A 56152-nucleotide genomic window follows, 5' to 3' on the forward strand; every position below is an offset into this window, starting at 1 on the left:
AACACCTCGCGGACTGGATCGCCACCCGCGGCTACGCCACCAGCTGACCCCAACCACCCAACGACACCGAAGGGCCGAACCCCACCACGGGGCCCGGCCCTTCGGCATGTCCTCAGTCGGTGGCGAGGACGGCCAGGATCTGCTCGCCGTACTTGGCGAGTTTGTTCTCGCCGACTCCGCTGACCCGGGACAGGTCGGCCAGTGTGCTGGGCGCGTCGTTGGCGATCTGTCGCAGCGTGGCGTCGTGGAAGATCACGTACGCCGGGACGCCCTGCTCCTTGGCGGTGGTCGCGCGCCAGCCGCGCAGCCGCTCGAACAGCGACGCGGCGGCCGGGGTCAGCTCGGCCACGACGGTGGACGAGCCGCGCGGCTTCGAGGAGCGGCTCGATGCCGGCTTCTCCGGCTCGCGGCGCAGGGTGACCGTGCGGCGGCGACCGAGGACGTCGGCGCTCGCCTCGGTCAGGGCCAGCGTGCCGTAGTCGCCCTCCACGGCGAGCAGCCCTTCGGCGAGCAGTTGCCGGACCACGCCCCGCCACTCGGCCTCACTGAGCTCGGAGCCGATGCCGAAGACGGTCAGCGAGTCGTGGCCGTACTGGCTGATCTTGTCGGTCTGCTTGCCGAGCAGGATGTCGATGCAGTGCCCGGCGCCGAAGCGCTGGTTGCGTTCGCGGTCGAGCCGGAAGACGGCGGAGAGCAACTTCTGGGCGGCGACCGTGCCGTCCCAGGACTCCGGTGGGGTGAGGCAGGTGTCGCAGTTGCCGCAGGCGGCCGTCGTCGTCTCGCCGAAGTATTCGAGCAGCTGGACCCGCCGGCAGCGCACCGTCTCGCAGAGGGCGAGCATCGCGTCCAGGTGCGCGGCGAGATTACGGCGGTGGGCGAGGTCACCGTCGGACGTCTCGATCATTTTGCGTTGCTGGACCACGTCCTGCAGCCCGTACGCCAGCCAGGCGGTGGACGGCAGGCCGTCGCGGCCGGCGCGGCCGGTCTCCTGGTAGTAGCCCTCGACGGACTTGGGCAGGTCGAGGTGGGCGACGAACCGGACGTCGGGCTTGTCGATGCCCATGCCGAAGGCGATGGTGGCCACCATGACCAGGCCGTCTTCCCGCAGGAAGCGCTGCTGGTTGCGAGCGCGGGTGCCGGCGTCCAGCCCGGCGTGGTACGGCAGGGCGGCGACCCCGTTGGCGGTGAGGAACTCCGCCGTCTTGTCGACCGAGGCCCGGGACAGGCAGTAGACGATGCCGGCGTCGCCGGGGTGCTCGTCGCGCAGCAGGGTCAGCAGCTGCTTGCGGGGCTCCCGCTTGGGCACGATCCGGTACTGGATGTTGGGCCGGTCGAAGCTGGCCACGAAGTGCCGGGCGTCGTCGAGTTTGAGCCGGGTCGCGATCTCGGTGCGGGTGGCGCTGGTCGCGGTGGCGGTCAGGGCGATGCGGGGCACCTGCGGCCAGCGTTCGTGCAGCATCGACAGCGCGAGGTAGTCGGGGCGGAAGTCGTGCCCCCACTGGGACACGCAGTGCGCCTCGTCGATCGCGAACAGGGAGATGCGGCCCCGGTCCAGCAGGGCGAGGGTGGGCCGGACGCCGAGCGCCTCCGGGGCCAGGTAGAGCAGGTCCAGCTCGCCGGCGACGAAGGCGGCCTCGACTCGGCGTCGGGCGTCCAGGGTCTGGGTGGAGTTGAGGAACCCGGCGCGGACGCCGACTGCGGTGAGGGCGTCGACCTGGTCCTGCATGAGCGCGATCAGTGGGGACACGACGACGGCGACCCCGTCGCGGACCAGGGCCGGGATCTGGTAGCACAGGGACTTGCCACCACCGGTGGGCATCAGCACCAACGCGTCGCCGCCGGCGACCACATGGTCGATCACGTCCTGCTGGAAACCGCGGAAGGCGTCGTAGCCGAACACCCGGCGCAGCACCGGCAGCGCGTCCTCGGTACGCAGGTCGGTGGGAGAAGCCATCCGGGGAGTCTACGAGCCCAGCCCGACAGCGCCCGTCCGGCGCACCCGGGCCGGGTGCGCCGGACGGGCGACGCGGTCAGCCGGGCTGGCTGGACCGGTTGGCCAGGCCGCGCGGCGGTGCCTTCATTCCGACCACGATGTCGACGATCTCGATGTAGCGGGCCTTGTTGCCCATTCGGAAGGCGGTGGCCGCCGCGTTGATCTCCTCGAGGGTGTCGGCCTCGACCATGGTGACCTGGTCGTACTTGCCGTTCACCCCGGTGCACACGACGTGGGTGAGCTGCTTGGCGAAGCGGCCCAGGTCGCGGGCGTGCTCGGCGGAGATCTCGTGGATGCCCTCGCGGCCGAGGGCGAAGTACTCGGGGCTGATCCGCATGAACAGGAAGCCGACGTACTTGTTCTTGTCCGCCAGGTCGTGCATCGCACCCTCCAGATGTCGGTCTGACCTGCGACGATCACGTTGAGCGTATTGACAACTACTGATCGTCATCAAGTGCGCTCGGTGTCGGGAGGGCGACCGTCGGAACGGTCCGCGGGCGCCGCCCGGCCACGGGTGCCCGGCCGCGACCCGGCGGCGGGATAGAGTCGCTGATTGACCAATCGCGGCCGAGGGCGGCCGCGGCGCCACGGCTTGGGGGTACGGGTGAGCGAGGCGCGCACAACCGGTGACCGGATCGACGGCCCGGATGCCGGTGACGAGCAGTTGGCGGCCGAGTCGGAGACCACCCTCGTGGTGGTCACCGGCCTCTCCGGGGGTGGCCGCAGCACAGTGGCCCGGGCGTTGGAGAACGTCGGCTACTACGTCGTGGACAACCTGCCGCAGGCCCTGATGCTGGACATGGCCGAGCTGGCGTTCAAGGCGGGCGGCGCGGCCCGGCGTACCGCCATGGTGCTGGACGTGCGGTCGCGGGCCTTCTCGACCGACCTGGCCGGGGCGATCCGGGAGCTCAAGGAGCGCGGGTTCTCGCCCCGGGTGGTCTTCGTCGACGCCGACGACGAGGTGCTGATCCGGCGGTTCGAGAGCGTTCGGCGTTCGCACCCGTTGCAGGGTGACGGGCGGCTGGCCGACGGCATCGCCGTGGAGCGCGGTCTGCTGGAGGAGGCCCGCGACCAGGCCGACGTGATCATCGACACCAGCCACCTGAACGTCAACCAGCTCCGGCGGCGCATCGAGGAGCTGTTCGGCGGCGAGGACGCCCGCCGGCTGCGGGTCACCGTGCTGTCGTTCGGCTTCAAGTACGGCCTGCCGCCGGACGCCGATTTCGTGCTGGACGCGCGCTTCCTGCCGAATCCGTACTGGGTGCCGGAGCTTCGCGAGCACACCGGGCGGGAGGAGGCGGTCAGCGCGTACGTGCTGGGCCAGGAGGGTGCGGACGCCTTCGTCGCCTCGTACGCCGACCTGGTCGGCGCCACCACGACCGGCTTCGAGCGGGAGGGCAAGCGGTACCTCACGGTCGCCGTGGGCTGCACCGGCGGCAAGCACCGCAGCGTGGCCATCGCCGAGGAGTTGGCCAGCCGGCTGCGCCACTCCGGGCTGGCGGCGAACGCCCAGCACCGCGACCTGGGGCGGGAATGACGGCCCGGCGGGTGGTGGCGTTCGGCGGCGGGCACGGGCTGTCCGCCTCGTTGCGTGCCCTGCGCCACTGTGCGCCCGAACTCGACCTCGACATCACCGCGGTGGTCACGGTGGGTGACGACGGCGGCTCCAGTGGTCGGCTGCGGGCCGAGCGAGGTGGCCTGCCCCCGGGAGATCTGCGCCAGGCGCTGGTGGCCCTCGCCGGGGACCACCCGGCCACCCGGCGCAGCGCCGGGCTGTTCCAGCACCGCTTCGCCGCCGTACCGGTGGGCGTACCCGGATCCGGAGCGACCGACCCGGGCCCGGCGGCGGGCGACGACCCGGACCGGGACGGCGCGGCCCCGCGCGGCACCGACACAGCCCCGCGCGGCACCGACGGGGCGTCGGCCGGCACCGACGGAGCATGGGCCGGCACCGGCGGGGCGTCGGCCACCGACGGTCTGACCGGGCACGCGGTGGGCAACCTGGTCCTCTGCGGCCTGATGGAGCTGCTCGGGGATCCGGTGGCCGCGCTGGAGCACGCCGGCGCGATGCTCGGCGCCGTCGGCCGGGTGTTGCCGATGTCCCGCCAACCGGTCGGCATCGAGGCGCGGGTACGCGGCGCCGACCCGGCCGCCCCCGACGAGGTGCGCACGGTGAGTGGCCAGCACCAGGTGGCCGTCACCACCGGGCGGGTCGAGTCGCTGCGCCTCACCCCGAGCGCCCCACCGGCCTGCGCCGAGGCCATCGAGGCGATCCGGGCGGCCGACTGGTTGATCTTCGGGCCGGGCAGCTGGTACACCAGCGTGCTTCCGCACCTGCTGGTGCCGCAGTTGGCCGACGCGATCGTGTCCACCTCGGCCCGGCGGCTGGTCACGCTGAACCTCGCTGCGGAGAAGGAGACCCTCGGGCTCTCCGTCGCCGACCATCTCGCGGCGCTGCACTGGTACCTGCCCGAGCTCAAGGTGGATCTTGTGCTCGCCGATGCCAAGGCGGTGGGTGACCCCGAACCGGTCGAACGTGCGGCAGAATCGCTGGGTGCCCGCCTGGTCCTCGCCCCCGTCGCCGTTGTCGACGGGACTCCCCGCCATGATCCGGCTGCACTGGGCGCCGCGCTGGTGCCTGTCCTGGGCGCCGATCGTTAGACACGTACGTAATCTCCGGCGACACGCCGGAACAGGTCCGTGAGGGGACGCACAATGGCGATGACGGCCGCGGTCAAGGACGAGCTGAGTCGGGTCGACGTGCCCAAGCCCTGCTGCCGGCGGGCGGAGATGGCCGCACTGCTGCGCTTCGCCGGCGGGCTGCACATCGTCTCCGGCCGCGTGGTGGTGGAGGCTGAACTGGACACCGGGGCGGTGGCCCGGCGGCTGCGCCGGGAGATCGCCGAGGTCTACGGCTACCCCAGCGAGATCCACGTGCTGGCCTCCGGTGGCCTGCGCAAGGGCAGCCACTTCATCGTGCGGGTGGTCAAGGACGGCGAGGCCCTCGCGCGGCAGACCGGCCTGCTCGACGTGCGGGGTCGCCCGGTGCGCGGGCTGCCCCCGCACGTGGTGGCGGCCAACGTCTGCTGCGCGGTCTCCGCGTGGCGGGGCGCGTTCATGGCCCACGGCTCGCTCACCGAGCCCGGCCGCTCCAGCGCGCTGGAGATCACCTGCCCCGGGCCGGAGTCGGCGCTGGCGCTGGTCGGCGCGGCCCGCCGCATCGGCATCACCGCGAAGAACCGCGAGGTACGCGGGGTGGACCGGGTGGTCGTCAAGGACGGTGACGCGATCGCCGCGCTGCTCACCCGGATCGGCGCGCACTCCAGCGTGCTGGCCTGGGAGGAGCGTCGGGTCCGCCGCGAGGTGCGGGCCACCGCCAACCGGCTCGCCAACTTCGACGACGCCAACCTGCGCCGGTCGGCGCGGGCGGCGGTCGCCGCCGCCGCCCGGGTCACCCGTGCGCTGGAGATCCTCGCCGACGAGGCGCCCAACCACCTGACCGACGCCGGTCGGCTGCGTCTGGAGCACCGGCAGGCGTCGCTGGAGGAGTTGGGCGCGTTGGCCGAGCCCCCGCTGACCAAGGACGCCATCGCCGGGCGGATCCGCCGGCTCCTGGCGCTGGCCGACAAGCGGGCCCGCGACCTTGGCATCCCGGATACGGAAGCAGCCGTCACGCCCGACATGCTCGTGGTCTGATAGGACGGTGGGGCCGCACGGTGCGTCCGGGAGCACGACCCGGCGCAGCGTGGTCTCGCACGCTCGGATAGGGTCGCTGCGTACGGCAAGGGGGCCGACACCGGCACTCCTCGTCGTGCCCCACCGCCTCGGGCGGTCAGGTCCTCAGACCGCGCGGCGGGGTGGCCGAGATGAACCGTCGACGGCCGGCTCCAACGGTCGGCGCACACCATTCCCGCCGGCCCGTTGTCTGAAGCCGGCGGACCAGAACGCGAGGAGATGGGACCTGTGACCATCCGGGTTGGCATCAACGGCTTTGGCCGAATCGGCCGTAACTTCTTCCGGGCAGTGCTGGCGTCTGACGCCGACATCGAGGTCGTGGCGGTGAACGACCTGACCGACAACGCCACGCTCGCCCACCTGCTCAAGTACGACAGCATCCTCGGTCGCCTGCCCTACGAGGTCAAGGCCACCGCCGACGAGATCACCGTCGGTGGCAAGACCATCAAGGCGTACGCCGAGAAGGACCCGTCGAAGCTGCCGTGGGGCGAGGTCGGCGCCGACGTCGTCATCGAGTCGACCGGTTTCTTCACCGACGCCACCAAGGCCAAGGCGCACGTCGACGGCGGGGCCAAGAAGGTCATCATCTCCGCCCCGGCGAAGAACGAGGACGTCACCGTCGTCATGGGTGTCAACCACGACACCTACGACCCGGCGAAGCACACCATCATCTCCAACGCCTCGTGCACCACCAACTGCCTCGCCCCGATGGCGAAGGTCCTGCACGACACGTTCGGCATCCAGCACGGTCTGATGACGACGATCCACGCGTACACCCAGGACCAGAACCTCCAGGACGCGCCGCACTCGGATCTGCGTCGGGCCCGCGCCGCCGCGCTGAACATCGTGCCGACCTCCACCGGCGCCGCCAAGGCGATCGGCCTGGTCCTGCCGGACCTCAAGGGCAAGCTCGACGGGTACGCCCTGCGGGTGCCGATCCCGACCGGCTCGGTCACCGACCTCACCGTCAACGTGGGTCGTGAGACCACCGTGGACGAGGTCAACGCCGCGCTGAAGGCCGCCGCGGACGGCCCGCTCAAGGGCATCCTGGTCTACAACGAGGACCCGATCGTCTCCACCGACATCGTGACCGACCCGGCGTCGTGCATCTTCGACGCGCCGCTGACCAAGGTCGTCGGCAACCAGGTCAAGGTCGTCGGCTGGTACGACAACGAGTGGGGCTACTCCAACCGCCTGGTCGACCTCGTCAAGCTGGTCGGTTCGTCGCTGTGAGCATCCGGACCCTCGACGATTTGCTCGCCGAGGGGGTGTCGGGTCGGCGCGTGCTGGTGCGCGCCGACCTGAACGTCCCGCTCGACAAGCAGACCGGTGCCATCACTGACGATGGTCGGATCCGCGCGGTGCTGCCGACCCTCGGCGCACTGGTCGAGGCCGGTGCGAAGGTGGTCGTCTGCTCGCACCTGGGCCGCCCGAAGGGCGTTCCGGACCCGCAGTTCAGCCTGGGCCCGGTCGCCGGGCGGCTCGGTGAGCTGCTCGGCGCGCCGGTGCACTTCGCCACCGACACCGTCGGTGATTCCGCCCGCTCCACCGTCGCCGGCCTGGCCGACGGCCAGGTCGCCCTCCTCGAGAACCTGCGTTTCAACGCCGGTGAGACCAGCAAGGACGAGGCCGAGCGGGGTGCCTTCGCCGACCAGCTCGCCGCGTTCGGCGACGCGTACGTGGACGACGCGTTCGGTGCCGTGCACCGCAAGCACGCCAGCGTCTTCGACGTGCCGGCTCGGCTGCCGCACGTCGCGGGCCGACTGGTGCTGCGTGAGGTCGAGGTCCTCTCGAAGCTCACCGGTGACCCCGAGCGCCCGTACGTGGTGGTGCTCGGTGGGTCGAAGGTCTCCGACAAGCTCGCCGTGATCGAGGCTCTGCTGCCGACGGTCGACCGGCTGCTCATCGGCGGCGGGATGTGCTTCACCTTCCTCAAGGCCCAGGGCCTGGAGGTGGGCACCTCGCTGCTGGAGAAGGACATGGTCGAGACCTGCCGCAACCTGCTGGAGCGGTCCGGCGGCAAGATCATGCTCCCGGTCGACGTGGTGGTCGCGGACGCGTTCGCTCCGGACGCGGCGCACGACACGGTCCGGGTCGACGGCATCCCGAGTCACCGGCTCGGCCTGGATGTCGGCCCGGAGACGGTGGCCGGCTTCAGCGCCGCGCTGTCCCAGGCGAAGACGATCTTCTGGAACGGCCCGATGGGCGTGTTCGAGATGCCGGCCTTCGCGGCGGGCACCCGGGGGATCGCCGAGGCGATCACCAAGGCCGACGCGTTCAGCGTCGTCGGCGGCGGTGACTCCGCAGCGGCCGTCCGTGCCCTGGGGCTGGACGAGTCGTCCTTCGGGCACATCTCCACCGGTGGTGGCGCCTCCCTGGAATACCTCGAGGGCAAGGCCCTCCCCGGCATCGCGGCCCTGGAGAACTGAATGTCGAGCACCACCCGCCGGCCGCTGATGGCCGGCAACTGGAAGATGAACCTCAACCACCTTGAGGCCAACCTGCTGGTGCAGAAGCTGGCGGCGAGTCTCACCGAGAAGCAGCTCACCGACGTCGAGACGGTCGTGCTGCCGCCCTTCACCGACCTGCGGACCGTGCAGACCGCGGTGGACGGGGACAAACTGCTGATCGGCTACGGCGGGCAGGACCTCTCCCCGCACGCGTCCGGCGCGTACACCGGGGACATCTCCGGGCCGCTGCTGGCCAAGCTCGGCTGCACGTACGTGGTGGTCGGGCACTCCGAGCGGCGGGCCTACCACCACGAGGACGACGCGCTGGTCAATGCCAAGGTCAAGGCGGCGCTGACGCACGGCCTGACGCCGATCCTCTGCGTGGGGGAGGGGCTGGACATCCGCGAGCAGGGCACCCATGTGGCGCACTGCTCCGACCAGCTCGACGGGGGCCTCGCCGGGCTCACCCCCGAGCAGGTGCGCCAGGTCGTCATCGCGTACGAGCCGGTCTGGGCGATCGGCACGGGCAAGACCGCCACCCCGGAGGACGCCCAGGAGGTCTGCGGGGCGGTCCGTCAGCGGCTGGCGGAGCGCTTCGACCAGGAGACCGCCGACCAGGTTCGGGTCCTCTACGGCGGCTCGGTCAAGGCGTCCAACATCGCCTCGATCATGGCCCAGCCGGACGTGGACGGGGGCCTGGTGGGGGGCGCCAGCCTGGACGCGGAGGAATTCGCTCAGATCTGCCGGTTCCCGGAGCACCTCGCCCGCTGATCGCTCGGTATCCTTGACACCGCCCGTCCGCCGGTCGGTGCCGCCGTGCCCGATCAGACCGGGCGAGGATCGCTACGAGAGGAACTGACCCCAGCCATGCCGATCTGGTTCGCATACACGTTGATCGTGTTGCTGGTCATCACGAGCATTCTGCTCACCCTGCTGATCCTGCTGCACCGCGGCAAGGGCGGCGGTCTGTCGAGCATGTTCGGCGGTGGCGTCAGCTCCAGCCTCGCCGGCTCCTCGGTCGCGGAGAAGAACCTGGACCGCTACACCGTTCTGGTGAGCGTCGTCTGGTTCGCCGCCATCGTCGGGCTCGGGCTCTGGCTGCGCCTCCAAATGAACAGCGGCGCCTGAGCAGGCTCAGTAAGTCGTACAATCTGCGCGCGGTTCGTCACTCGACGGGCCGCGCGCAGGCTTTTCTCCGCTGCACCGCGTCGCCCGCCGCTCCACCCCCGAAGACGGCGGGTCCCCTCCGACGACAGGAGCGAGCAGCCGTGCCGAGTGGCAACGTTATCCGGGGAGCCCGGGTCGGGTCCGCACCCATGCGCCCGGACGAGCGGCACCAACCCGCCCCCCGACAGGACGTCACCTACTGGTGCCGTAACGACCATCGGATCGACATCCGGATCGCCGCGGACGTCGAGCCGCCCACCGTGTGGGACTGCCCCCGCTGCGGCCTGCCCGCCGGCCGGGACGCCCAGAACCCGCCGGGCCGGGTCCGCGCCGAACCGTACAAGAGCCACCTGGCGTACGTGAAGGAGCGGCGCACCGCCGAGGAGGGGGAGGCCCTGCTCGCCGAGGCGCTCGCCGCGCTACGCCGTCGACGCGGCGAGTAGCGGACTCCTCCGCGCGTTCAGCGCAGGCTGCGCAGTCGGGCCGGTACGTCGGCTGCCGCCGCCCGGTCCAGCAGCCAGCGGGTGCGGTCCACGCCGCGGACGCCGGCCGCCGGCAGCTGCACCGGCCCGGCGCCGGCCAACGCCATACCCACCGCGCGAGCCTTGTCGGCGCCGCCGGCCACCAACCAGACCTCCTCGGCGGTGTTGATCGCCGCCAGGGTGAGGGTGGTCCGCGTCGGCGGCGGCTTGGGGCTGCCCCGCACCGCGCTGACCGGCCGGGTCTCGTAGCTGACCGGGTGCTCGGGGAAGACCGAGGCCACGTGGCCGTCCTCGCCGACGCCCAGCATCAGCACGTCGAAGTGCGGCAGCGTGGCGTGCCCGGGCCGGGCGGCGCGGGCCAGCTCCTCCGCGTACTCGGCAGCCGCCGCCTCGGGGTCGTTGCCGGCCGGGCCGTCCGAGGCCGGCATCGCGTGCACCCGGGCCGGGTCCAGCGGCACCACGTCCAGCAGGGCGGCGCGGGCCTGGGTCTCGTTGCGGTCCGGATCACCGGCGGGCAGGAACCGTTCGTCGCCCCACCACACGTCGACCCGGGACCAGTCCACCGCGTCGCGGGCCGGCAGCGTCGCCACCGCCCGGTACACGGCCGCGGCGATCCGGCCCCCGGTGAGCACCACCGAGGCTTCGCCCCGATCGGCCTGGGCGTCGAGCAGCTTCACCAGCAACCGGGCCGCCACGGCCTGCGCCAGCAGGTCGGCGTCGGCGTGGACGGCGACACTCGCCTCACTCATGGATGCGCCTTCGTTTCCGGACCGCGGGGCGGTCGCTGTCGTGCCCAGGGCGGTGTGCCCGAGGTGGTGGGGCGGGAACCCCGGAGATTGCAGGGCAGGGCACGGTGCGTACCGGCCCTGCCCGACGTCGTGCCCCGGCTGGGCTCAGCCCTCGCCGCTCGTGCCGGCGTGCGCGGTGACCCCGGCCTCGGCGCGCTGCGCGGTGGCCGGATCCTTCCAGACGTGGACCCGCTGCGCGGGGCGCTGCTCCAGCCCGCGCAGCCCGACCGTCGCGCCCAGCGCCTCCGCGTACACCTGGTCGGCGTCCAACCGGCGCAGTTCCTCGGCCAACTCGTCACCGAGCGGGCGGCGGACCAGCGGCAGGGCCCGGTCGTCCTGACCGGTCCGCCGGAACACGGCCATGCTGTCCTCGCGGGTCAGCGTCAGCTGGTCGCCGTTGGCGCAGCTGAGCTGCACCTCGCGCATCCGCGGGAACTCGTTGCTGTCCACCCGGCGTGGGGTGATGCCGAGCCGGCTGGACAGCCAACCGGCCATCAGCGCCGCCGTCGGGTCGGTGGCCGGTGCGACGATGGTCGCCTCGGTGACCTGGGCGTTGGTGGTGTCGAACGCCCCGGCGACCAGAGTGCGCCACGGGGTGATCCGGGTCCACGCCAGGTCGGTGTCGCCCGGGGCGTAGTCCCGGGCACGCTGCCGCAGCGCCTCCACCGGGTCGGCGGCCTGCGCGGAGTCGGTGATCCTCCGGTCGGCCACCACCCCGAGGAAGTCGGTGGCGATCTCCGCCGGTGGCTCGCCGTGCCACCAGGTGACCACCGGTACGTCCGGAACGAGCAGCGGCATCACGACCGACTCGGCGTGCAGCGACAGCCGGCCGTACATCCGGGTGACCACCGCCTCGCACGGGCCGAGCCGGCCACCGACCACGATCTCCGCGTCCAGTCGGTTGCGGTCCCGCTCGATCTCCGAGCGCACCACCACCACGAGCCGGCACGGGTGCGCGGCAGCGGCGATGGTCGCCGCGGCCTCCGCCTCCCGGACCCGCTTCTCGTCCACGACCACGATGAGGGTGAGCGCCATGCCGCTGGCCACCCCGCCGGCGCTGCGTCGCTCGGCGGCGAGCGCCTTGACCACCTCGTTGCCGGTGGTGTCCCACAGCCCGATCATGCTCGTCTCCAAGCGCGGCCCTCGCGGGCCAGCATCTCGTCGGAGGCCCGGGGGCCCCACTCGCCGGCCCGGTACGGCTCCGGGGTGGTGCCCTCCCAGGCGTGCTCCAGCGGGTCAATCACCTGCCAGCTCTGCTCGACCTCGGCGGCGTCCGGGAAGAGGGTGCGATCGCCGATCAGCACGTCCAGCACCAGACGCTCGTACGCCTCCGGGCTGGACTCGGTGAACGCCTCGCCGTACTGGAAGTCCATTGCGATGTCGCGGACCTCCATGGTCGTGCCCGGCACCTTCGAGCCGAACTTGAGCACCACGCCCTCGTCCGGTTGCACCCGGATGACCAGCTGGTTGTTGCCCAGCGACTCCATGTCGGCGTCGTTGAACGGCAGGTGCGGCGCCTTCTTGAACATGATGGCGACCTCGGTGACCCGTCGGGGCAGCCGCTTGCCGGCCCGGATGTAGAACGGCACCCCCGCCCAGCGGCGGTTCTGGATGCCCAGCCGCACCGCCACGTACGTCTCGGTGGTGGAGTCGGCGGGGACGTCCCGCTCGTCCAGGTAACCGACCGCGCGCTCGCCGCCGACCCAGCCGGGCAGGTACTGGCCCCGGACGGTGTCCCGGGCGACGTCCTTGGGCAGGGTGATGGCCTTGAGCACCTTCAGCTTCTCGGCCCGGATCTCGTCGGCGTCGAAGCTGGTCGGCTCCTCCATCGCGACCAGGGCCAGAAGTTGCAGGAGGTGGTTCTGTAACACGTCACGGGCGGTGCCGACGGTGTCGTAGAAGCCGGCGCGGGTGCCGATGCCGACGTCCTCCGCCATGGTGATCTGCACAGAGTCGACGTACGTGGAGTTCCACAGCGGCTCGAAGAGGTTGTTGGCGAACCGCAGGGCGAGGATGTTCTGAACCGTCTCCTTGCCCAGGTAGTGGTCGATCCGGAAGACGTCCTGCCGGGTGAACACGTCGTCGACGAGGTCGTTGAGCGCCTTCGCCGAGGGCAGGTCGTTACCGAACGGCTTCTCCACCACGACCCGGCGCCAACCGCCGGACTTGTCGTTGTCGGCCATCCCGGTGCGGGCCAACTGCTTGAGCACGACGGGGAACGCGGCCGGCGGGATGGAGAAGTAGAACGCCGCGTTGCCGGTGATGCCGTAAGACTGGCGCAGATCGTCCAGCGTCGAGGCGAGGGTGTCGAAGGCGGCGTCGTCGTCGAACGAGCCGCCAACGAACTTGATGTTGCCGGCCAGCCGGGCCCACACCTCGTCCCGCCAGGGGGTGCGCGCGTGCTTGCGGGCAGCCTCACAGGCCAACGTCTCGAAGTCGCCGTCACCCCAGTCGCGGCGCGCGAAACCGAGCACCACGAAGCCCGGCGGCAACAGCCCCCGGTTGGCCAGGTCGTAGACCGCGGGGAGCAGCTTCTTGCGGGCCAGGTCGCCGGTCACCCCGAAGATCACCAGAGCGCAGGGCTCGGGGATCCGGGGCAACCGGCGGTCCTGCGGGTCGCGCAGCGGGTTCACCGAACCGCCTCCTCGCTCCGCTTCAGTCACGTCGTCCATCCTCACGCCCGCAGATCACCGGCCGCGTCCAGTAGCTGGGCGACACCGGCGGCCCGGTCGGTCAGGTGCAAGCGCAGCACCGGCCGCTCCCGACCGGCGAGGGCCTGCCGGTCCCCGGCGGCCTGCGCCGCCTGCAGCTCACCGAAGGTGTACGGCTTGCCCGGCACCGCGAGGTCCTCGGCGACCGCGCCGGTCACCTGGAGGTAGCTGCCCACCTGCGGGCCGCCCTTGTGGTACTGGCCGGTCGAGTGCAGGAACCGCGGACCCCAGCCGAAGGTGACCGGCCGCCCGCCCGCCTGGGCCAGCAGCGCCCGCAGCCGGGCCGCGTCGGCGTCGGCGAACCGGTCGAGGTACGCCATCACCGCGAGGTAACCGTCGTCGCCCAGCCCGTCGAGCAGCCAGCGCAGCACCCCGGCCAGGTCCCCGGGGGCGCCCTGCGGGGCGTACACCTCGATCGCGCCCTCGGTGAACGACGGCGTCTCCGCCGGCAGACCCGAGGCCAGGATCTTGTTGGTGTTCTCCTTGGACTCGGTGACGTTCGGCTGGTTGAACGGGTCGATGCCGAGCACCACACCGGCCACCGCGGTGGCGTACTCCCAGGCCAGGAACTGCGCGCCCAGCGGGCCGTTGACAGCCACGTCCGGGGCGGCGCCGCCGCCCGGCATGTCACCGGGAGCCAGCGCGCCGCCGTAGCTGACGGTCAGCACGTCCGCGCCGGTGGCGCCGGGGCTCTGCGGGGACTCCACGACCACCGGGAGGATGCCCACCCCGGCCTTGCCGGTCGACTCGGCGATCAGCTGCTCGGCCCAGTCGCCGAGCCCGTCGATGCCGGTGCCGTCGGAGATCAGGGCGACCTTGTCCCGGGCCAGCGTGGCCGCGGCGCCCAGGGCGGCGCCCAGCGCCAGCGCCGGGTTGTTCTGGTCCGCGCCCAGCGACGTGGCCAGCGCGTCGGCCTGGTCGAGCAGTTCCGCGACCTCGACCCCGGCCAGCGCCGAGGGCACCAGACCGAACGCGGTCAGCGCCGAGTACCGGCCGCCGACGTTCGGGTCGGCGAGCACGGCGAACGCGCCCATCTCGGTCGCCGTGGTCTCCAGCGGCGAACCCGGGTCGGTGACGATGACGAAGTGCCGGCCGGCCTCCGCCTCGGTCATCCCGGCGTCCAGGAACGCCTGCCAGTACGCGCGCCGGTGGCTGTCGGTCTCCACCGTCGACCCGGACTTGCTGGCCACCACCACGACGGTGCGCTCCAGCCGGTCACCGAGCGCCGCCCGGACCTGGCCCGGGTCGGTGGTGTCCAGCACGGTCAGCGGGCGACCCAGCGTCCGGGTGATCACCTCGGGCGCGAGCGACGAGCCGCCCATGCCGGCGAGCACCACGTGATCCAGGTCGGCCAGCTCCGCGGTCAGCTCGGCCAACTGCACGAGCAGCTCGCGGCTGCGCCGGTGGGTGTCCACCCAGCCCAGCCGGATCTTCGCCTCGGCCTCGGCGTCCGGACCCCACAGGCTCGCGTCCTTGCCCGCCAGCTTGCCCGGGACGCCGGCCTTGACCAGCGCGTCCCGGGTCGAGGCGGGCGCGGCCTTGTCGACCGCGTCCGCGCCGTACACGGCGAGCCCGGCGGCTGCCTCCACGGGCCCTGCGAGAAGGTCACTCATGCCGTCACTCCGCTTCGCTGCGTGCCGTCATGAGGCACCTCCGCACTGAGCTTGCTGATTCGCTCGCTGCGCTCGCTCATGCGCCACCGGCCTTCTCGGCGGCCTTGGCGTTGCCCTTGGCGGCCTTGTTCGGCGCGCCCTTGCCCTTCGCCGCCGCCTCCAGCGACTTGCGGACCCCGTCGAGCAGCTCCTGCCAGCTGGCCTCGAACTTCTCCACGCCCTCGCGCTCCAGGGTGACGATCACGTCGTCCATGTCCACCCCGACCGACTCCAGGTCGGCGAAGACCTTGCGGGCCGCGTCGTAGGCACCGGTGATGGTGTCGCCGCGGGTCTCGCCGTGATCGGCGTACGCGTGGATGACCGACTCCGGCATGGTGTTGACCGTGCCGGGGGCGATCAGCTCCTCGACGTAGATGACGTCCCGGTAGTCCGGGTTCTTCGTCGAGGTGGACGCCCACAGCGGGCGCTGCGGGTGCGCACCGGCGGCGGCGAGCGCCTTCCAGCGGTCGGAGGAGAACACCTCGGTGTAGCGCTCGTACGCCAGCTGGGCGTTGGCGATGGCGGCGCGCCCCTTCAGTCCCAGCGCGCGCTCTTTGCCGGCACTGTCGGCGGCCTCGTCGGCCATCCGGTCCAATCGCTTGTCGACCTCGGAGTCGACCCGGGAGACGAAGAACGACGCCACCGAACCGATCTTCGACAGGTCGTGGCCGTTCGCCTTGGCCTGCTCCAGACCGGCCAGGAACGCCTCCATGACCGCCGAGTAGCGGTCCAGGCCGAAGATCAGCGTGACGTTGACGCTGATCCCCTCGGCCAGGGTGGCGGTGATCGCCGGGAGGCCGGCCTCGGTGGCCGGGATCTTGATGTAGAGGTTGGGGCGGTCCACCAGCCACCACAGGGCCTTGGCCTCGGCCACCGTCCGGTCGCTCTCGTGGGCCAGCCGGGGGTCCACCTCGATGGAGACCCGGCCGTCGACACCGTCGCTGCCGTCGTACGACGGGCGCATCACGTCGCAGGCCCACCGCACGTCGTACGTGGTGAGCATGCGCACCGACTCCTCGACCTCGACGCCACGGATGGCGAGGTCGCGCAGCTGCCAGTTGTACTCGTCGGCGTCGCTCAGCGCCTTGGCGAAGATCGTCGGGTTGGTGGTGACACCGGCCACGTGCTTCTCGCGGCGCAGCTGGTCCAGCCCGCCGGAGCTCAACCGCACCCGGGAAAGATCGTCGAGCCAGACCGCCACGCCAGCGGCGGTGAGCTCATTCAACTTGTCCGTCATGCCATCCACGCTCCCTCAGTTGCCGGTCGTGAAACCGGTGATGTCGCCCACCCGGGCCAGCGAGGCGTGTGCTGCCGCCACGATCCGGTCGGGGGTGAACCCGAACTGCTCGAAGAGCACGGTGTGCGGGGCGCTCGCTCCGTAGTGCTCCAGGCTCACGCTCTCGCCCAGGTCACCGACGACGCCGCGCCAGGACATCGCGATGCCCGCCTCCACGCTCACCCGTGCCTTTACCCCGCGCGGGAGCACCGACTCCCGGTACGCCTCGTCCTGCGCGTAGAACCACTCCTGGCAGGGCATCGAGACGACCCGGGTCGGGGTGCCGTCGGCCTCCAGCCGCTCCCGGGCGGTCAGGCAGAGCTGCACCTCGGAACCGGTGCCGACGATGATCACCTGAGGCTTGCCGTTGGATGCCTCGGCCAGCACGTAGCCGCCCTTGGCCACGCCCTCCGCGCCACCCAGGACGTCGCGGTCCATGGTCGGCAGCGGCTGACGGCTCAGCGCCAGCGCGGTGGGTCGGTCGGTGTGCTCCAGCGCCTGCCGCCAGGCCCAGGCGGTCTCGTTGGCGTCCGCCGGACGGACCACGTCCAGGCCCGGGATGGCGCGCAGCGCGGTCAGGTGCTCCACCGGCTGGTGGGTCGGGCCGTCCTCGCCGAGGCCGATCGAGTCGTGCGTCCAGACGTAGGTCACCGGCAGCTTCATCAGCGCGGCCAGCCGCACCGACGGACGCATGTAGTCGCTGAAGACCAGGAAGGTGCCGCCGTACGGGCGGGTGCCGCCGTGCAGGGCGATGCCGTTGAGGATCGCGCCCATGGCGTGCTCACGGATGCCGAAGTGCAGCGTGCGGCCGTACTCGTGACCGGGGAAGTCCTTGGTGGCGTGCGCGGCCGGGATGAACGACGGCTCGCCCTTCATGGTGGTGTTGTTGCTCTCGGCCAGGTCGGCCGAGCCGCCCCACAGCTCCGGGAGCACCGGCGCGAGCGCCTCCAGCACCTTGCCGGAGGCGGCCCGGGTGGCCACCCCCTTGGCGTCCGCGGGGAAGACCGGCAACGCGTTGGTCCAGCCGTCGGGGAGTACGTTGCCGGCCAACCGCTCGTAGAGCGCGGTGCGCTCGGGGTTGGCCTTCTTCCAGGCGTCGAACGCGGTGGTCCACTCCTGCTGGGCGTCGGAGCCGCGGCTCATCACCGTGCGGGCGTGGCTGAGCACCTCCTCGTCGACCTGGAAGGTCTGCTCCGGGTCGAAGTCGAGGATCCGCTTGGTGGCCTTCACCTCGTCGGCGCCGAGCGCCGAGCCGTGGATCTTGCCGGTGTTCTGCTTGTTGGGCGCGGGCCAGCCGATGATGGTGCGCAGCGCGATGAAGGAGGGGCGGCCGGTCTCCGCCTTGGCGGCCAGCAGCGCCGCGTGCAGCGCCTCGGCGTCCTCGTGGTAGTCGCCCTGGTCGGCGTCGCCGCTGCGCCAGTCGACGGTCTGCACGTGCCAGCCGTACGCCTCGTAGCGGGCGGCCACGTCCTCGCTCTTGGCGATCCGGGTGTCGTCCTCGATGGAGATCTCGTTGTCGTCGTAGATCACCGTGAGGTTGCCCAGCTGCTGGTGCCCGGCGAGCGCGCTGGCCTCGTGGCTGATGCCCTCCTCGATGTCACCGTCGGAGACGATGCACCAGATGTCGTGGTCGAAGACGGACGCGCCGAGCTCGGCCTCGGGGTCGAACAGGCCGCGCTCGCGGCGGGCCGCCATGGCCATGCCGACCGCGTTGCCCAGACCCTGCCCAAGCGGGCCGGTGGTGGTCTCGACGCCCGGCGTGTGCCCGTGCTCGGGGTGCCCCGGCGTCTGCGAGCCCCACTGCCGCAGCGACTTCAGGTCGTCCAGGCTCAACGGGTAACCGGAGAGGAACAGCTGGATGTAGAGCGTCAGGCTGGAGTGCCCGGCGGAGAGCACGAACCGGTCGCGGCCGGGCCAGTTGGGGTCGGCCGGGTTGTGCCGCATGACGCGGTTGAAGAGGAGGTACGCCGCGGGCGCGAGGCTCATCGCGGTGCCCGGGTGGCCGTTGCCGGATTTCTCTACGGCGTCCATGGCCAGCACGCGGACGGTGTCTACGGCCCGGCGATCGAGGTCGGACCAGTTCAGTGCGGAGTGCTCGGGTCGTTTTGCAGCCACGATGGTTGTGCTCCTCGGCAGATGGGCGGAACCCTCACCGATGACCTTATCGAGCGTCCCTAAACGTGCGCCCGGGGATCTGCGCATGGTGTGTGCTAGGTGACCATCCGGATGCTCGGTTCAACCCGGTGGTGTGACGGTCCGCACCGTTGTCGGGTCGGCCGGGCAGCCAAAACGACGACGCGTAGTGTGTGGGTCGGTATGCGGGCCCACGTGGTCCCGACCGATCCGATCTCCCCGTGCCCGATGCCGGAAGGTGGCAATCCGTGAGCATGATCACCGAGCGCCCCGCGAGCAACCCGGCCGGGCAACACCCGGCGCGGGCGGCCGAGGGCCCGGTGGCCCGGCGGGACGTACGCGCGGTCATCTCGGCGTACGTGGCGCTCACCAAGCCGCGGATCGTCGAGCTGCTGCTGGTCACCACCATCCCGGCGATGATGCTCGCCGAGGGTGGGCTGCCGTCGCTGTGGCTGATGGCCGTGGTGCTGATCGGCGGCTCGCTCGCCGCCGGCGCGGCCAGCGTGCTCAACTGCTACATCGATCGCGACATCGACCAGCTGATGCGGCGTACCAAGCGTCGGCCGCTGCCGGCGCACACCGTGTCGCCGCGAAGCGCCCTGATCTTCGGTCTGGTGCTGGCGGCGGTGTCGGTGGCCATGATGGCGGCGTTCACCAACCTGCTGGCCGCCGGGCTGACCCTCGCCGCGATCGCCTACTACGACCTCGTCTACACGCTGTGGCTCAAGCGCTCCACCCCGACGAACACCTTCTGGGGCGGCGCCTGCGGGGCGGCCCCGGTGCTGATCGGGTGGGCGGCGGTGACCGGCTCGCTGGCGCCGGCCGCCTGGGGGCTCTTCGCGGTGGTCTTCTTCTGGCAGATGCCGCACTTCTACCCGCTCGCCATGAAGTACAAGGACGACTACGCCCGGGCCAGCATCCCGATGCTGCCGGTGGTGGCCTCGATCCGCCGGGTGAACGCCGAGATCCTGATCTTCGCGTGGCTCACCGTGCTCACCTCGCTGGCCGTCTGGCCACTGGGGCTCAGCGCGATCTACGGAGTGCCGACCCTCGTGGTGGGTGCCATCTTCGTGGTCGAGGCGCACCGCCTCTGCCGGCGCGCGACGCGCGGCGAGGCGGTCAAGCCGATGCGGCTGTTCCACTGGTCGACGACGTACCTGACGATCGTCTTCGTGGCAGTCGCGCTCGACGCGCTGATCTGACCCGTTCCGCACGTACTCCCGGCTTGCCCTTCGGATCCACGGCAATGAACCGCCTGCCGGCTTGCGCTGGTCCTCGACTCCGCTTCGCGGCGCCGCTCGGCGGCCTCCGCGTCGCTCGGCGGACCTTTGCTCCGCGCTGCTGGTGGCGAGCGGGATCGATGATCTGCTGACTAATCATGTCCATGGATGAGTTGTCCGGTTTAACGTCACATCAGAGTAACTTTCGACATGAGTCGGATCGACTCAATCGGGGTGGTTCGGGGGCGATTTGCCGACTCGCTTTGAGCGCAAAAGTCGGTATATAACCGGACAGTCAACCTGTGCTCGTCCTTAAACCTGTAGGTAATTGGCATCACAAAAGGTTCATGGTTCTCGCCCGACGGGGTGCAACTCTGCTTAGGCTTCGCGTCATGGCAGATGGTTCCGATACGACGCTGACGGCCGAGCAGACCACCGGCGAGCAGGCGCCCCACGGCCTGGTCGCGGGCCTCAAGGCGTTCGCCGCCGGACACGGCGGCGCGAAGGCGGTCATCGAGTACGTCGGCAAGCGTGGCGCGCGGATCGTCCTGGTGGGTTCCGACGGTGAGTGGGGCGACCAGTTCGCCGACGACACCGTCACCGCCCGGGAGGCGTGCGCCAAGGCGGGAGTCACCGTCGAGAACGCCTGGGAGCGTGAACTGATGGACCAGATGCGTCCGAGCAACGACCTCTGGCGTTCGATGGCCCGCCGTACGATGTCCCGCTGAACAGACAGTTGAATTGACCACATATCACCAGTCGACCCGGGGGGAACCCCGGGTCGCTCTCGTCACCTGCGCCGACCTGGCCGACCTTGATCCGGACGACCGGCTGGTCCTCGCCCCGCTCGCCGCCCGTGGCGTCGCCGTCCAGGCCGTCAGCTGGGACGACCCCGACGTCGACTGGTCGTCCTACGACCTGGTCGTGCTCCGCTCACCGTGGGACTACGCGCTACGCCGCGACGAGTTCGTGTCCTGGGCGGCCACCGTTCCGGCGTTGGCCAACCCGGCCGACGTGATCCGTTGGAACACCGACAAGCGCTACCTCGCCGAGCTGAGCGCCGCCGGGGTGCCGACCGTACCGACGTCGTGGGTCGAGCCGGGGGAGAGCTGGCAGCCGCCCGCCGCGACCGGCGAGTACGTGCTCAAGCCCGCGGTCAGCGCCGGCAGCCAGGACACCGGCCGGTACGACCTGGCCGACCCGGAGCACCGGGACCTGGCCGTCGCGCACGTTCGCCGGCTCTCCGAGGCCGGCCGGGTGACCATGGTCCAGCCGTACCTGCGTGCCGTCGACACCGAGGGTGAGACCGCACTGCTCTTCCTGGCCGGGCCGGAGGGGCTCGCGTTCAGCCACGCGATCCGCAAGGGTCCGATGCTGTCCGGGCCCGACCTCGGCCCGGACGGGCTCTACAAGGCCGAAGAGATCACCGCCCGCACCGCCCGACCCGAACAGCTGGCGGTGGCCGAGCAGACCCTCGCGGCGGTGCCCGGCGGCACCCGACAGCTGCTCTACGCCCGGGTCGACCTGATCCCCGGCCCGGACGGCGAGCCCGTCCTGGTCGAGCTGGAGCTGACCGAGCCGTCGCTCTTCATCGGGTACGCGGACGGAGCCCCCGACCGCCTCGCCACCGCGATCACCACCCACCTGGCCCGCACCGCCTGACCCCCACACCGGACCTGTGCAAGGTGGTGCCACCGCCAAGATCCGCGCAATATCGGAGATGGTGCTGCTTCCCGCGTGTCGGAGGCAGCAACTTCGGGGAAGTTGCGCGGGGAGCGGGGCGGCCAAGCGGCCAGGTGGTCAGGCGGTGACTGGTACCGGGGCTGCGGCGTCGGTCGGGGCGGCTTGGGGGGCCGGCGCGACCGGGCGGCGTTCCCGGGTGGACCACTGCACCGCCAGGGTGGCCAGCAGCACCAGGCAGGAGCCGAGCATGTGCGCGCCGACCAGCAGCGCCGGCACGTGGGTGAAGTACTGCACGAAGCCGATCAGGCCCTGGCTCAGCTCGACGGCGACCAGGATGATCGCGGCGCGGGTGGCCCGCTGCGCACCGACGGCCCGGAACGCGAAGATCAATGCCACCGAGAGGCCGATCAGCAGGAAGACCCCGTCGGCGTGCACCTGGGAGATCGACTCCGGGTCCAGACCGTTGCGGGCGGCGCCGTGGTCGCCGGCGTGCGGGCCGCTGCCGGTGACCCAGGTGCCGATGACCAGCACCGCGACGCTGACGCCCGTGGTGATCCGGGCCAGCGTGCGCAGCGGTGCGGGCACCACGGCCACAACCGGGCCGTCGGGGTCGACGATGCGTCGCCAGAGGGCGTACGCGGCGGCGATCACCGCCATCGAGGCGAGGAAGTGCAGCCCGACCACCCACGGGTTGAGGTTGGTGAGCACCGTGATGCCACCGATCACCGCCTGGGCGGGAATGCCCAGGAACACCGCGACGGCCAGCGCGAGCAGCCCGGGTCGGCGGGGCCGGTGGGCCAGCACGGCCAGCACGGTGGCCAGCGCGATCAGGCCCACCGCGAAGGTCAGCATGCGGTTGCCGAACTCGATCACCCCGTGCAGGCCCATCTCGGACGTGGTGACGTACGACGCGTCGGTGCACCGGGGCCAGGTGGGGCAGCCGAGGCCCGAGGCGGTCAACCGGACGGCCCCGCCGGTGACGACGATGCCCACGTTCGCGATGATCGAGGCGAGCGCGAGGCGGCGCAGCAGGATGCCGGAGACCGGACGGACGATTCGGTTCACGGCGCAAATCCTACGCACCGTAGTGATCGAGGTTCGTCCGACTCCGCCGGCTCGGTGGTTCGGATCACCGGGGCCCGGGTTTGCCACCCTCCGGGTAATTACGTAACGTTGGCGTTGTGAAAAACGCGGCGGCGCTCTCCGGGCACCAACCGACGGCCGTACCGGCCCTCGGTGCGTCCGCCTCCGCGCCCGCCGTGACCACGTCGTCCGGCCTCGCCGGGCCGGCCGCGGCCGAGATCTCCACCCGGGATCGGGTCACCCAGCTGCTGCTGGAGCAGGGTGCCACCACCGCCGCGCAGCTTGGCGCGGCGCTCGGGCTCAGCCCGGCGGCGATCCGCCGGCACCTGGACGCGATGCTCGCGGACGGCGACGTGTACGCCCGGGGGCAGACCGTGCAGGGCAGTCGCGGTCGGGGGCGCCCGGCCAAGGTGTTCCTGTTGACCGAGGCCGCCCGGGTCCGCTGTGGCACACACCACTACGACAACATGGCCACCGCCGCGTTGCGCTGGATCGCCCGCAGTGGCGGCTCGGACGCGGTCGAGGCGTTCGCCACCGAGCAGGTGTCCGCTCTCGAGTCCCGTTGTCGGACGGCCATGGAGGACGCCGGCGACGACCCTCTCGCCCGAGCCGAGGCACTCGCCGCAGCGCTCACCGCCGAGGGTTACGCTGCCAATGCGACCACGATCGCCTCCGGCGGCCAGCTCTGTCAGCACCACTGCCCGGTGGCGCACGTGGCCGCCGAGTTTCCCCAGCTGTGCGAGGCCGAGACCGCGGTTATCTCCCGTCTGGTCGGCACCCACGTGCAGCGTCTGGCCACCATCGCGCACGGCGACGGGGTGTGCACCACGCACATCCCGACCCAGCCGGGCCGCGTTCAATCCGGTAATCCCGTAACCACTGTGAGGACAGATAGATGACCGAGCAGATCGTCCAGCCCCTGACCCAGGAAGAGCAGCTCGCCGCCCTGGGCCGGTACGAGTACGGCTGGTCCGACCCGGACGCCGCCGGGGCGGTCGCCCAGCGCGGCATCAACGAGGCGGTGGTGCGGGACATCTCGGCCAAGAAGAACGAGCCGGCGTGGATGCTCGACCTGCGGCTGAAGGGTCTGCGGCTGTTCGGCCGTAAGCCGATGCCGGCCTGGGGCGCTGACCTGACCGGGATCGACTTCGACAACATCAAGTACTTCGTGCGGTCGACCGAGAAGCAGGCCACCAGCTGGGAGGACCTGCCCGAGGACATCAAGAACACCTACGACCGGCTGGGCATCCCGGAGGCGGAGAAGCAGCGGCTGGTCGCCGGTGTCGCGGCGCAGTACGAGTCCGAGGTCGTCTACCACAAGATCCGTGAGGACCTCGAGGAGCAGGGCGTCCTCTTCCTGGACACCGACACGGCGCTGCGCGAGCACGAGGACGTCTTCAAGGAGTACTTCGGCACGGTGATCCCGGTCGGCGACAACAAGTTCGCCGCCCTGAACACCTCCGTGTGGTCCGGTGGCTCGTTCATCTACGTGCCGAAGGGCGTGCACGTGGACATCCCGCTGCAGGCCTACTTCCGGATCAACACGGAGAACATGGGTCAGTTCGAGCGCACGCTGATCATCGTCGACGAGGGCGCGTACGTGCACTACGTCGAGGGCTGCACCGCGCCGATGTACTCCTCCGACTCGCTGCACAGCGCGGTCGTGGAGATCATCGTCAAGAAGAACGCGCGCTGCCGTTACACGACCATCCAGAACTGGTCGAACAACGTCTACAACCTGGTCACCAAGCGCGCCGTCTGCCACGAGGGCGCGACCATGGAGTGGGTCGACGGCAACATCGGCTCCAAGGTGACCATGAAGTACCCGGCGGTCTACATGACCGGCGAGCACGCCAAGGGCGAGGTGCTCTCGGTGGCGATGGCCGGCGAGGGTCAGCACCAGGATGCCGGCGCCAAGATGGTGCACGCCGCGCCGCACACCTCCTCGACCATCGTGTCGAAGTCGATCGCGCGTGGCGGCGGCCGCACCTCGTACCGGGGTCTGGTGCAGGTGCTGGAGGGTTCGCACCACAGCCGGAGCACGGTCAAGTGCGACGCGCTGCTGGTCGACACCATCTCCCGCTCGGACACCTACCCGTACGTCGACATCCGCGAGGACGACGTGTCGATGGGGCACGAGGCGACCGTCTCCAAGATCAGCGATGACCAGCTCTTCTACCTGATGAGCCGGGGTCTGAGCGAGGACGAGGCGATGGCCATGATCGTGCGCGGCTTCATCGAGCCGATCGCCAAGGAGCTCCCGATGGAGTACGCCCTGGAGCTCAACCGCCTGATCGAGCTTCAGATGGAGGGCGCGGTCGGCTGACGCCGCCCGCCCACCGAGCACCTGACACCGTCGTCGTAGAACAGACCAAGGAAGAAATGACTACCCAGGCTTCCGCGCCGCCGCCCAGCACCAAGTCGCAGGCGCTGCGCTCGTACGACGTCGCCGACTTCCCGGCCCTCACCGGCTTGGAGGAGGAGTGGCGCTTCACCCCGCTCAAGCGCCTCCGCGGCCTGACCAGTGACGCGCCGGCCGCGACCGGCGCGGTCCGACACGAGTACGGTGACCTGCCCGAGGGCGTCGCCATCACCCGGGTCGGCCGTGACGACCAGCGGGTCGGCAGCGTGCTGACCCCGGTCGACCGGGTCAGCGCGCTGGCCTACGGTGCCGCCGCGGACGCCCTGCTGCTGCGGGTGGCCCCCGACGTGGTGCTCGGCGAGCCGGTGCGGCTGCGGGTGGTCGGCGAGGGCGTCGAGCAGCCGTCGTTCGGTCACACCTTCGTCGAGGTGGGCCGGTTCGCCGAGGCGATCCTGGTGCTGGAGCACGTCGGGTCGGCCACCCTGGCCGACAACGTCGAGGTGGCCGTAGCCGACGGCGCGAAGCTGACGCTGGTCACGGTCGCCGACTGGGCCGACGACGCGGTCCAGGCCCAGCACCTGAAGATCAAGCTGGGCCGGGACGCCAAGGTCATCCACATTCAGGTGTCCCTGGGTGGCGACCTGGTCCGGCAGTTCACCAGCGTGGAATACACCGGGCGGGGTGGCGAGGCCGAGCTGTACGGCGTCTACTTCGCCGACTCCGGCCAGCACCTGGAGCACCGGCAGTTGGTCGACCACAGCGTTCCGGACTGCCGCAGCTACGTCGGCTACCGGGGCGCTCTTCAGGGCGAGAGCGCGCACACCGTCTGGGTGGGCGATGTGCTGATCCGGGCCGAGGCGACCGGCACCGACACGTACGAGATCAACCGGAACCTGCTGCTCACCGACGGCGCGCGGGCGGACTCCGTACCCAATCTGGAGATCGAGACCGGCGAGATCGCCGGCGCCGGTCACGCCAGCGCGACCGGCCGCTTCGATGACGAGCAGCTGTTCTACCTGATGGCCCGGGGCATTCCGGAGAGTGAGGCCCGCCGGCTGGTGGTTCGTGGTTTCTTCGCCGAGCTGATCAACAAGATCCCGGTGGAGTCGCTGCGCGAGAGCCTCGGCGACGCGATCGAGGCCCGGCTGACCAAGGCGGGCGCTTGATGATCCGGATTTGCTCCACCGAGGACGTGCCGAAGGGCACCGCGATCAGCGCGGACGTCGACGGCACGCCGATCGCGCTGGTGCACGGCGAGGACGGCAGCTTCTACGCCGCGTACGACGAGTGCTCGCACGCCTCGGTCGCGCTCTCCGAGGGTGAGGTCGACGGCTGCACGCTCGAGTGTTGGCTGCACGGCTCGCGCTTCGACCTGCGCACCGGCGAGCCGACCGGCCTGCCCGCCACCGAACCCGTACCCGTCTACCCCGTCGAAGTCCGCGACGGCGACATCTACCTCAGCCTGACGCCGAGTAATGGAGTGACCCGATAATGAGCACCCTGGAGATCCGCGACCTGAAGGTGTCGGTCAAGCTGCCCGAGGGTGAGCTCAAGCCGATCCTGGCCGGCGTCGACCTGACCGTGAAGTCGGGCGAGACCCACGCGATCATGGGCCCGAACGGTTCCGGCAAGTCCACCCTGGCGTACTCGATCGCCGGTCACCCCAAGTACGAGATCACCGGCGGCACGGTGACCCTCGACGGCCAGGACGTGTTGGCCATGACGGTCGACGAGCGCGCCCGCGCCGGCCTCTTCCTGGCCATGCAGTACCCGGTCGAGGTGCCCGGCGTCTCGGTGGCGAACTTCCTGCGGACCGCGAAGACCGCCATCGACGGCGAGGCGCCGAAGCTCCGTACCTGGGGTGGCGAGCTGCGTGGCGCGATGGAGCGCCTCCAGATGGACCCGGCGTTCGCCCAGCGCAACGTCAACGAGGGCTTCTCCGGTGGTGAGAAGAAGCGGCACGAGATCGTCCAGCTGGAGCTGCTCAAGCCGAAGATCGCGATCCTCGACGAGACCGACTCCGGTCTCGACGTGGACGCGCTGCGTGTGGTCAGCGAGGGCGTCAACCGGGTCCGCGACACCGGCGACACCGGCGTGCTGCTGATCACCCACTACACCCGGATCCTGCGCTACATCAAGCCGGACTTCGTGCACGTCTTCGTGGCCGGCCGGATCGTCGAGCAGGGCGGCCCGGAGCTGGCCGACAAGCTTGAGGCCGAGGGCTACGAGCGGTACGCCGCCGGGGCCGGCACGGCCAAGGCCTGAGCGGGAGAGGCGCTGCCGAGATGACCAGCATCGCGATCCCTTCGGGGATGCCGCAGTACGACGACGTGCCGCGTTTCGACGTGGCCCGGGTGCGCGCCGACTTCCCGATCCTCGGTCGGGAGATCAACGGGCACCCGCTGGTCTACCTCGACAGCGCCAACACCTCGCACAAGCCCCGTCAGGTGCTCGACGTGCTCGACGAGCACTACGCCCGGCACAACGCCAACGTGTCGCGCTCGGTGCACACCCTGGGCACCGAGGCCACCGAGGCGTACGAGGGGGCGCGGGCGAAGGTCGCCGCGTTCATCAACGCGCCGAGCACCGACGAGGTGGTGTTCACGAAGAACTCCACCGAGGCGATCAACATCGTGGCGTACGCCTTCTCGAACGCCTCGCTGCGCCCGGACGCCGACCCCCGGTTCCGGCTGGGCCCCGGCGACGAGGTGGTGATCTCCGAGATGGAGCACCACTCGAACATCGTTCCGTGGCAGCTGCTCTGCGAGCGGACCGGCGCGACCCTGCGCTGGTTCCCGGTCACCGACCAGGGGCGGCTGGACGAGTCGGGCCTGGAGGATCTGGTCACCGAACGGACGAAGATCGTCTCGCTGGTGCACATGTCCAACATCCTCGGCACGGTCAACGCCACCTCCCGGATCACCGCGCGGGTCCGCGAGGTGGGCGCGTTGCTGCTGCTGGACTGCTCGCAGTCGGTGCCGCACCTGCCCATCGACGTGGTCGACCTGGACGCCGACTACATCGTCTTCACCGGCCACAAGATGTGCGGTCCGACCGGCATCGGGGTGCTCTGGGGTCGGGGTGAGCTGCTGTCGGCCATGCCGCCGGTCTTCGGCGGCGGCTCGATGATCGAGACGGTCACCATGGCCCGCTCGACGTTCGCCGCGCCGCCGGCCCGCTTCGAGGCGGGCACCCCGCCGATCGCCGAGGCGGTCGCGCTCGGTGCGGCGGTCGACTACCTGACCGGCATCGGGATGCAGGCCATCCAGTGGCACGAGAAGGAGCTGACGGCGTACGCGCTGGAGGCTCTCGGCTCGGTGCCGGACCTGCGGATCTTCGGCCCGACCGTGCCGGTGGGCCGGGGCGGCACCATCTCGTTCGCGCTGGGTGACGTACACCCGCACGACGTGGGTCAGGTGCTCGACTCGCTCGGCGTGCAGGTGCGGGTGGGCCACCACTGTGCCAAGCCGGTGTGCAGCCGGTTCGGCGTCCCGGCCATGACCCGGGCCTCGTTCTACCTCTACACCACCACCGAGGAGATCGACGCTCTGGTGGCCGGTCTGGAGCAGGTGCGGAAGGTGTTCGACTGATGCAGCTCGACCAGCTCTACCAGGAAATCATCCTGGACCACTACAAGCGCCCGCACGGGCGTGGCCTGCGCGACGCCGACGACCCGGGTGACCAGGTCGCGGAGGCGCACCACGTCAACCCGACCTGCGGTGACGAGGTCACCGTCCGGGTGGCCACCGACGGCACGGTGCTGCACGACATCTCGTACGACGGGATGGGCTGCTCGATCAGCCAGGCCTCGGCGAGCGTGTTGCACGAGTTGCTGCGCGGGCGGGGCGCTGGGGAAGCATTCGAGGTGCACGAGGCGTTCGTGGAGTTGATGTCCGGACGTGGCCAGGTCACGCCGGACGAGGACGTGCTCGGTGACGGGGTTGCTTTCGCGGGCGTTGCCCGTTACCCCGCCCGGGTCAAGTGCGCGCTGCTGCCGTGGATGGCGTTCAAGGACGCCGCGGCACGCGCCGGTGTGGGCGTGAGCCCGGAGGTGAAGGCATGAGCAGCGAGAATACGGCTACTGCGGCGACGCCGGAGGCTGGTGACGCCGTCGTGGAGCAGACCGATGCGGTGACGCCGGACGCGGGCGACGCGGCCGCCCCCGCGGGTGGCGTCAGCAAGGCCATGATCGCCGACATCGAGGAGGCGATGAAGGACGTCGTCGACCCGGAGCTCGGCATCAACGTGGTCGACCTGGGCCTCGTGTACGGCGTCCACGTCGACGACGAGAACGTCGCCACCCTGGATATGACGCTCACCTCGGCGGCCTGCCCGCTGACCGACGTCATCGAGGACCAGACCCGGCAGGCGCTGACCACCGGCCCCGGCGGCGGCCTGGTCAACGACATCCGGATCAACTGGGTGTGGCTCCCGCCGTGGGGCCCGGACAAGATCACTGACGAGGGCCGGGACCAGCTCCGCTCCCTCGGCTTCAACGTCTGAGCTGATCCCACTTCGTCGAGCGCGGCACCCGGACGGGTGCCGCGCTCGACGCGTTTCCAGGATCGCGCGAAAGCAGTGGAACGGATCGTTCCGGTCTGTTAAGCTGGGTTCATCGAACGGAGCGGAATATTCCGCTCCGGCGGCGGGTGGAGCAGCTCGCAGGACCCCGGCAGAGAGGGCAGGACGATGAGCGAGATGGCAGCGGGGCAGTGGCGGACCGTGCTCGAAGAGGCGCACGCGGTGCTTCGAACGACAGTCGAGGGGGTTCCGGCCGACGCCTGGGAGCAACCCACCCCGTGCGAGCGGTGGAACGTCACCCAGGTGCTCCAGCACGCGGCCGGCGACCAGCTCGCCTTCGCGGCGGCGATCGACGGCGGGTCGGGGCCGGCGGAGGACCCGTTCTCGCCCTCCGGTCGGGTCGACGGTGACAAGCTCGCCGGCCTGCGCGCCGCCCTCGACGCGTCTGCCCGAGCCTGGAACGGTGTCGCCGACGACGACCCGGAGGTGCCCACGCCGCTGCCCCAGGGCAAGCTGCCGGCCGAGGTCGGCGCCGTAGCGTGCGCCCTGGACGCGGCAGTGCACGCCTGGGACATCGCGGTGGCCACCGGCCAGCCGTCCCCGCTCGGCGCCGACCTGGCCCGACCCCTGCTGGTGGTGGCCCGGCAGATCGTCGAGCCGCTGCGGGCCTATGGCGCGTACGCCCCGGCGATCGACCCCGCTGCGGAGGCCGACGAGGTCGCCGCCCTGCTCTCCTACCTCGGCCGCGACCCCCGGTGGCCCGGAGTTCAGCTCTGATCGGTCGGCACACCCCCGACAACCAAGATCGCGCTCGATCTTTGATGTTGGCCTCGGTGCGTCGCCGAGGCCACTACATCCTGGTTCGAGCGCGATCTTTGGCGCGGGGCGCAGGGAAATTCGGTGGCGGGGGCGTGGGTTCGGCGCGGAAGATGCGCGTGTGATTGAGGCGTACCCGAAGCAGGTTCCTGTCCGTGCGGCCACTGCCGTGCGTCGACAGCGCACCGTGCCCCGGCCCGCCTCGCTCCCGCGCCCGCCGTCGTGAGCGGCGCGTTCCTCGCCGGTCTCGTGGCCGGCTACGGCGTCGCCATTCCGGTCGGCGCGATCGCAATTCTCATTCTGGGGCTCAGCGCCCGTACCTCGTTTCGGGTGGGTGCGGCCGCAGCGCTCGCCGTGGCGACGGCCGACGGGCTCTACGCGGTGGTGGCCGTGCTCGGCGGCGCCGGCCTGGCCGGGATCATCGCACCGGTCGCCGGGCCACTGCGGTTGGTCGCCGCCGTGGTCCTGCTCGGTCTCGCCGGGCATGGCCTGTGGCGGACGTGGTCCGCGCACCGCTCGCAGCGGCCGCCTACGGCACGCGACGGTGGGGGCATGAGCACTCCGGGGCGGGCCTACGCGGCGCTGCTCGGGTTGACCCTGCTGAACCCGATGACGGTGCTCTACTTCACCGCCCTGATGCTCGGCCGCCGGGACACGGCCGACTCGGGCATGGTCCCGGTGGCGCTCTTCGTGGCCGGGGTGTTCCTGGCGTCGGCGAGCTGGCAACTGGTCATCGCCGGCGGTGGCACGGTGGTCGGCCGGGCGCTGACCGGGCCGCGTGGCCGGCTGGTCACCGGACTGGTCTCGAGCGCGCTGATCGCCGCGCTGGCGGTGGCCGCGCTGCTGCCAGGCTGAACGGTCACGGCAACCATCCGACGGCTCGGCCACGCGGCCGAGGCCCGACCGCGCCGGGTCGGCGGTGTCGCCTGGTGTGTTCCGGGCCGGGTCCGGGGCCGCCCGGGGGCCCGGATGGGTTCGCGGTGCCGTACGGTCGGGCGATGACCAGTCGACCCGCAGCCGGCGGAGGCCGGTGGGTCGAGGTCGACCCGGCCCGCGTCGGCCGCTGGGTCGAGGGCTTCGCCGACCGGCACGGCCCGCCCACCACCAGCGCCCGGGAGTACGGCCTGCTGCTCGCCGCCCCGGACGGGGCGACCGCCGAGCTGTACGCCCCGCCGGGTGCGCCGGCCGGCACGGATGTGGCCGGGTTCGTGGCTTCCGCCGTCCTGCCCCGCCGGATCGGCCTGCTGCTGGCCCGCAAGGGCGCGGTGGCGCTCGGGGTGGCCGAGGGCGCCGACCTCGTCGTCTCCAAGGTGGACACCCGGTACGTGCAGGGGCGCACCGCTGCCGGGGGTTGGTCGCAGCACCGGTTCGCCCGCCGCCGCGACAACCAGGCGAAGGCGGCGCTGGGTGACGCGGCGGACCTGGCCGTACGGCTGCTGTTGCCGGAGGCGACGACGCTCGCCGCGCTGGTCTGCGGCGGTGACCGGCGGGCGGTGGACGGGGTGCTGGCCGACCGGCGGTTGGCCCCGCTCGTGCCGTTGCGGGCGGAGCGGCTGCTCGACGTGCCGGAGCCCCGGCACGCGGTGCTGGTCGCGGCGGTGGGCGCGGCCCGGGCGGTGCGGATCCTGGTGCGCGACCCGGACTGACCTCGGCGTTCCCCGGCTTCCCAGGGAGACGACCGCCACCCAAAACGGGGTTCCCGGCGTGCTGCCCGGCCGGCGGCCGGAGGATGGGCGCGTGGAGTTTCTGGTTGACATGGTGACGACGGTGCCGCAGGGGACATCGGAGGACGGGGTCGTCGACATGCGCGCGCGAGAGGCGGCGCGCTCGGCCGAGCTGACGGCGCAGGGCAGCCTCCTGCGGCTGTGGCGGCCGCCGCTGGCGCCGGGGGAGTGGCGTACGTGGGGGCTGTTCCAGGCCGACGACGCCGATGAGCTGGAAGCCGTGCTCGCGTCGATGCCGTTGCGCGCCTGGCGGCGCGAGACCGTGACGCCGTTGACGCCGCACCCGAACGACCCGGGTCAGCCGCCTCGCTGAGCCTGGAGGGGCTCGCCGGCACGTGCGGCGGCTCGACAGGCACGCCATGGGACACGTCCGTCAGCAGAGGAGATTGCATGTCCGAGGCCCAGATTCTGCGTACCGTCCTCGATCGGTGGAAATCGGCGGTAGACGCCCACGAGCCCGATCGGGTTGCGGCGTGCTTCACCGACGACGCGATCTTTCAGGGGTTGCAGCCGTACACGGTCGGTCGTGCCGGCGTCGCCGCGTACTACGCCGGACAGCCGCTCGGCCTGACCGCCGCGTACGACATCCGGGAGATCCGCCGTCTCGCCGACGACGTGGTGCTCGGCTACCTGGAGGTGGAGTTCGGCTTCACCGACCGACCGGCCCTGACCGTCAATCTCGGCGTGCTCCTGCGGCGGGTCGAGGACGACTGGCTCATCGGCCACTACCAGGTCTCGCGACTCACCTGACCCGGGGCTCCCCGCCGCCGGAATGGCGATCGTGGCAGGCCCGCCGAGGGCCTGCCACGATCTCGGGACGGGGTCAGAGCTGGTCGGTGCCGAACGTGTCGCAGGTCTTCGGGTCGCCGCGGTCGTAGCCCTGGGTGAACCAGCGCTTGCGCTGCTCGGACGTGCCGTGGGTGAACTGGTCGGGGTTGACCCGCCCGCCGGAGCGCTCCTGGATGCTGTCGTCGCCGATCGCCTCGGCGGCCTGCACGGCCTCGCTGATGTCGGTCTGGGTGATGGACGTTAACAGCGGTTCCTGGCCGGTCTTGTCCTTGCTCTCGGTGGCGTGCTTGGCCCAGGCGCCGGCGTAGCAGTCGGCCTGCAACTCCAGCCGCACGGAGGCGGAGCGGGGGCCGCTCTGGTCGCCCTGGCCGGCCTTGGCGTTGGTGCCGAGCAGGTTCTGGATGTGGTGTCCGTACTCGTGGGCGAGCACGTACGGCTGGGCGAACTCGCCCTTGGCGCCGAACCGGGAGGCCAGCTCGTCGTAGAAGCTCAGGTCGATGTACACCTGCTTGTCGGCGGGGCAGTAGAACGGGCCGACGCCCGAGTCGGCCTGCCCGCAGCCGGTGCTCACGGCGGCCTGGAAGAAGTTGGTGTCGGTCGGCTCGTACTCTCCGTTGCCCAGCTCCGGGTACGCCTTCTGCCAGTATGCCTGGATGCTGTTGACGTAGAGCGCGTTGCGGCAGCGCGCGTCGTCGAGACGTTCGGGGTTGTCGCGGGAGCACAACTGCTCCAGGTCCGTGCCGCCGGCCTGACCGCCGCCCTCGTCGCCGTTGGTCATGGCGTTGAGCCCGAAGCCGCCGCCGAGCAGCGCGATGAGCACGGCTACCACGATGCCGATGATGCCGCCTCGACCGCCGCCGCCGGGGATCGGGATGCCGAAGCCGCCGCCGGATCCGCCACCGCGGCCCACGTCGTTGACCTGGGAGGTGTCGATTTCGGCCCGCTCGTTGAGTTCCATGGTGACCCCGATCGCCGTATGCCGGTGAATGTCTGTTGTGTGTCGTTTCGTCCATCGAGTGCCGGACGGGGTCCGGACAGGCGTTCCGGTACCCGATGATCTTGATCGGTAATCCGGGCGGGCCGTCCGACGGCGCCCGGTACACTTGTCAGGTGCTGCGCTGCGAAGGCTGAACCGCCCCGCGCCGTCGGGCCCCTTGAGCCCGCCGGCCGTTTCGCGTGCCCCGAGTCAGCCTTCCGAACCCCGAGAGCGAGCCCGCAAACATGATCACTGCCACCGGCCTGGAACTGCGTGCCGGTTCCCGGATCCTGCTGTCCGACACCACCCTGCGCGTGCAGCCGGGTGATCGGATCGGCCTGGTCGGTCGCAACGGCGCCGGCAAGACCACCACGCTGAAGGTGCTCGCCGGCGAGGGGCAGCCGTACGGCGGCCAGATCGACCAGCGCAGCGCCATCGGCTACCTCCCGCAGGACCCGCGTACGGGTGACCTGGAGGTCACCGGCCGCGACCGGGTGCTCTCCGCGCGCGGCCTGGACGTGCTGATGGCGCAGATGCAGGAGGTCGAGGCCCGGCTCGCCGAGGACGCCAACGACAAGTTGGTCCGTCGGTACGGCGCGCTGGAGGACCAGTTCGCCGCCCTCGGCGGGTACGCGGCCGAGGCTGAGGCCGCGCGGATCTGTGCCAACCTCGGCCTACCGGACCGGGCGCTCGCGCAGACCATCGGCACCCTCTCCGGCGGTCAGCGTCGCCGCATCGAGCTGGCCCGGATCCTGTTCCGCGACGCGGGCGAGAACGGCGGCGGCATCCTGCTGCTCGACGAGCCCACCAACCACCTCGACGCCGACTCGATCACCTGGTTGCGGGGCTTCCTCGCCAACCACAAGGGCGGCCTGATCGTGATCTCCCACGACGGCGCGCTGCTGGAGTCGGTGGTCAACAAGGTCTGGTTCCTCGACGCCACCCGGTCGGTCATCGACGTGTACAACCTGGGCTGGAAGGCGTACCTGGAGGCGCGCGAGACCGACGAGCGACGCCGCCGCCGGGAGCGGGCCAACGCGGAGAAGAAGGCCGGCGCGCTGATGGCGCAGGCCGACAAGATGCGGGCCAAGGCCACCAAGACCGTGGCCGCGCAGAACATGGCCCGCCGCGCCGAGAAGCTGATCTCCGGCCTGGAGGAGGTGCGGGTCTCCGACCGGGTGGCCAAGGTTCGTTTCCCCAACCCCGCGCCGTGCGGCAAGACCCCGCTCACCGCGACCGGCCTGTCCAAGTCGTACGGCTCGCTGGAGATCTTCACCGACGTCAACGTGGCGGTGGACCGGGGCTCCCGGGTGGCCATCCTCGGGCTCAACGGCGCCGGCAAGACGACCCTGCTGCGGATGCTCGGCGGGCTGCTCAGCCCGGACACCGGCGAGGTGCACGCGGGCCACGGCCTGCGGCTGGGCTACTACGCCCAGGAGCACGAGACGCTGGACGTGGAGCGGACGGTGCTGGAGAACATGCGCGCCGCCGCCGTCGAGCAGTCCGACACCGACCTGCGCAAGATCCTTGGCGCGTTCCTCTTCTCCGGTGAGGACGTGAACAAGCCGGCCGGCGTCCTCTCCGGTGGTGAGAAGACCCGACTGGCGCTGTCCACCCTGGTCTGTTCCGGCGCCAACGTGCTGTTGCTCGACGAGCCGACGAACAACCTCGACCCGGTCAGCCGGGAGCAGGTGCTCGACGCCATCGCCAACTACCCCGGCGCGATCGTCCTGGTCACCCACGACCCGGGTGCGGTGCTGGCGCTCAAGCCGGACCGGGCCATCCTGCTGCCCGACGGCGACGAGGACGCCTGGAGCGACGACCTGCTCGAACTGGTCGAGCTGGCCTGACCGGGAACGGCTGGCCGGGAATGGCTGGCCGGCTCGGCGGGCTCTCAGCCGAGCAGGTCGGCCAGTCGGCCGAGCACACCGGAGCTGACCAGGATCACCAGCCCGATCGCGATGAAGATCGTCGGCACCAGCCAGGCGCCGGCACGCTGGACCAGCCGGACCACCCTCCGGTGTCCGCCCAGCCAGGCCCCGGCCACGCACCAGAGCGCGATCAGCAGCACGAAGACCAGCAGGAACACGGCGCTGTCGGCCACACCGAGGGCCCGGAAGACGGGTACGTAGACCGCGACGTTGTCGGCGCCGTTCGCGATCGTCACCCCGGCCACGCCGAGCGCTCCGGTGACGACCGCAGGCGTCTCGTCGTCATCCGAAGCCCGCAGCGCGCGTACGCCGAGCGCGATCGGCAGCAGACCGAGCAACCCCGTCCACGGGTCGGGCACCACCAGGAGGCCACCCGCGATCACCGCGCTGGCCAGCGCGAGCGCGCCAATGCCGAGGTATTGGCCGGCGACAATCTCCCAGGTGCGGGGTTGGCCGGTGGTGCGGGCCGCGACGAAGAACAGCGTCAGAATGACGATGTCGTCGATGTCGGTGGCGGCGAAGACCACGGCCGCAGCGCCCGCGCTGCTCAACAGGTCGATCACGACCGAAGGCTACGGGTCGTCGGCAGCCGCCAGCGCCACCGGTGGTACGCGTGGACGCCGCGGCGGGCCTGATCGCCAGGATCACTCTATCGGGAAGCTGACATTGCATAGCGTGTCGGTTGGCGAAGAGTTGATATCTGGCGCATGATCGTTCGAGGCGGTCTAATAGGTGGGACCGTATCCGAACCGCACAGTCTGGGACGTGAGGACACAGCATGGCAGCCACTGGCACAGCCACCAGCACTGAGAAGGGTCGCCGGATCATCGGAGCCGAGCGTCAGACGCTCGCCAAGGACCTGGTAAAGCGGTACACCTCGGGGGAGAGCATCCGCGCGTTGGCGGCCTCGACCGGCCGTTCCTACGGGTTCATCCACCGAGTGCTCACCGAGTCCGGGGTGCAGCTGCGTCAGCGCGGCGGTGCCCGGCGCCGCAAGAAGGCGTGACCCGCCCCTCAGCGTCGTCCACCAGCGCCGCGCCCCGGGACGTCCGGTGACAGCCGAGGCGACCGGGGTTCGGCTGACTTGCGACGGGCCGGTCGCCACGGTGACGTTGTGCCGGCCCGACGTGCTCAACGCCCAGACGCCCGCGATCTGGCGAGCGATGAGCGACTTCTCCCGCGACCTGCCCGGCGACGTCCGGGTGGTGGTGGTCCGGGGTGAGGGTCGCGCGTTCTCGGCCGGCCTCGATCTCGCGGTGGCGGGTGCGTCCGGCCCGGGGTCGTTCGCCGAGTTGGCCACGCTGCCCGAGCAGGAGTGCGCCGAGCGCATCGCGGAGTTCCAGGCCGGTTTCACCTGGCTGCACCGGCCGGATGTCGTCTCCGTCGCGGCCGTGCAGGGTCACGCGATCGGTGCCGGCTTCCAGCTCGCGCTCGCCTGCGACCTTCGAGTGCTGTCCGCGGACGCGAAGCTGTCGATGGCCGAGGTGACGCTCGGCCTGGTGCCCGACCTGGCCGGCACGAAACGCCTCGTCGAGCTGGTCGGGTATTCGCGGGCGTTGGAGATCTGTGCGACCGGCCGCCGGTTGGACGCCGCCGAGGCGGACCGGATCGGGCTGGCCACCCTGGTCGTGCCCCCGGCCGAGCTGGACGGCGCGGTGCGGGACCTGACCGCCGGCCTGCTCTCCGGGGCCCGCGACGCGGTGGTGGAGATCAAGGCGTTGCTCGCCGGTGCCGCCGGGCGGTCGCACGCCGACCAGCAGCGCGCCGAGCGGGAGGCGCAGACCCGTCGGCTGCGTGACCTCGCCGGCAGGGGAGAATAGGTAAGGACCGCACGGGAAGATCCGGGTTACGACTGAGGTTGTCACACTCGTCGGGAGAATTGACCTGACGGTGCGGTCTGCCCGGCAACCCGGAGGTGAGCGATGTCCAACCCGATGTCCGGCGGTGGCATGGCCGGGTGGAGCATGCTCCGGTCGATGCGCAACCGCGACGAGGTCTCCACCCACCGGCTCCAGCGCGGGGTGGCCCGCCGCATCGTCGCGTTCGCCCAGCCCTACCGGCGCGACATCGTCGTCTTCCTGGCCACCGTGGTGTTGGCCGCCATCATCGGCGTGGCCACGCCGGTGCTCGCCGGTGACGTGATCAACGCGATCAACCGGGGTGGCACCGAGGCCGGCCGGCTCGTGGTGCGGCTGGCCCTGTTCATCGCCGCGCTGGCGGTCGCCGACGCGCTGCTCTCGCTGGCCCAACGGTGGTATTCCGCCCGCATCGGCGAGGGCATCATCCTCAACCTGCGCACCCGGGTCTACGACCACGTGCAGCGGATGCCGTTGCAGTTCTTCACCCGTACCCAGACCGGCGCCCTGGTCAGCAGGCTCAACAACGACGTGCTCGGCGCCCAGCGGGCGTTCACCTCCACCCTGTCCGGTGTGGTCAGCAACGTCATCCAGCTGGTGCTCACCGCGGCGGTGATGTTCACCCTCTCCTGGCAGATCACCGCGCTCTCGCTGGTGCTGCTGCCGATCTTCATCATTCCGGCCCGCCGGGTCGGTCGACGGCTGGCGGAGATCACCCGCGAGGCGTACAACCTCGACGCCAAGATGAACGCGACCATGACCGAGCGGTTCGGGGTGGCCGGCGCGTTGCTGGTGAAGCTCTTCGGCCAGCCCGAGATCGAGGCCCGCCGGTTCGCCGACCGGGCCGAGCGGGTCCGCGACATCGGCATCCAGTCCGCGATGTACTCCCGCACGTTCTTCGTGGCGATGTTGCTGGTCGCCTCACTGGCGCAGGCGCTGACCTACGGTCTCGGCGGCTGGCTCGCGGTGACCGGCGGCGTCAGCGCCGGCACCGTGGTGACGCTCGCGCTGCTGCTCACCCGCCTGTACGGGCCGCTCACCGCGCTCTCCAACGTGCGGGTGGACGTGATGAGCGCGCTGGTCTCCTTCGACCGGGTCTTCGAGGTGCTCGACCTCAAGCCGGGCATCGTGGAGAAGCCCGACGCGGTGCCGGTGCCCCGGGGCGCCGGCCGGGTCGACTTCCGCGACGTGCGTTTCCGCTACCCGAGCGCCGCCGAGATCTCCCTCGCCTCCCTGGAGGAGGTCGCCACGCTCGACCGGACCGTCAACGAACCGGTCCTCAAGGGCGTCTCGTTCAGCGTCGAGCCGGGGCAGATGGTCGCGCTGGTCGGCCCCTCCGGGGCCGGCAAGTCGACCCTGTCGATGCTCATCTCCCGCATCTACGACGTCAGTGACGGGCAGGTGCTCGTCGGCGGGGTGGACGTGCGCGACGCGACGCTCGCCTCGCTGCGTGACGAGATCGGTGTGGTCACTCAGGATTCTCACCTGTTCCACGAGACGATCGCCGAGAATCTCCGCTACGCCAAACCGGACGCCACCGACGACGAGATCTGGGCCGCACTGGCCGGGGCGCAGGTGGCCGACCTGGTCCGGGCGCTGCCCGACGGTCTGGACACCACAGTGGGCGAGCGCGGCTACCGGTTCTCCGGTGGCGAGAAGCAGCGCATCGCGATCGCGCGACTGCTGCTCAAGGCCCCGTCGATCGTGATCCTCGACGAGGCGACCGCACACCTGGATTCGGAGAGCGAGGCGGCGGTGCAGCGGGCGCTGTCGGTGGCGCTGGCCGGGCGTACCGCGCTGGTGATCGCGCACCGGCTCTCCACCGTCCGCGACGCCGACCAGATCCTGGTCCTGGACGGCGGGCGGATCGTCGAGCGAGGTCGGCACGAGGAGTTGGTCGCGGTCGGCGGGCTCTACGCCGAGCTTTACCGGACCCAGTTCGCGGTCGCCGACTCGCCCACCCCGTTCGTCGACGCGACCGGCCCCGAGCCGGTGGTCATGCCGCTGGGCACCTACCGCGCCGACGAGGTGCTGCCGCCCGCCGCCGCCAACTGACGGTCAACCAGACGCGGCTCCCGTCCGTCGCGGTCACTCCGGCGAGCCCCGCGCGTTGATCGACTCGGGCTCCTGAAGATCGCGGTGTCCTGGTCGCGTTGACAGCACGCCTTCCTCGAAGCCGAGTCGATCAAGGGTCGGGTAGTCGGTAGTCCGGCGGCTCAACGGGCCGGTAGCTCGGTCGCCGCCCGCAACTCGGCGAACGCCAGGCCCAGGGTCACCGGGGTGAAGTGCGCGTTCAGGCCGCTCGGGTTGGGCAGCACCCACAGTCGGGCCCCGGCCAGCGACTCCGGCTGCGGCCCGAAGGTGGCTTTCGGCCGCTGAAAACCGATCCGGTACGCGGTCACCCCCACCACGGCCACCCAGCGCGGCCGGTACCGGGCCACCTTGTCGGTCAGGATTGTCGCGCCGTCCAGGAGTTCCTCGGCGCTCAGCTCGTCCGCGCGGGCGCTGGCCCGGGCGGCCATGTTGGTGATGCCGAGCCCGAGCGCGGGCAGCTCGTCCTGTTCGCTGGGGTGCAGCAGCCGGGGGGTGAACCCGCTCCGGTGCAGGGCGGGCCAGAACCGGTTGCCGGGCCGGGCGAAATGCCACCCGGTCGCGGCCGACCACAGGCCCGGGTTGATGCCGACGAAGAGCACCGCCAGCCCAGGCGCGAGCACGTCGGGGATGGTCCGGTCGGCGGCCGCCGCCAGCTCCGCCCGGGTGGGTCGGGCGGTCGCCGCCGGGTCGGTCCGGGTGGGTTGGGCGGTGCCCGCCGGGTCGGTCCGGGTGGGTTGGGCGGTGCCCGCCGGGTCGGTCCGGGTGGGTCGGGCCGTCTCTGCCGTCGCCGGGTCCGTCCGGGTGGGTCGGGCCGTCCCAGGCGTCGCCGTCGGGTGACGGTCGGCCCGGTCCCCGGGTCTCGGCCGTCCGGTGTGCCCTGCGTTGATCGACTCGGGTTCCTGGAAGTCGGGGTGTCCTGGTCGCGTCGACCGCCCGGTTTCCTTGAGCCCAAGTCGATCAACGGCCGGGCCGTCGGGCTGGGCCGGCTCGGGCGGCGTCACGGCACGGGCCGGTCGGGCCGGCTCGGGCGGCGTCACCGCACGGGCCCGCTCGGGGGTCACAGCCCGCGCAGCGCGCCGCCGTCGACCGGCAGGGTGATTCCGGTGAGGTAGCCCGCGGCGGGGGAGAGCACGAACGCGGCCACCCGGCCGAACTCGGCGGGGTCACCGAGGCGGCGCAGCGGGATGCTGGCCTCCGCGTCGGCGCGGGCGCGATCCGGGTCGCCGGTCGCGGCGAAGAGTTCCCGGTTGCGGTCGGTCATGATCCGACCGGGCAGCAGCCCGACCACCCGAACGCCACGCGGGCCGTAGTCGTCGGCGATGTCCTTGGCCGCGCCGACCAGGCCGGGCCGTAGACCGTTGGAGATGCCCAGGCCGGGCACCGGGCCGCGGGCCGAGGTGGAGAGCACCAGCCCGATCGCGCCGCCCTCGGGCAGTGCGGCGGCGATCGTGCGGACCGCGCGGATGGTGCCCAGGAAGACGGTCTCGAAGGAGAGCCGCCACTGCTCGTCGGTGATCGCCGCGGCGTTGCCCGCCGGTGGGCCGCCGACCGAGATCAGCGCGCCGTCGAGCCGGCCGAAGTGCTCCTGGGCGGCGGCGACGAGCTGCCCCGGCGTCTCCGGGTCGGTCAGGTCCGCGGTCAGCCCGACGGCGTGCCCCGGGCCACCCAACTGCTGCGTGGCGGCGGCCACCGCGTCCGGGTTCCGGGCCGAGAGCACCACCCGCGCCCCGTCGGCGACCAGGCTCTGCGCGGTCGCGTAACCCAAGCCGCGGGAGGCACCGGTGAGGACGTACACGCGATCGGTCAGTCCGAGATCCATAACTTCGATCCTGCCGCATTCGGTACCCCGTCGCCAGCACGGGTGGACACCCGTGGGGCGGGGCGCAGCAGGCGTACCCGGCCGGCGATCTGCACCGCGACGGCACCGCCGGCGCGGCTCACCGCCGGCGCCCGGCGGGGACGCGGCGCCCGGCGCCCGTCGTAGCGCAGGCGTGCCTCCCGGACGGCCAACTCCTCGGCGGCCGCCGGGGGGAGCGCGTGCTGGTCGTGCAGCGCCCGGGCCAGGTCCCAACCGTCGCGCAGCGATCCGGCAGTGGGTCGCCGGGCGGCCCAGTCGGCGAAGGTGGCCGACCACCTGGCACCGAGGCCGGCGGCGAGCAGTGGCCAGTGCCGAGCCACCTCGCCGGCCCGCTTGCGCAGCAGGGCCGCGCGGGTGGCGGCCAGCGGGCCCGGCGCGAACCCCGCCGGTGGTTCACCCCCGGCGACCAGCGCCGCGACCAGTTCGGCCTGCCGCTCGGCGAGCCCGGCGCGGGGGGTGGGCGCGGCGTCGCCGTCGGGTGTGCCCGTCATGTCACGGCCGGGAAGCCGGCAGCGTCGGCCAGGGCGTCCAGTTCGGCGCGGAGTTCGGCGGCCGGCGGGTAGTGGCCGTCGCGCTCCAGCAGCAGCGCCGGCGGTCGCCGCCGGGCGCAGAGCGCGCCGACCAGCTCCAGCACCGCTGTGGGCACCGGGTCGGTGTGGGTGTCGTGGTAGAAACCGCCGTGCTCCGCGCCGCCGGCCACGTGGGCGTACGCGACCCGCTCCAGCGGCAGGCGGTCCAGCAACGCCAGCGGGTCGGCGCCCCGGTTGCGGGCGTTGGCGTGCACGTTGGCCACGTCCAGCAGCAACAGTGCCCCGGTCCGGTCGAGGATCTCGGTGAGGAAGTCCGCCTCGTCCAGCTCGTCGTCGGGCCAGTCGAGCAACGCGGCGATCGGTTCCAGCGCGATCGGCACCGGAAGCTCGGCCTGTGCCCGCGCCACGTTGACGCAGACCGCGTCGACGGCTTCCCGGCTGCGCGGCAGCGGCAACAGGTGGCCGGCCTCCAGGCCGCCGGCCCGGACGAACGCGATGTGCTCGCTGACCAGCGGCGCGTCCAGGCGTTGCGCCACCGCGGCCAGGTGCGCGACCCGGGCCGGGTCGACCGGCTCGGCGCCGCCGAGGGAGAGCCGCACCCCATGCGGTACGACCGTCACCGCGCGTTCCCGCAGTCGCGTCAGGCCGGGCGGGAGCGGCCCGGACGCGGGCACCCCCTCGGCCACCACCTCGACGAAGCGCAGGCCGGGCAGCTCGGCCACGAAGCCGGCGATCTCCGGACGCCAGCCGATGCCGACCCCGGACGGTCCGGTCATCCGCCGCACCCGCCGCCGCCCCCGCACCCGCCGCCTCCACCACCGCCGTCTCCACCGGAGCTGTCGCCTCCGCCACCGGACGAACCGTCCGAGCCGCCCGTCCAGCCGCCGTTGCCGGAGATGGCCTGGCGCTGAATTTCGGCCTGCTCGGCGAAGCCCGGGTCGAGTGCCCAGAGCGAGGCGGTGCCGTACAGGGCCACGCCCATCGCCGCACCGGCGGCTCCGTAGGTGGCGTAGGCCGGCGCGGAGGCCGGCGCGAGGTGGGTGTGGTCGCGGCGGACGGCACGGAGGGCGGCGCGACCGGCTCGGGTGCGGACGGGTGCCCGGCCCAGCAGCAGCGCCGCGCCCAGGAGCGCGGCCAGGGTGAGCAGCAGGTAACCCACCGGGCGATCGCTGAACAGGCCGGAGAAGAGCCGGAGCACGCCGAGGCCCAGCAGAGCCAGCAGGAACCGGTTCCAGAGGCGGGCGCGGGCGCGCTGCGTGTCGTTCGTCAGCAGCCCGCGCTGCTCCAGGCCGTTGCGGATCTGGTCCAGCGCGGTGCGTACGCGCTCGTCCTGCGGCAGGTCCCGGACTCGCGAGTGCTGGTGGGCGGCCCAGTGGACGGCCTGATCCAGTGGGGTGAGCCCGGTCGGCGCGGTATCGCCGGTGGTCAGCCGACGGTCCGGTCGTACGCCCACCGCGCCGCTGCCGCGCAGCCCGCCCAGCGCGGCGTGCACCGCGAGTTGCGGGCCACCGTTGAGGTACGCGACCTGCTGCGGCCCGAGCGGTTCGGCGGTGACAGCAGTGCCCGTGCCGGTCGCGAGGCGGATCCGGTAGTACGCCGCGATCGCCACCACCAGGATGGCCGCCACGAGGTAGTACCGGAGGAAGGTCGGGCCGGAGATGCCCCAGGTGTCGCCGGACGCGGCGTGGACGTTCATCGACTGCTCCTGTCACCGGAGGGATCGGCGGCCTCATTGTGGAGCAGCCTCGCCACGGGTGACCGACCGGAGTCCGCGCGGTCAGTGCCGGCGGACCGCCTCCTCGACCAGGTCGAGCACCGGGCCCAGGTCACCGGCCGGTCGGCCCATGGCCAGGTGCAGCACCAGGCCGTCGTAGGCCAGCTCCAGGAACTGGGCCAGCACGTCGATCGGTACGTCCTCGCGCAGCACCCCGGCGTCGCGCTGGCGGGCCAGCCGGTCCCGGGTCGCCTCCGCGATCGCGGCGGACCGCTCCGCCCACCGCCGGGCGAACGCCGGGTCGGTGCGCAGCCGCCGGGAGACCTCCAGTTGGCTGCCCAGCCAGCCGGTGGTGTCGGGGGAGACGGCGCGGGCGAGCAGATCGCGCATCACCTGCACCAGGCCGTTGCGGGCCACCGTCTCGACCATGGCCGCGGCGTCGTCCTCGGCGACGGCCAGGAAGAGCGAGTCCTTGTCGCGGAAGTGGTGGAAGATCGCACCGCGGGACAGGCCGGTGGCCTCCTCGAGGCGGCGTACGGTCGCTCCCTCGTAGCCGAGCCGGGCGAAACACGCCCGGGCTGCGGCGAGGATCTCCTGCCGGCGAGCGTCGAGCTGGTCCTGGCTTACTCTGGGCACACGTCGATCGTTGCAGGTCACCTCGGGGCATGCAAACCGTACGTACGGCTTGGGATGTTGCCGATTACCATCGCCCGGTGACCCAGCCCCGCACCCTGCCCAGCTCCCCGCTGACCGTGGCCACCGTTCAGGCCACCCCGACGCCGGGCGACGTCGCCGGCAACGCGGTCATCGCCGCCGACCTGGTCCGCCGAGCCGGCGAGCGGGGCGCCCGGGTGGCCGTCCTGCCGGAGCTGTTCCTCTGCGCGTACCACCCGCCGGTCCTCGCCGCCGACCCGGCCGGCACGGACGTCGCGGCCGACCCGGCCGGGATGGTCGCGGATCCCCGGCTCGACCCGCTGCGCGTCGCGGCGCGCGAGGCCGGCGTCACCGCGCTGGTCGGCGCGGCCGTCCGGCACCCGGACGGCCGGCGGACCATCGCCGCGCTGGTGGTCGACCGGACCGGCGAGGTGCGGGTCGGGTACGACAAGCAGCAGTTGTGGGGCGACGAACGGGAGCTGTTCACCCCCGGCGGGCGGGGGGCCACGCTGCTCGTCGACGACTGGCGGCTCGGACTGGGCATCTGCTACGACGGCTGTTTCCCCGAGCACGGCCGGGCCGCCGCCCTCGACGGCGCACACGGCTACCTGTGCCCCAGCGGATACCTGGCCGGCTCCGAGCACCGCCGGGATCTCTACTACGCGGCACGTGCCCTGGACAACACCATGTTCGTGGTTTTCGCGAACGCGGTCGGCGGTGTCGCGCCGTGGCTGTTCAACGGCGGTGCGGCCGTCTACGACCCCGAGGGGCGGGTGCTGGCTCGCGGGGCGAACGACGGCACGGCGGTGCTCGTGGCGACGCTGGATCCCGCCGTGCTCGCGGCCACCCGGGCGGCCCACTCGATGCTCGTCGACCGGCTGGCGGACCAGGGTGGCCCGCGGCTGTCGATGCCTGGCTGAGCCCTTCGTCAGGTCGACACCCGCCGCATCTGTTGGCGGACACGTCGGTCCCGTAGGGTGCCCGAGTGCCACTGCTCCTGCTGGACCTGGACAACACCCTGCTGGATCGGGCCGGGCCGTTCCGCCGCTGGGGTGAGCGCTTCCTGGACAGCATCGGCGCGCCCCACACCGACATCGACTGGCTGGTCTCGATCGACGCCGACGGTCTGACCGACCGCTGGGACCTCGCCGACGCCATCCGGGACCGCTACGAGCTGCGCATTCCCTCGATCGACCTGGTCGAGGAGCTGCACGACGGGGTGGTGGCGCAGACCCGGCTCGACCCGCTGACCGCCTGCGCGCTGCGGATCGCCGACGACGCCGGCTGGGTGCCGGTGGTGGTCTGCAACGGCACCGTTCGCGTCGAGGACGCCAAGATTCGCCAGACCGGGCTGGACCAGTACGTCGCGGACTGGGTGATCTCCGAGGAGGCCGGCGTCAGCAAGCCCAACCCGAGAATCTTCGCGCTCGCCGCCCAGCGGGTCCGGATGCCGCTGCGGGGGGCGTGGGTGATCGGTGACAGCCCGGAGGCGGACATCGGCGGCGCCGCCGCCGTCGGGCTGCCCAGCGTCTGGCTGCACCGGGGGCGCACCTGGTCGGACGTCCGGTTCGCGCCGAGCCGCACCGCGGACGGGTTGATCGCCGCGGTCGCCACCGTCCTGGCCCGCTGAGGGTCCCGCGCCGGAGGTCGTACGTCCGAGCGGTCGTTCGGGTGGTGGCCCGGTAATTCGGTTGACCGCCCGCCGTGGTGGTACCAGCATTGTCCGCGCATGGTGCATCCCGGGCGTGTGCCCGGTCGAGGAGAGGGGGTCGGTCATGGCCGTCTTTGCAGGTCGCTTCCAGCCGCCTATCTCAGCCTCGACCAAGGGAACCTCACCACAGTGCGCGATCACGACCTTCCGGCGCTGGAGCGCCGAAGCCGCGGCAAGAGCCGCTTCGACGACGACGAACCGCAGTTCCTGAAGCGCGGGCGGCCCACCGAGCCGCTCGCGGACCCGGACAGCGAGCCCGACCCGGACACCGGCGAGCGCTGGTCGTCCTGGGACGACGCCGTGCACGGGCCACAGCCGCACCCGAGCTGGCTGGTCACCGAGCTGGCCGCCAAGGACACCGAGCTGGGTGTGCTGAAGACCGGCAAGGAGGCGGACGTCCACCTGGTCCGCCGGGCGGTGCCCGACACCGACCGGTCCTGCCTGCTCGCGGTGAAACGCTACCGCGATCCCGAGCACCGGTTGTTCCACCGTGACGCCGGCTACCTGGAGGGCCGTCGGGTGCGCCGGTCCCGGGAGAACCGGGCGATGGCCGGCCGCACGGCGTTCGGCCGGCAGATGATCGCCGGGCAGTGGGCGGCGGCCGAGTTCGCCGCGCTGAGCCGGCTCTGGGAGATCGGCGCCGGGCACGACCGGATCGCCGTGCCGTACCCGGTGCAGTTGCGGGGCACCGAGCTGATGCTGGAGTTCGTCGGTGACGCCGAGTCGGGGGAGGCGGCGCCCCGACTGGCCCAGTTGCGACCCGGCCCGACCGAACTGCGTGACCTGTGGGCCCAACTGGTGGAGGCGCTGCGGGTGCTGGCTCGGGCCGGCTACGCGCACGGCGACCTGTCGCCGTACAACCTGCTCGTGCACCAGGGCCGGCTGGTCGTGATCGACCTGCCGCAGGTGGTCGACGTGGTGGCGAACCCACAGGGGCCGGAGTTCCTGGCCCGCGATGTGCGGGTGGTCGGCGCCTGGTTCGCGGCCCGGGGGCTGCCCGCCGAGCAGGTGGACCCCGGCCTGTTGACCGGAGAGCTGCTGCACGAGGCGGGCCTGCGCTGATCGGAGCGGGTCGGGCGGCCATACCGCCCGACCCGCCAGGCCCGGCTATTGCAGGTAGCGCTCCACCTCGGGCTTGGGGCGTTCGCCCTGGGCGTCCGGGTCACCGTGGGTCTCCCGGGCGGCCCGTCGGCGGCGCAGCAGGTCCCAGCACTGGTCGAGGGACTCCTCCAGGGCGCGCAGTCGCTCGCTGGCCTCGCCCTCGGTGCCCGACTCGTGGGCCTGGGCGTCGGCACGCAGCTTGTGTTCCTCGTCGACCAGCTCGGAGATCCGGTTCAGGATGGTCTTGTCGTCCATGCCACAGAGCCTGGCACAGGGTGCCGGGCATCGCCCGGATTCGGGGGGACCGGTGCGTCCCGGGTCACTGACCCGCACCGGTCGGCCCGACGCCGCCCGGCTGGTGCCGATGCCGCAGCCAGGTCGGCGGCACCCGGCCGTTCCGCCCGTCGCGCTGGTTGGCCGCGGCGCTACGGCTGACCATCCATTCAGGAGTTGAGTACGTCGGGATATCGATGTGCGTGTGTCCGTGTAGATGGAAATTGCGCAGTCCGCAAGTCTGGAGGTGCCCCTCGTTTGGTGAGATGCTTCCGTCGGCCCAGAAGGTGAGAGTTTCATCAACCCGCCCGACCGAAGTGGACCACTGCGGTCGCCGGGACGACGAGGAGACGTGGTTCGATGTCGCAGGTGTCCGAGGCGCGCCCCGCCACCGTCAGCACCGAGCCCCGGACAATCCCGTTACGACGCGCTCTGCCGGCACTTGTCCGCGATCCGCTGGGCGCGCTCGTCGACTTCGCGCAGGACGCCGACGGCGAGGTCGTCCGGCTCAATCTCGGCTCGTTCCGCCCCTATCTGGTCAGCCATCCTGAGCACCTGCAACGCGTCCTGCGGGACAACGTTGCCAACTACACCCGGGACGGCGACGGGTTGCTCTGGCGACCCGTGCGTCGGATCGTCGGTGACGCCATCCTGGTCGCCGAGGGTGAGATCTGGGAGTCCAGCCGAGGCGCGCTGCAACCGTTGTTCACCGCCAAGCGGGCCGAGACGCTCGTCGACAAGATGGCCGAGGCGATCAACGAGGCGGTCGACGAGTGGCTCGAGCCGACTCTCGCCGGTCGCCCGATCGACGGTGGCGCCGAGCTGACCCGGATCGTCCTTCGCACCACGATGCGGGTGCTCTTCGCCGACCGGATCTCGGTCCCCGACGCCCTGCGGATCAGCGCCGCGCTGGACACCGTGACCACCGCGATGCTCCCCCGACTGCTGATGCCCGCCGTGCCGTACGCGGTGCCGATGCCCGGCGACCGGCGCTTCCGCGACGCGGTGCGCACCATCGACGAGGTGGTGCTGCCGATCATCCGGGAGGCCCGGGCCCATCCCACCGACGGTGACGACATCATCTCCACGCTCTGCCGGCCGCGCGCCGACGGCAGCGAACCCGACGAGTACGCGATCCGCGGCGACGTGGTCGCGATGTTCTCCACCGCCACCGAGACCACCATCGCCCTGCTTTCCTGGCTCTGGCCGGTGCTGGCGTCCCGGCCCGACGTGGCCGAGCGGATGACCGACGAGATCGAGCAGGTGGTCGGCGCCGAACGGGTCGGCCGCGAGCACCTGCCCCAGCTGCGCTACGGCCGGATGGTGCTCGACGAGATGCTGCGGCTCTACCCGGCCGGCTGGATGATCCCGCGCACCGCGGTCGGCGACGACCTGCTGGGCGGGGTGCGGATCAAGGCCGGTGGCACCGTGCTGGTCAGTCCGTACGTCACCCAGCGGATGTCGACGTTCTGGACCGACCCGGCGCTGTTCGACCCGGAGCGGTTCGCGCCGGAGCTGCCCCGGCGGCGCTACCGCTACTCCTACTTCCCGTTCGGCGGGGGCCCGCACCAGTGCCTCGGGCAGTACCTGTTCCTGCTGGAGGCCCAGCTCATCGTCAGCACCGTGCTGAGCCGCTACCGCTTCCGACTACGCGAACCGGTCGACCTCACCCCCCGGATGGGCGCCTCGCTGCAACCCAAGCAGCGGGCTGAGCTCATCCTCACCCCGGTCGAGCGCCCGGTCGCATCGTGACGGAGACCCCGCGACCGGCGCGGGCCGGTCAGGACGCGGTCGCCGAACAGGGCCGGGTGTGTGCGCTCGCCGTCCGGGGCGTACGCGACCTTCAGGATGTCACCGCCGCTCACCCGGAGCTGTTCGGCGCCGCGCCGTTCGACCCGGCGCTGCTCAGTTCGGTGGCCACCGCCATCGCCTTCACCGCGCCGTGGCACACCGCCGCGGAACTGCGGATCACCACCCGTACCCTGCTCTGGGTCTTCGCCGCTGACTGGCAGGTCGACTACCTCGCCCGGTCCGTCGACGACGTCCGGGAGGTGGTGACCGACTGCCTCGCGGTGGCCGACGGCGCGGCGCCGCCACCGGGGCGCCACCTGGCCCGGCTGCTGGCCGACCTGCGCGACGAGCTGACCACCGTCCCGGCGTTCGTCCGGCTGCGGCCGATCTGGCGGGACGAGCTGGCCCGAATGTTGGCCGCCGTGGCGCGGGAGTGGGACTGGAAGCACCTGCCGACCGATCCGACCACCGGCCGGCGGCTGCCGGACCTGGACCGGTACCTGGACAACGCCGACAACCTCGCCTGTTCCTTCGTCAACGTCACCCACTGGATCGCCACCGGCGACGAGAGGACCCTCGCCCAGTTGACCGACCTGCTGGACGCCGGTCGTGGCGTGCAGCGGGTGCTGCGGTTGGTCAACGACCTGGCCACCCACGGTCGGGACGCCGAATGGGGTGACCTGAACGCCCTTTCGCTGGTCGACGACCCGGCGCAGGTGCACGACCGGCTGGCCGAACTCACCGCACGGTCCCGGGGGGACCTGGCCGCCCTCGCCGAGCGGTGCCCCCGCCAGGCGGACTACCTCAACCGGCAGATCTCCTTCACCGGCGGCTTCTACCAGTTGTCGGACTTCTGGGGCGCGCGGTGAGTGACGGCGCCACCCGGGTGTTCGCCGGCGAGGCGGCCGCCGCCGACCCGGTCGCCGCCAGCGCCCGTGAGTTGATCGCCGGCCTTGGTCTGCGGCCGTGGGGGCAGGTCGCCGCGTCGGTGTACGAGACCGGGCGGCTGGTCGCCGTCGCTCCCTGGCTGACCGGGCACCACCAGCGGGTCGCGTTCCTGCTGCGCAGCCAGCGCCCGGACGGGGCGTGGGGCCCACCCGAGGGGTACGCCCTGGTGCCGACGCTGAGCGCCACCGACGCGCTGCTCGCGGCGTTGGCCGACGGCAGGGCCGGGACGGAACTGCTCGCCCCGGTGGCCCGTGGGCTCGGCGCTCTCGTCGGCACGCTGCTCCCCACCGACGCCCGGACTCTGCCGGACACCCCCGCGCTGGACCTCATCGTTCCGGCGCTGGTCGACACCATCAACGACCGGCTCGCCGGGCTGGAGCGGGCCACCGCCGACCGGCTGCCCCGCCCGCCGTTGCCGCTGCCCACCGGGCTGAACCGCAACCGGCTGCGCGCGGTGCGGTCCGCGGTGGCCGCCGGAGCGACGCTGCCACCGAAGCTGGCCCACTTCTACGAGATCCTGGACGCGACACCCACCGACGCCGGGCCCACGCTCACCGCGGTCGGCGCCTCACCCGCCGCGACCGCGGCCTGGCTGACCGTGGCCGGCCCGGCCGCCGGCCCCGCCGCGCACGCCTTCCTTCGGGCGTTGATCCGCGACGGAGGCGGCCCGGTGCCCTGCCCGGCACCGATCACCGTCTTCGAGCGGGCCTGGGTGCTGAGCGGCCTGCGTCGCGCCGGGATCACGGTCGACCCGCCGGCCTCCGTCGTGGAGAGCCTGACCGCTGCCACCGCCGGCCAGGGCATCGCCACCGGCGACGGCCTGCCGACCGACGCCGACACCACCTCGGTATCCCTTGACGCGTTGGCCCGGCTCGGCCGTCCGGCGGACCCGGCCAGCCTGTGGGCGTACGAGACGGCTGACGGTTTCTGCACCTGGCCGGGGGAGGACGGCTTCTCGGTCACCACCAACGCGCACGTGCTGGACGCCTTCGGTCAGCACCTGACCCGGCACCCGGACGCGGACGCGCGCTATCACCGGGCGGTCGACCGGCTGAGCACGGTGCTGACCGGGCACCAGCGCGCGGACGGCGCCTGGCAGGACCGGTGGCACGCCTCGCCGTACTACGCCACCGCCTGCTGCGTGCTGGCACTGGCCGAGTTCGGGCGGGGTGCGGCCGCCGCCGAGGCGGTGGATCGGGCGGCCGGTTGGGTGCTGAACAGCCAGCGCGCGGATGGTTCGTGGGGGCGATGGGACGGCACCGCCGAGGAGACCGCGTACGCCCTCCAGGTGCTGCTGACGGTGCCGACGACTGTGCCACGGGTCGACGACGCCGTGGCACGTGGGCACGCCTACCTGCACGAATCCGCCGCCCGGGAGCACCCTCCACTGTGGTACGGCAAGGAGCTGTACTGTCCGACCGTCATCGTCAGCGCCACGGTGCTCGCCGCCTGCCGGCTGGCCGGCATCCGTGCCGCCGGCGTGGACCGATCGGTGGTGGATTGCGGTTACCAGTCAACAAAAACAGCAACTTGAGGGGTTGTGTGGACACTGCTAGCGTACGCAGAGCCTCAGCCCCGGATGCCCCGCTGCGGTGGGACGTCGCCCCCTCTGATCATTCGTTGATGAGCTGAGTCAACGCCCGGCCTGGGACGGTTCAATGCGCTCTCGCGGTACGAGTATCCGCACCAAGGTTGTCGCCCTGCTGCTCTCCCTGGTCGCGCTCTGGATGTTCGCGGCATGGGTGACCCTGCGTGACGGCTTCAACCTGCTCGGTGTCCAGTTGCTCAACAGCAAGGTCTACACGCCGAGCGAGCCGCTGTTGCAGGAGCTCCAGGTGGAGCGGCGGTTGACCCAGGCGTACCTGAGCAACCCCGAGGCCGCGCAGCGGACGGCGCTCGAAGCCGAGCAGCGCAAGACCGCGCAGCTGGCCGCCGATTTCACCGCCTCGGTGCGCAACTGGCAGGTCGACATCGCCGGCAGCTCCGCACTGGACACCCAGCTCGGTATGACGATCGCTGAGGTCAACGGGTTGGAGCAGACCCGCGCCGAGGTGCTGGACCGCAAGATCGACCGGATCGCCGCCGCCGAGGCGTACACCGACGCGATCGAGTCGATCTTCCAGATCTACGACGTGACGGGCAGCCTGGACGACAAGCAGATCGCCGGCGAGGCCGCGGCCCTGATCCAGCTCAACCGGATGAAGGAGCTGATCTCGCAGGAGGACGCGCTGCTCAGCGGCCTCTTCGGCAACGGTCGGATGAGCGGCGCCGAGTATGCCCGCTACGTCGCGTTGGTCGGCTCGGAGCGGTTCGTCGGTGAGGAGACCCGGGTCCGGCTCGCCGACGCCGACCAGCGCCGTTACCAACAGCTCGTCGAGGGTGAGGCGTTCACCCGGCTGCGCGCCGTGCAGGACAGCATCATTCGCGAGGGCCGGCCGTCGACCCAGCTGCCGGTCGGCGCCGAGCAGTGGCGGGGCACTGTCGAGCCGGCGCTGGCCGAGGTGAACGACGTGGTGACCGCCGGCGGTGAGGGCATCGTGGACCGGGCCACCGGCGTCGCCGTGATGGTCGTCGTCCGACTGGTGCTCGCCACCGGCCTGGGCCTGCTCGCCGTCATCGCCTCCGTGGTCGTCTCGATCACCACCGCGCGGAACCTGCTGCGCCAGCTCGAGCGGCTGCGGGAGGCCGCCTGGCAGCTCGCCGACGAGCGACTGCCCCGGGTGGTGGAGCGGCTCGGGCGCGGCGAAGAGGTCGACGTGGCCACCGAGGCGCCCTCGCTGGAGTTCGGCACCGACGAGATTGGCCAGGTCGGCAAGGCGTTCAACGCCGTTCAGGAGACCGCCCTGCGCACCGCCGTCGAGCAGGCCGACCTGCGTCGCAACGTCCGCGAGGTCTTCCTGAGCCTGGCCCGACGCACGCAGGCACTCGTCCACCGCCAGCTCACCCTGCTCGACGCGATGGAGCGCCGCGAGCACGACGCGGAGGAGTTGGAGGACCTGTTCCGGGTCGACCACCTGGCCACCCGGATGCGGCGCAACGCGGAAAACCTGATCGTGCTCTCCGGCTCCACCCCCGGTCGGGCCTGGCGGCGCAACGTCCCGATGGTCGACGTGGTGCGCGGCGCCGTGGCCGAGGTGGAGGACTACACCCGGGTCAACGTGCTGCCGCTCGGGCCGGTCTCGCTCGCCGGCCGCGCGGTCGGCGACGTCATCCACCTGCTCGCCGAACTGATCGAGAACGGCCTGTCGTTCTCCCCACCACACACGACCGTCGAGGTCCGCGGCCAGTTGGTCTCCAACGGGTTCGCCATCGAGATCGAGGACCGGGGCCTCGGCATGAGCGAGGAGGACCTGGCCGCGGCGAACCACCGCATCGTCGACCAGTCCGAGCTGAACCTCGCCAACGCCGCCCGCCTCGGGCTCTACGTGGTGAGCCGGCTGACCGAACGGCACGGCGTGCGGGTACGGCTCAAGGAGTCCGCGTACGGCGGCACCACCGCGGTGGTGCTGATCCCGCTGGAGTTGGTCACCGAGGCCGACGCCTCCCCGGAGGACTCCGGCTCGTTCCGGGCCGGCTCGGCCATCCCGATGCCGTCGGCACCCGCCACGGACAGTGGCCGTCCGGGGTCCCTCGCACCGGTCGCGCTCGCCGCACCGACGACGACCGCGCCGGAGGTGGCGGTGACCTCGACGGTGCCGATGCCGGCCGACACCACCGCGCCGACGACGGACGAGGAGGCCGAGGCGGGGGACGCCGTTCTCCCCACCCGACAGCGGACCACCCCGGCAACCGGCACCCCCGACCTGCCGACCCGTGCCCGGCGCGGCCCGCCTCAGCCAGCCCTGGAAGCCCCGACCGTGCCCACCGGCCTGCCCGCCGTCGACCGCACCCGCCCGGAGGCCCCCGACGGAGAGCTGGCCCCGGCCGGCGACGGCGGTCCGATGCCCGCCCGCGCCGAGGCGGAGCGGACCGACTCCGGCCTGCCCGTCCGGATCCGACAGGCGAACATCGTTCCCGAGTTGCGAGACGACCCTGCGGTGTCCGAGACCGACGACGAGGATGTGGTGCGCCCACCGGAGCAGGTTCGCCGGATGATGAGCTCCTACCAGACCGGCACCCGACGCGGGCGGACCGACGCGGCTCGGCTGCTCGGCGGCGCCTCCGGCGCCCCGGCGGCGACGCCGTCCGAGCCGACCGACGAGGATCCACAAGCGACCTGATCGAGCACCGACGACGCGGATTTCCGCGCGGTGTGACGGTCAAGCCCCAGACGAACACGGCGCACAGCCGGGCGAGAAGAGGACGACGAAGTGACCCAGAAGACGGCTTCGAGCGCCGACCTGACGTGGTTGCTGGATGACCTGGTGGGCCGGGTGAAGCAGGCCGAACACGCGGTCGCGCTCTCCACCGACGGCCTGTTGATGGCCTCCTCCCAGGGGTTGAGCCGGGATGACGGCGAGCACCTCGCGGCGATGGCGGCCGGCATCCAGAGCCTCGCCCGAGGCGCCGGTAAGCGTTTCGGTGGTGGGCAGGTCCAGCAGACCATCATCGAGATGCAGTCGTCGTTCCTGTTCGTCACCGCGGCCGGCCGTAACGCCTGCCTGGCGGTGCTGGCCACCGAGGACGCCGACGTCGGCCTGATCGCCTACGAGATGGCGATGCTGGTCACCCGCGTCGGCAAGTACGTCGCATCGCCGTCGCGTGGCACTGATCAGCAGGTCGGCGAGAGGTAGCGGCGATGACGGTCCAGGGGGAGTCCGCAGACCACCAGTGGGTGGATGACCATGCGGGTCCGGTGGTGCGTCCGTACGCGGTGACGCGTGGTCGGGCCCGCCCGGTCACCGGCACATTCGACCTGATCTCCCTGGTCACGGCGACCCGAGCCGAGGTCACGCCCGAGGTCGGTCTCGGTCCCGAGCATTTGGCGATCGTCGGGCTGTGCCAACGCATACAGTCCGTCGCCGAGATCGCCGCCCATCTCGACCTGCCGGTGGGCACCATCCGGGTGCTTCTCGGTGATCTGGCGGCCCGCAGCCTGGTGCAGGTCCGCGAGCCGCAGACCACGGCCGGTCTTCCCGACAACAGCATCTTCGAGGCGGTAATCAATGGACTACGGGCACTCTGACCGGCCGGCGGGAGCGACGCCACTGCCCACCGCGATCAAGATCCTGGTCGCGGGCGGCTTCGGCGTGGGCAAGACGACCATGGTTGGCGCGGTCAGCGAAACCCGGCCGTTGCGCACCGAGGAGGTGCTGACGGAGTCGGGGGTCGGCATCGACGACCTGTCCGGGGTGGAGGGCAAGACCACCACCACCGTGGCCATGGACTTCGGCCGGATCACCATCAGCGACGACCTGGTGCTGTACCTCTTCGGTACGCCGGGGCAGGACCGGTTCTGGTTCGTCTGGGACGAGTTGGCGTTGGGCGCGATCGGCGCGGTGGTGCTGGCCGACACCCGCCGGCTCGCCGACTGCTTCCCCTCGATCGACTACTTCGAGGGTCGGGGCACGCCCTTCGTGGTGGCGGTGAACTGCTTCCAGGGCGCCCGGCAGTACCGGCTCGACGAGGTGCAGGCCGCGTTGAACCTGGACCCGGGTGTGCCGGTGCTGCTCTGCGACGCCCGGCAGCGTGAGTCCAGCAAGGAGGTGCTCGTCACGCTGATGGAGCACGCCATGAAGACCCGCGAGGCCCGCCGCCGCGCCGCCAGCGGAGACTGACCAAAGTTTTTCGGGGAGGGTGTCCGGAACGCTGCCGGCCGATCGTCATGCTGACGACACCCCGAGAAACCAGGGAGCGACCAGATGAAGTACATGATGTTCGTTTGCAGCGACACCGAGCCGGACACCGACCCCACCGAGCTGCCCGACATCCACAAGTGGGTGGCGGAGAACGACTCTCGTGGCCGCCGCCTGACCGGCAACGTGTTCGCGTCGACCAGCGCGGCCACCACCGTCCGTGTCCGCGACGGTGAGCTGCTCGTCTCCGAGGGGCCGTTCGCGGAGACGGCCGAGGTGATCGTGGGCTTCGACCTGCTCGACTGCGCCGACCTGGACGAGGCGATCGAGGTGGCCCGCACCCACCCGATGGCCCGCCAGGGGCGACTGGAACTGCGTCCGTTCGCGGACCTGTC

Annotated in this window: 57 protein-coding genes (1 of these 57 cut by a window edge); 39 read left to right on the forward strand and 18 right to left on the reverse strand. The window is 71.7% G+C overall.

Annotated features, from left to right (window positions below; genetic code table 11):
* Positions 1-112: 112 nt before the first annotated feature.
* Together recQ and AC5L30_RS30940 are read right to left on the reverse strand one after the other, a co-directional pair.
* On the reverse strand, positions 113-1954 hold the full coding sequence (recQ, locus tag AC5L30_RS30935; protein ID WP_494871643.1) for a DNA helicase RecQ: 1842 nt from the start codon (positions 1952-1954) through the stop codon (positions 113-115).
* A 76-nt stretch (positions 1955-2030) separates the two neighbouring features.
* Positions 2031-2375, reverse strand: coding sequence for a hypothetical protein (locus AC5L30_RS30940; RefSeq protein ID WP_091403656.1), 345 nt, complete (start codon positions 2373-2375; stop codon positions 2031-2033).
* A 252-nt stretch (positions 2376-2627) separates the two neighbouring features.
* Between AC5L30_RS30940 and rapZ the strand changes: the two genes are divergently transcribed.
* From rapZ to AC5L30_RS30980, 8 genes are all read left to right on the forward strand, one after another.
* Positions 2628-3530, forward strand: coding sequence for an RNase adapter RapZ (gene rapZ / locus AC5L30_RS30945; RefSeq protein WP_494871710.1), 903 nt, complete (start codon positions 2628-2630; stop codon positions 3528-3530).
* Entirely contained in the window at positions 3527-4654 is a 1128-nt protein-coding gene (locus AC5L30_RS30950; protein WP_494871645.1) for a gluconeogenesis factor YvcK family protein, read from the forward strand. The genes rapZ and AC5L30_RS30950 overlap by 4 nt, the downstream gene beginning before the upstream one ends.
* A gap of 54 nt (positions 4655-4708) precedes the next feature.
* A complete protein-coding gene (gene whiA, locus AC5L30_RS30955; RefSeq protein WP_074312802.1) occupies positions 4709-5689 on the forward strand; it encodes a DNA-binding protein WhiA in 981 nt (326 codons plus the stop codon).
* Between the two features lie 267 nt (positions 5690-5956).
* Positions 5957-6961, forward strand: coding sequence for a type I glyceraldehyde-3-phosphate dehydrogenase (gap, locus tag AC5L30_RS30960; protein WP_124853956.1), 1005 nt, complete (start codon positions 5957-5959; stop codon positions 6959-6961).
* Positions 6958-8157 carry a phosphoglycerate kinase gene (locus tag AC5L30_RS30965; protein WP_494871646.1) on the forward strand — a complete coding sequence of 400 codons (1200 nt, stop codon included), beginning with the start codon at positions 6958-6960 and terminating at the stop codon, positions 8155-8157. The genes gap and AC5L30_RS30965 overlap by 4 nt, the downstream gene beginning before the upstream one ends.
* Entirely contained in the window at positions 8158-8949 is a 792-nt protein-coding gene (gene tpiA / locus AC5L30_RS30970) for a triose-phosphate isomerase (protein WP_494871648.1), read from the forward strand.
* A gap of 96 nt (positions 8950-9045) precedes the next feature.
* Complete coding sequence (gene secG, locus AC5L30_RS30975) at positions 9046-9306, forward strand: preprotein translocase subunit SecG (protein ID WP_030337344.1); 261 nt, start codon at positions 9046-9048, stop codon at positions 9304-9306.
* A 140-nt stretch (positions 9307-9446) separates the two neighbouring features.
* Positions 9447-9788 (forward strand): RNA polymerase-binding protein RbpA, encoded by a 342-nt coding sequence (locus AC5L30_RS30980; RefSeq protein ID WP_494871651.1) that lies wholly within the window; start codon positions 9447-9449, stop codon positions 9786-9788.
* 17 nt (positions 9789-9805) lie between these two features.
* On the opposite strand, the gene pgl is transcribed toward AC5L30_RS30980, so the two are convergent.
* The 6 genes from pgl to tkt all read right to left on the reverse strand — a co-directional run bounded on the left by pgl (position 9806) and on the right by tkt (position 18369).
* The gene (pgl, locus tag AC5L30_RS30985; protein ID WP_494871653.1) at positions 9806-10576 is read right to left on the reverse strand and encodes a 6-phosphogluconolactonase; all 771 of its coding nucleotides are present in this window, start codon (positions 10574-10576) and stop codon (positions 9806-9808) included.
* Between the two features lie 144 nt (positions 10577-10720).
* Positions 10721-11737, reverse strand: coding sequence for a glucose-6-phosphate dehydrogenase assembly protein OpcA (locus AC5L30_RS30990; RefSeq protein ID WP_494871655.1), 1017 nt, complete (start codon positions 11735-11737; stop codon positions 10721-10723).
* A complete protein-coding gene (gene zwf, locus AC5L30_RS30995) occupies positions 11734-13287 on the reverse strand; it encodes a glucose-6-phosphate dehydrogenase (protein ID WP_494871657.1) in 1554 nt (517 codons plus the stop codon). The genes AC5L30_RS30990 and zwf overlap by 4 nt, the downstream gene beginning before the upstream one ends.
* Positions 13288-13289: 2 nt before the next feature.
* Positions 13290-14939, reverse strand: a complete 1650-nt coding sequence (locus AC5L30_RS31000) for a phosphoglucose isomerase-related protein (RefSeq protein WP_494871658.1) — start codon at positions 14937-14939, stop codon at positions 13290-13292.
* 76 nt (positions 14940-15015) lie between these two features.
* Complete coding sequence (gene tal, locus AC5L30_RS31005) at positions 15016-16215, reverse strand: transaldolase (RefSeq protein ID WP_494871660.1); 1200 nt, start codon at positions 16213-16215, stop codon at positions 15016-15018.
* A gap of 15 nt (positions 16216-16230) precedes the next feature.
* A complete protein-coding gene (gene tkt / locus AC5L30_RS31010; protein WP_494871661.1) occupies positions 16231-18369 on the reverse strand; it encodes a transketolase in 2139 nt (712 codons plus the stop codon).
* A gap of 266 nt (positions 18370-18635) precedes the next feature.
* On the opposite strand from tkt, the gene AC5L30_RS31015 reads away from it, so the two are divergent.
* The 3 genes from AC5L30_RS31015 to AC5L30_RS31025 all read left to right on the forward strand — a co-directional run bounded on the left by AC5L30_RS31015 (position 18636) and on the right by AC5L30_RS31025 (position 21269).
* Complete coding sequence (locus AC5L30_RS31015) at positions 18636-19589, forward strand: heme o synthase (RefSeq protein ID WP_494871663.1); 954 nt, start codon at positions 18636-18638, stop codon at positions 19587-19589.
* Between the two features lie 410 nt (positions 19590-19999).
* Complete coding sequence (locus AC5L30_RS31020; protein WP_030337329.1) at positions 20000-20335, forward strand: hypothetical protein; 336 nt, start codon at positions 20000-20002, stop codon at positions 20333-20335.
* Positions 20336-20348: 13 nt separating this feature from the next.
* Complete coding sequence (locus tag AC5L30_RS31025; RefSeq protein ID WP_494871664.1) at positions 20349-21269, forward strand: ATP-grasp domain-containing protein; 921 nt, start codon at positions 20349-20351, stop codon at positions 21267-21269.
* 138 nt (positions 21270-21407) lie between these two features.
* On the opposite strand, the gene AC5L30_RS31030 is transcribed toward AC5L30_RS31025, so the two are convergent.
* Complete coding sequence (locus AC5L30_RS31030; protein WP_494871666.1) at positions 21408-22373, reverse strand: COX15/CtaA family protein; 966 nt, start codon at positions 22371-22373, stop codon at positions 21408-21410.
* 98 nt (positions 22374-22471) lie between these two features.
* Here AC5L30_RS31030 and AC5L30_RS31035 point away from each other — a divergent pair, with 98 nt between their 5' ends.
* From AC5L30_RS31035 to AC5L30_RS31095, 13 genes are all read left to right on the forward strand, one after another.
* Positions 22472-23272, forward strand: a complete 801-nt coding sequence (locus AC5L30_RS31035; RefSeq protein WP_494871668.1) for a helix-turn-helix transcriptional regulator — start codon at positions 22472-22474, stop codon at positions 23270-23272.
* Complete coding sequence (gene sufB, locus AC5L30_RS31040) at positions 23269-24699, forward strand: Fe-S cluster assembly protein SufB (protein WP_494871670.1); 1431 nt, start codon at positions 23269-23271, stop codon at positions 24697-24699. Before AC5L30_RS31035 ends, sufB begins: the two co-directional genes overlap by 4 nt.
* Before the next feature lie 56 nt (positions 24700-24755).
* Complete coding sequence (gene sufD / locus AC5L30_RS31045) at positions 24756-25901, forward strand: Fe-S cluster assembly protein SufD (RefSeq protein WP_494871672.1); 1146 nt, start codon at positions 24756-24758, stop codon at positions 25899-25901.
* Entirely contained in the window at positions 25901-26227 is a 327-nt protein-coding gene (locus AC5L30_RS31050) for a non-heme iron oxygenase ferredoxin subunit (protein WP_494871711.1), read from the forward strand. Before sufD ends, AC5L30_RS31050 begins: the two co-directional genes overlap by 1 nt.
* Positions 26227-27000, forward strand: a complete 774-nt coding sequence (gene sufC, locus AC5L30_RS31055; protein WP_494871674.1) for a Fe-S cluster assembly ATPase SufC — start codon at positions 26227-26229, stop codon at positions 26998-27000. The genes AC5L30_RS31050 and sufC overlap by 1 nt, the downstream gene beginning before the upstream one ends.
* Before the next feature lie 20 nt (positions 27001-27020).
* Positions 27021-28325, forward strand: coding sequence for a cysteine desulfurase (locus AC5L30_RS31060; RefSeq protein ID WP_494871676.1), 1305 nt, complete (start codon positions 27021-27023; stop codon positions 28323-28325).
* Complete coding sequence (gene sufU, locus AC5L30_RS31065; RefSeq protein WP_091403700.1) at positions 28325-28798, forward strand: Fe-S cluster assembly sulfur transfer protein SufU; 474 nt, start codon at positions 28325-28327, stop codon at positions 28796-28798. Before AC5L30_RS31060 ends, sufU begins: the two co-directional genes overlap by 1 nt.
* The gene (locus AC5L30_RS31070; RefSeq protein WP_494871677.1) at positions 28795-29238 is read left to right on the forward strand and encodes a metal-sulfur cluster assembly factor; all 444 of its coding nucleotides are present in this window, start codon (positions 28795-28797) and stop codon (positions 29236-29238) included. The genes sufU and AC5L30_RS31070 overlap by 4 nt, the downstream gene beginning before the upstream one ends.
* Positions 29239-29424: 186 nt before the next feature.
* The gene (locus tag AC5L30_RS31075; protein WP_494871678.1) at positions 29425-30033 is read left to right on the forward strand and encodes a TIGR03086 family metal-binding protein; all 609 of its coding nucleotides are present in this window, start codon (positions 29425-29427) and stop codon (positions 30031-30033) included.
* 261 nt (positions 30034-30294) lie between these two features.
* Positions 30295-30927, forward strand: a complete 633-nt coding sequence (locus AC5L30_RS31080) for a LysE family transporter (protein WP_494871680.1) — start codon at positions 30295-30297, stop codon at positions 30925-30927.
* Positions 30928-31070: 143 nt separating this feature from the next.
* Positions 31071-31718 (forward strand): acVLRF1 family peptidyl-tRNA hydrolase, encoded by a 648-nt coding sequence (locus AC5L30_RS31085; protein ID WP_494871681.1) that lies wholly within the window; start codon positions 31071-31073, stop codon positions 31716-31718.
* Positions 31719-31809: 91 nt separating this feature from the next.
* Entirely contained in the window at positions 31810-32109 is a 300-nt protein-coding gene (locus tag AC5L30_RS31090; protein WP_494871682.1) for a muconolactone Delta-isomerase family protein, read from the forward strand.
* A 77-nt stretch (positions 32110-32186) separates the two neighbouring features.
* Positions 32187-32546: a YybH family protein gene (locus AC5L30_RS31095; RefSeq protein WP_494871683.1), complete on the forward strand. Its 360-nt coding sequence runs from the start codon at positions 32187-32189 to the stop codon at positions 32544-32546.
* Positions 32547-32619: 73 nt separating this feature from the next.
* On the opposite strand, the gene ypfJ is transcribed toward AC5L30_RS31095, so the two are convergent.
* Positions 32620-33543, reverse strand: coding sequence for a KPN_02809 family neutral zinc metallopeptidase (ypfJ, locus tag AC5L30_RS31100; protein ID WP_494871684.1), 924 nt, complete (start codon positions 33541-33543; stop codon positions 32620-32622).
* Positions 33544-33806: 263 nt separating this feature from the next.
* On the opposite strand from ypfJ, the gene AC5L30_RS31105 reads away from it, so the two are divergent.
* The gene (locus AC5L30_RS31105) at positions 33807-35411 is read left to right on the forward strand and encodes an ABC-F family ATP-binding cassette domain-containing protein (protein ID WP_494871685.1); all 1605 of its coding nucleotides are present in this window, start codon (positions 33807-33809) and stop codon (positions 35409-35411) included.
* 44 nt (positions 35412-35455) lie between these two features.
* Here AC5L30_RS31105 and AC5L30_RS31110 read toward each other — a convergent pair whose 3' ends face one another.
* Entirely contained in the window at positions 35456-36055 is a 600-nt protein-coding gene (locus AC5L30_RS31110; RefSeq protein ID WP_494871686.1) for a cadmium resistance transporter, read from the reverse strand.
* 215 nt (positions 36056-36270) lie between these two features.
* On the opposite strand from AC5L30_RS31110, the gene AC5L30_RS31115 reads away from it, so the two are divergent.
* From AC5L30_RS31115 to AC5L30_RS31125, 3 genes are all read left to right on the forward strand, one after another.
* Positions 36271-36498: a helix-turn-helix domain-containing protein gene (locus AC5L30_RS31115; protein ID WP_074312753.1), complete on the forward strand. Its 228-nt coding sequence runs from the start codon at positions 36271-36273 to the stop codon at positions 36496-36498.
* Between the two features lie 46 nt (positions 36499-36544).
* Positions 36545-37312, forward strand: coding sequence for an enoyl-CoA hydratase/isomerase family protein (locus AC5L30_RS31120; RefSeq protein ID WP_494871688.1), 768 nt, complete (start codon positions 36545-36547; stop codon positions 37310-37312).
* Positions 37313-37426: 114 nt separating this feature from the next.
* Positions 37427-39403 (forward strand): ABC transporter ATP-binding protein, encoded by a 1977-nt coding sequence (locus tag AC5L30_RS31125; RefSeq protein WP_494871712.1) that lies wholly within the window; start codon positions 37427-37429, stop codon positions 39401-39403.
* A gap of 161 nt (positions 39404-39564) precedes the next feature.
* Here the strand turns inward: AC5L30_RS31125 and mug are convergent, their stop codons facing one another.
* The 6 genes from mug to AC5L30_RS31155 form a co-directional block, all read right to left on the reverse strand.
* Positions 39565-40503 (reverse strand): G/U mismatch-specific DNA glycosylase, encoded by a 939-nt coding sequence (gene mug / locus AC5L30_RS31130; RefSeq protein ID WP_494871689.1) that lies wholly within the window; start codon positions 40501-40503, stop codon positions 39565-39567.
* Positions 40500-41261 carry an SDR family oxidoreductase gene (locus AC5L30_RS31135; protein ID WP_494871691.1) on the reverse strand — a complete coding sequence of 254 codons (762 nt, stop codon included), beginning with the start codon at positions 41259-41261 and terminating at the stop codon, positions 40500-40502. The genes mug and AC5L30_RS31135 overlap by 4 nt, the downstream gene beginning before the upstream one ends.
* Positions 41246-41791 carry an SCO6045 C-terminal-like domain-containing protein gene (locus AC5L30_RS31140; protein WP_494871692.1) on the reverse strand — a complete coding sequence of 182 codons (546 nt, stop codon included), beginning with the start codon at positions 41789-41791 and terminating at the stop codon, positions 41246-41248. The genes AC5L30_RS31135 and AC5L30_RS31140 overlap by 16 nt, the downstream gene beginning before the upstream one ends.
* Positions 41788-42606 (reverse strand): MbnB/TglH/ChrH family RiPP precursor modification enzyme, encoded by an 819-nt coding sequence (locus AC5L30_RS31145; protein ID WP_494871694.1) that lies wholly within the window; start codon positions 42604-42606, stop codon positions 41788-41790. Before AC5L30_RS31145 ends, AC5L30_RS31140 begins: the two co-directional genes overlap by 4 nt.
* The gene (locus tag AC5L30_RS31150) at positions 42603-43526 is read right to left on the reverse strand and encodes a TIGR04222 domain-containing membrane protein (protein ID WP_494871695.1); all 924 of its coding nucleotides are present in this window, start codon (positions 43524-43526) and stop codon (positions 42603-42605) included. Before AC5L30_RS31150 ends, AC5L30_RS31145 begins: the two co-directional genes overlap by 4 nt.
* Before the next feature lie 81 nt (positions 43527-43607).
* On the reverse strand, positions 43608-44180 hold the full coding sequence (locus AC5L30_RS31155) for a TetR/AcrR family transcriptional regulator (protein WP_091403732.1): 573 nt from the start codon (positions 44178-44180) through the stop codon (positions 43608-43610).
* 77 nt (positions 44181-44257) lie between these two features.
* Between AC5L30_RS31155 and AC5L30_RS31160 the strand changes: the two genes are divergently transcribed.
* The 3 genes from AC5L30_RS31160 to AC5L30_RS31170 all read left to right on the forward strand — a co-directional run bounded on the left by AC5L30_RS31160 (position 44258) and on the right by AC5L30_RS31170 (position 46971).
* Positions 44258-45118: a carbon-nitrogen hydrolase family protein gene (locus AC5L30_RS31160; RefSeq protein ID WP_494871696.1), complete on the forward strand. Its 861-nt coding sequence runs from the start codon at positions 44258-44260 to the stop codon at positions 45116-45118.
* 65 nt (positions 45119-45183) lie between these two features.
* Positions 45184-45828 (forward strand): HAD family hydrolase, encoded by a 645-nt coding sequence (locus AC5L30_RS31165; protein WP_494871697.1) that lies wholly within the window; start codon positions 45184-45186, stop codon positions 45826-45828.
* Between the two features lie 210 nt (positions 45829-46038).
* Positions 46039-46971 (forward strand): serine protein kinase RIO, encoded by a 933-nt coding sequence (locus AC5L30_RS31170; protein WP_494871699.1) that lies wholly within the window; start codon positions 46039-46041, stop codon positions 46969-46971.
* A 45-nt stretch (positions 46972-47016) separates the two neighbouring features.
* Here AC5L30_RS31170 and AC5L30_RS31175 read toward each other — a convergent pair whose 3' ends face one another.
* The gene (locus AC5L30_RS31175; RefSeq protein ID WP_091403743.1) at positions 47017-47265 is read right to left on the reverse strand and encodes a DUF2630 family protein; all 249 of its coding nucleotides are present in this window, start codon (positions 47263-47265) and stop codon (positions 47017-47019) included.
* Positions 47266-47697: 432 nt separating this feature from the next.
* Between AC5L30_RS31175 and AC5L30_RS31180 the strand changes: the two genes are divergently transcribed.
* The 8 genes from AC5L30_RS31180 to AC5L30_RS31215 form a co-directional block, all read left to right on the forward strand.
* Positions 47698-49035 (forward strand): cytochrome P450, encoded by a 1338-nt coding sequence (locus tag AC5L30_RS31180; protein ID WP_494871713.1) that lies wholly within the window; start codon positions 47698-47700, stop codon positions 49033-49035.
* Positions 49032-49943: a terpene synthase family protein gene (locus AC5L30_RS31185; protein WP_494871700.1), complete on the forward strand. Its 912-nt coding sequence runs from the start codon at positions 49032-49034 to the stop codon at positions 49941-49943. The genes AC5L30_RS31180 and AC5L30_RS31185 overlap by 4 nt, the downstream gene beginning before the upstream one ends.
* Positions 49940-51556, forward strand: coding sequence for a prenyltransferase/squalene oxidase repeat-containing protein (locus AC5L30_RS31190; RefSeq protein WP_494871701.1), 1617 nt, complete (start codon positions 49940-49942; stop codon positions 51554-51556). Before AC5L30_RS31185 ends, AC5L30_RS31190 begins: the two co-directional genes overlap by 4 nt.
* A 124-nt stretch (positions 51557-51680) precedes the next feature.
* Positions 51681-54242 carry a sensor histidine kinase gene (locus AC5L30_RS31195; protein ID WP_494871703.1) on the forward strand — a complete coding sequence of 854 codons (2562 nt, stop codon included), beginning with the start codon at positions 51681-51683 and terminating at the stop codon, positions 54240-54242.
* Between the two features lie 90 nt (positions 54243-54332).
* Positions 54333-54755 carry a roadblock/LC7 domain-containing protein gene (locus AC5L30_RS31200; RefSeq protein WP_030337269.1) on the forward strand — a complete coding sequence of 141 codons (423 nt, stop codon included), beginning with the start codon at positions 54333-54335 and terminating at the stop codon, positions 54753-54755.
* A gap of 5 nt (positions 54756-54760) precedes the next feature.
* On the forward strand, positions 54761-55147 hold the full coding sequence (locus AC5L30_RS31205; protein WP_030337267.1) for a DUF742 domain-containing protein: 387 nt from the start codon (positions 54761-54763) through the stop codon (positions 55145-55147).
* Positions 55128-55739, forward strand: a complete 612-nt coding sequence (locus tag AC5L30_RS31210; RefSeq protein ID WP_366338967.1) for a GTP-binding protein — start codon at positions 55128-55130, stop codon at positions 55737-55739. Before AC5L30_RS31205 ends, AC5L30_RS31210 begins: the two co-directional genes overlap by 20 nt.
* Before the next feature lie 84 nt (positions 55740-55823).
* Positions 55824-56152 carry the 5' portion of a YciI family protein gene (locus AC5L30_RS31215; protein WP_494871704.1) on the forward strand. Its footprint extends 7 nt past the window's final position, so only the first 329 of its 336 coding nucleotides appear in the window; it begins with the start codon at positions 55824-55826; the stop codon falls past the right edge of the window.

The organism is Micromonospora sp. BQ32 (assembly GCF_059358895.1).

Bases quoted from the DNA above. Each gene is read 5' to 3' on its own strand.
- recQ (WP_494871643.1), bottom strand. From the start codon at position 1,954: ATGGCTTCTCCCACCGACCTGCGTACCGAGGACGCGCTGCCGGTGCTG.
- AC5L30_RS30940 (WP_091403656.1), bottom strand. From the start codon at position 2,375: ATGCACGACCTGGCGGACAAGAACAAGTACGTCGGCTTCCTGTTCATG.
- AC5L30_RS30950 (WP_494871645.1), top strand. From the start codon at position 3,527: ATGACGGCCCGGCGGGTGGTGGCGTTCGGCGGCGGGCACGGGCTGTCC.
- whiA (WP_074312802.1), top strand. From the start codon at position 4,709: ATGGCGATGACGGCCGCGGTCAAGGACGAGCTGAGTCGGGTCGACGTG.
- tpiA (WP_494871648.1), top strand. From the start codon at position 8,158: ATGTCGAGCACCACCCGCCGGCCGCTGATGGCCGGCAACTGGAAGATG.
- secG (WP_030337344.1), top strand. From the start codon at position 9,046: ATGCCGATCTGGTTCGCATACACGTTGATCGTGTTGCTGGTCATCACG.
- pgl (WP_494871653.1), bottom strand. From the start codon at position 10,576: ATGAGTGAGGCGAGTGTCGCCGTCCACGCCGACGCCGACCTGCTGGCG.
- AC5L30_RS30990 (WP_494871655.1), bottom strand. From the start codon at position 11,737: ATGATCGGGCTGTGGGACACCACCGGCAACGAGGTGGTCAAGGCGCTC.
- zwf (WP_494871657.1), bottom strand. From the start codon at position 13,287: ATGGACGACGTGACTGAAGCGGAGCGAGGAGGCGGTTCGGTGAACCCG.
- AC5L30_RS31000 (WP_494871658.1), bottom strand. From the start codon at position 14,939: ATGAGTGACCTTCTCGCAGGGCCCGTGGAGGCAGCCGCCGGGCTCGCC.
- tal (WP_494871660.1), bottom strand. From the start codon at position 16,215: ATGACGGACAAGTTGAATGAGCTCACCGCCGCTGGCGTGGCGGTCTGG.
- AC5L30_RS31020 (WP_030337329.1), top strand. From the start codon at position 20,000: ATGGCAGATGGTTCCGATACGACGCTGACGGCCGAGCAGACCACCGGC.
- sufB (WP_494871670.1), top strand. From the start codon at position 23,269: ATGACCGAGCAGATCGTCCAGCCCCTGACCCAGGAAGAGCAGCTCGCC.
- sufD (WP_494871672.1), top strand. From the start codon at position 24,756: ATGACTACCCAGGCTTCCGCGCCGCCGCCCAGCACCAAGTCGCAGGCG.
- AC5L30_RS31050 (WP_494871711.1), top strand. From the start codon at position 25,901: ATGATCCGGATTTGCTCCACCGAGGACGTGCCGAAGGGCACCGCGATC.
- sufC (WP_494871674.1), top strand. From the start codon at position 26,227: ATGAGCACCCTGGAGATCCGCGACCTGAAGGTGTCGGTCAAGCTGCCC.
- AC5L30_RS31060 (WP_494871676.1), top strand. From the start codon at position 27,021: ATGACCAGCATCGCGATCCCTTCGGGGATGCCGCAGTACGACGACGTG.
- sufU (WP_091403700.1), top strand. From the start codon at position 28,325: ATGCAGCTCGACCAGCTCTACCAGGAAATCATCCTGGACCACTACAAG.
- AC5L30_RS31070 (WP_494871677.1), top strand. From the start codon at position 28,795: ATGAGCAGCGAGAATACGGCTACTGCGGCGACGCCGGAGGCTGGTGAC.
- AC5L30_RS31075 (WP_494871678.1), top strand. From the start codon at position 29,425: ATGAGCGAGATGGCAGCGGGGCAGTGGCGGACCGTGCTCGAAGAGGCG.
- AC5L30_RS31085 (WP_494871681.1), top strand. From the start codon at position 31,071: ATGACCAGTCGACCCGCAGCCGGCGGAGGCCGGTGGGTCGAGGTCGAC.
- AC5L30_RS31095 (WP_494871683.1), top strand. From the start codon at position 32,187: ATGTCCGAGGCCCAGATTCTGCGTACCGTCCTCGATCGGTGGAAATCG.
- ypfJ (WP_494871684.1), bottom strand. From the start codon at position 33,543: ATGGAACTCAACGAGCGGGCCGAAATCGACACCTCCCAGGTCAACGAC.
- AC5L30_RS31105 (WP_494871685.1), top strand. From the start codon at position 33,807: ATGATCACTGCCACCGGCCTGGAACTGCGTGCCGGTTCCCGGATCCTG.
- AC5L30_RS31115 (WP_074312753.1), top strand. From the start codon at position 36,271: ATGGCAGCCACTGGCACAGCCACCAGCACTGAGAAGGGTCGCCGGATC.
- AC5L30_RS31125 (WP_494871712.1), top strand. From the start codon at position 37,427: ATGTCCGGCGGTGGCATGGCCGGGTGGAGCATGCTCCGGTCGATGCGC.
- AC5L30_RS31135 (WP_494871691.1), bottom strand. From the start codon at position 41,261: ATGGATCTCGGACTGACCGATCGCGTGTACGTCCTCACCGGTGCCTCC.
- AC5L30_RS31140 (WP_494871692.1), bottom strand. From the start codon at position 41,791: ATGACGGGCACACCCGACGGCGACGCCGCGCCCACCCCCCGCGCCGGG.
- AC5L30_RS31145 (WP_494871694.1), bottom strand. From the start codon at position 42,606: ATGACCGGACCGTCCGGGGTCGGCATCGGCTGGCGTCCGGAGATCGCC.
- AC5L30_RS31150 (WP_494871695.1), bottom strand. From the start codon at position 43,526: ATGAACGTCCACGCCGCGTCCGGCGACACCTGGGGCATCTCCGGCCCG.
- AC5L30_RS31175 (WP_091403743.1), bottom strand. From the start codon at position 47,265: ATGGACGACAAGACCATCCTGAACCGGATCTCCGAGCTGGTCGACGAG.
- AC5L30_RS31195 (WP_494871703.1), top strand. From the start codon at position 51,681: ATGCGCTCTCGCGGTACGAGTATCCGCACCAAGGTTGTCGCCCTGCTG.
- AC5L30_RS31205 (WP_030337267.1), top strand. From the start codon at position 54,761: ATGACGGTCCAGGGGGAGTCCGCAGACCACCAGTGGGTGGATGACCAT.
- AC5L30_RS31210 (WP_366338967.1), top strand. From the start codon at position 55,128: ATGGACTACGGGCACTCTGACCGGCCGGCGGGAGCGACGCCACTGCCC.